This window comes from Erwinia piriflorinigrans CFBP 5888, assembly GCF_001050515.1.
Lineage (GTDB): Bacteria > Pseudomonadota > Gammaproteobacteria > Enterobacterales > Enterobacteriaceae > Erwinia > Erwinia piriflorinigrans.
This window is the reverse complement of sequence record NZ_CAHS01000006.1, coordinates 115,343-171,468: the sequence shown is the minus strand read 5'-3', so window position 1 is coordinate 171,468 and position 56,126 is coordinate 115,343. Positions and strand designations below refer to the sequence as shown.

Annotated in this window: 60 protein-coding genes and 1 pseudogene (1 of these 61 cut by a window edge); 29 read left to right on the top strand and 32 right to left on the bottom strand. The window is 55.0% G+C overall.

Going from position 1 to position 56,126, the window contains the following annotated elements; all coding sequences use genetic code 11:
• A protein-coding gene (locus EPIR_RS02705) for a hypothetical protein (RefSeq protein WP_023653767.1) crosses the window boundary here: on the top strand, positions 1–194 show its 3' portion. 136 nt of this gene lie to the left of the window's left edge; only the last 194 of its 330 coding nucleotides appear in the window; its start codon lies beyond the left edge, outside the window; it ends in the stop codon at positions 192–194.
• Between the two features lie 108 nt (positions 195–302).
• On the opposite strand, the gene EPIR_RS02700 is transcribed toward EPIR_RS02705, so the two are convergent.
• The 17 genes from EPIR_RS02700 to EPIR_RS02620 form a co-directional block, all read right to left on the bottom strand.
• Positions 303–1,493: a YopJ family acetyltransferase gene (locus EPIR_RS02700; RefSeq protein WP_023653766.1), complete on the bottom strand. Its 1,191-nt coding sequence runs from the start codon at positions 1,491–1,493 to the stop codon at positions 303–305.
• Entirely contained in the window at positions 1,490–1,957 is a 468-nt protein-coding gene (locus EPIR_RS02695) for a CesT family type III secretion system chaperone (protein WP_048696821.1), read from the bottom strand. The genes EPIR_RS02700 and EPIR_RS02695 overlap by 4 nt, the downstream gene beginning before the upstream one ends.
• Positions 1,958–2,071: 114 nt before the next feature.
• Positions 2,072–3,376, bottom strand: coding sequence for a harpin HrpZ family protein (locus EPIR_RS02690; protein WP_023653764.1), 1,305 nt, complete (start codon positions 3,374–3,376; stop codon positions 2,072–2,074).
• Between the two features lie 159 nt (positions 3,377–3,535).
• Positions 3,536–3,886 carry an HrpV family type III secretion system protein gene (gene hrpV, locus EPIR_RS02685; protein ID WP_023653763.1) on the bottom strand — a complete coding sequence of 117 codons (351 nt, stop codon included), beginning with the start codon at positions 3,884–3,886 and terminating at the stop codon, positions 3,536–3,538.
• Positions 3,879–4,073 (bottom strand): HrpT family type III secretion system protein, encoded by a 195-nt coding sequence (gene hrpT, locus EPIR_RS02680; protein WP_023653762.1) that lies wholly within the window; start codon positions 4,071–4,073, stop codon positions 3,879–3,881. Before hrpT ends, hrpV begins: the two co-directional genes overlap by 8 nt.
• A gap of 13 nt (positions 4,074–4,086) precedes the next feature.
• Positions 4,087–6,117 carry a type III secretion system outer membrane ring subunit SctC gene (gene sctC / locus EPIR_RS02675; RefSeq protein WP_023653761.1) on the bottom strand — a complete coding sequence of 677 codons (2,031 nt, stop codon included), beginning with the start codon at positions 6,115–6,117 and terminating at the stop codon, positions 4,087–4,089.
• Positions 6,110–6,541, bottom strand: coding sequence for a type III secretion system chaperone HrpG (hrpG, locus tag EPIR_RS02670; protein ID WP_023653760.1), 432 nt, complete (start codon positions 6,539–6,541; stop codon positions 6,110–6,112). The genes sctC and hrpG overlap by 8 nt, the downstream gene beginning before the upstream one ends.
• Complete coding sequence (locus tag EPIR_RS02665) at positions 6,528–6,752, bottom strand: HPr kinase (protein ID WP_012440286.1); 225 nt, start codon at positions 6,750–6,752, stop codon at positions 6,528–6,530. The genes hrpG and EPIR_RS02665 overlap by 14 nt, the downstream gene beginning before the upstream one ends.
• A gap of 89 nt (positions 6,753–6,841) precedes the next feature.
• A complete protein-coding gene (gene sctL, locus EPIR_RS02660) occupies positions 6,842–7,432 on the bottom strand; it encodes a type III secretion system stator protein SctL (RefSeq protein ID WP_023653758.1) in 591 nt (196 codons plus the stop codon).
• Positions 7,426–8,016, bottom strand: a complete 591-nt coding sequence (locus EPIR_RS02655) for a hypothetical protein (RefSeq protein WP_048696736.1) — start codon at positions 8,014–8,016, stop codon at positions 7,426–7,428. Before EPIR_RS02655 ends, sctL begins: the two co-directional genes overlap by 7 nt.
• Positions 8,009–8,785, bottom strand: coding sequence for a type III secretion system inner membrane ring lipoprotein SctJ (sctJ, locus tag EPIR_RS02650; protein WP_023653756.1), 777 nt, complete (start codon positions 8,783–8,785; stop codon positions 8,009–8,011). Before sctJ ends, EPIR_RS02655 begins: the two co-directional genes overlap by 8 nt.
• A gap of 6 nt (positions 8,786–8,791) precedes the next feature.
• Positions 8,792–9,154, bottom strand: coding sequence for an EscI/YscI/HrpB family type III secretion system inner rod protein (locus tag EPIR_RS02645; protein WP_023653755.1), 363 nt, complete (start codon positions 9,152–9,154; stop codon positions 8,792–8,794).
• Between the two features lie 66 nt (positions 9,155–9,220).
• A complete protein-coding gene (locus EPIR_RS02640) occupies positions 9,221–9,505 on the bottom strand; it encodes a type III secretion system major pilin HrpA (protein WP_476729621.1) in 285 nt (94 codons plus the stop codon).
• A gap of 66 nt (positions 9,506–9,571) precedes the next feature.
• A complete protein-coding gene (locus tag EPIR_RS02635) occupies positions 9,572–10,546 on the bottom strand; it encodes a sigma 54-interacting transcriptional regulator (protein ID WP_023653752.1) in 975 nt (324 codons plus the stop codon).
• Between the two features lie 358 nt (positions 10,547–10,904).
• Positions 10,905–11,546, bottom strand: coding sequence for a response regulator (locus EPIR_RS02630; RefSeq protein WP_023653750.1), 642 nt, complete (start codon positions 11,544–11,546; stop codon positions 10,905–10,907).
• A 3-nt stretch (positions 11,547–11,549) separates the two neighbouring features.
• Positions 11,550–13,034, bottom strand: coding sequence for a PAS domain-containing sensor histidine kinase (locus tag EPIR_RS02625; protein WP_023653749.1), 1,485 nt, complete (start codon positions 13,032–13,034; stop codon positions 11,550–11,552).
• 145 nt (positions 13,035–13,179) lie between these two features.
• Entirely contained in the window at positions 13,180–13,728 is a 549-nt protein-coding gene (locus EPIR_RS02620) for an RNA polymerase sigma factor (RefSeq protein ID WP_023653748.1), read from the bottom strand.
• A gap of 279 nt (positions 13,729–14,007) precedes the next feature.
• Between EPIR_RS02620 and sctW the strand changes: the two genes are divergently transcribed.
• From sctW to EPIR_RS02555, 13 genes are all read left to right on the top strand, one after another.
• Positions 14,008–15,174 carry a type III secretion system gatekeeper subunit SctW gene (gene sctW / locus EPIR_RS02615; RefSeq protein WP_023653747.1) on the top strand — a complete coding sequence of 389 codons (1,167 nt, stop codon included), beginning with the start codon at positions 14,008–14,010 and terminating at the stop codon, positions 15,172–15,174.
• Entirely contained in the window at positions 15,175–17,322 is a 2,148-nt protein-coding gene (gene sctV, locus EPIR_RS02610) for a type III secretion system export apparatus subunit SctV (RefSeq protein WP_023653746.1), read from the top strand. It abuts the gene before it with no gap.
• Positions 17,301–18,233, top strand: a complete 933-nt coding sequence (gene sctD, locus EPIR_RS02605) for a type III secretion system inner membrane ring subunit SctD (protein WP_023653745.1) — start codon at positions 17,301–17,303, stop codon at positions 18,231–18,233. The genes sctV and sctD overlap by 22 nt, the downstream gene beginning before the upstream one ends.
• A complete protein-coding gene (sctN, locus tag EPIR_RS02600; RefSeq protein WP_048696733.1) occupies positions 18,227–19,591 on the top strand; it encodes a type III secretion system ATPase SctN in 1,365 nt (454 codons plus the stop codon). Before sctD ends, sctN begins: the two co-directional genes overlap by 7 nt.
• Positions 19,578–20,024, top strand: coding sequence for a hypothetical protein (locus EPIR_RS02595; RefSeq protein WP_023653743.1), 447 nt, complete (start codon positions 19,578–19,580; stop codon positions 20,022–20,024). Before sctN ends, EPIR_RS02595 begins: the two co-directional genes overlap by 14 nt.
• Positions 20,024–20,500 carry a type III secretion system HrpP C-terminal domain-containing protein gene (locus EPIR_RS02590; protein ID WP_023653742.1) on the top strand — a complete coding sequence of 159 codons (477 nt, stop codon included), beginning with the start codon at positions 20,024–20,026 and terminating at the stop codon, positions 20,498–20,500. Before EPIR_RS02595 ends, EPIR_RS02590 begins: the two co-directional genes overlap by 1 nt.
• Positions 20,497–21,513, top strand: a complete 1,017-nt coding sequence (locus tag EPIR_RS02585; RefSeq protein WP_023653741.1) for a FliM/FliN family flagellar motor switch protein — start codon at positions 20,497–20,499, stop codon at positions 21,511–21,513. Before EPIR_RS02590 ends, EPIR_RS02585 begins: the two co-directional genes overlap by 4 nt.
• Positions 21,510–22,163 (top strand): type III secretion system export apparatus subunit SctR, encoded by a 654-nt coding sequence (gene sctR / locus EPIR_RS02580; protein WP_023653740.1) that lies wholly within the window; start codon positions 21,510–21,512, stop codon positions 22,161–22,163. The genes EPIR_RS02585 and sctR overlap by 4 nt, the downstream gene beginning before the upstream one ends.
• 7 nt (positions 22,164–22,170) lie before the next feature.
• Positions 22,171–22,431 (top strand): type III secretion system export apparatus subunit SctS, encoded by a 261-nt coding sequence (gene sctS / locus EPIR_RS02575; protein ID WP_012440268.1) that lies wholly within the window; start codon positions 22,171–22,173, stop codon positions 22,429–22,431.
• Between the two features lies 1 nt (position 22,432).
• Positions 22,433–23,230, top strand: a complete 798-nt coding sequence (sctT, locus tag EPIR_RS02570) for a type III secretion system export apparatus subunit SctT (protein ID WP_023653739.1) — start codon at positions 22,433–22,435, stop codon at positions 23,228–23,230.
• A gap of 1 nt (position 23,231) precedes the next feature.
• Positions 23,232–24,314 (top strand): type III secretion system export apparatus subunit SctU, encoded by a 1,083-nt coding sequence (gene sctU / locus EPIR_RS02565; protein ID WP_023653738.1) that lies wholly within the window; start codon positions 23,232–23,234, stop codon positions 24,312–24,314.
• 61 nt (positions 24,315–24,375) lie between these two features.
• Positions 24,376–24,795, top strand: coding sequence for a GNAT family N-acetyltransferase (locus tag EPIR_RS02560; protein WP_023653737.1), 420 nt, complete (start codon positions 24,376–24,378; stop codon positions 24,793–24,795).
• A 55-nt stretch (positions 24,796–24,850) separates the two neighbouring features.
• Positions 24,851–25,234 carry an acyl-CoA thioesterase gene (locus EPIR_RS02555; protein WP_023653736.1) on the top strand — a complete coding sequence of 128 codons (384 nt, stop codon included), beginning with the start codon at positions 24,851–24,853 and terminating at the stop codon, positions 25,232–25,234.
• Positions 25,235–25,314: 80 nt separating this feature from the next.
• Here EPIR_RS02555 and EPIR_RS02550 read toward each other — a convergent pair whose 3' ends face one another.
• Complete coding sequence (locus tag EPIR_RS02550; protein WP_023653735.1) at positions 25,315–27,597, bottom strand: type III effector HrpK domain-containing protein; 2,283 nt, start codon at positions 27,595–27,597, stop codon at positions 25,315–25,317.
• 186 nt (positions 27,598–27,783) lie between these two features.
• Positions 27,784–28,962 carry a class C beta-lactamase gene (gene ampC, locus EPIR_RS02545; protein WP_023653734.1) on the bottom strand — a complete coding sequence of 393 codons (1,179 nt, stop codon included), beginning with the start codon at positions 28,960–28,962 and terminating at the stop codon, positions 27,784–27,786.
• Positions 28,963–29,085: 123 nt separating this feature from the next.
• On the opposite strand from ampC, the gene ampR reads away from it, so the two are divergent.
• Positions 29,086–29,985 carry a LysR family transcriptional regulator AmpR gene (gene ampR, locus EPIR_RS02540; protein ID WP_023653733.1) on the top strand — a complete coding sequence of 300 codons (900 nt, stop codon included), beginning with the start codon at positions 29,086–29,088 and terminating at the stop codon, positions 29,983–29,985.
• Positions 29,986–30,112: 127 nt separating this feature from the next.
• On the opposite strand, the gene EPIR_RS02535 is transcribed toward ampR, so the two are convergent.
• A complete protein-coding gene (locus EPIR_RS02535; protein ID WP_048696728.1) occupies positions 30,113–30,391 on the bottom strand; it encodes a hypothetical protein in 279 nt (92 codons plus the stop codon).
• A gap of 392 nt (positions 30,392–30,783) precedes the next feature.
• On the opposite strand from EPIR_RS02535, the pseudogene EPIR_RS02530 reads away from it, so the two are divergent.
• The 3 genes and pseudogenes from EPIR_RS02530 (at position 30,784) to yjiA (ending at position 34,160) form a co-directional block, all read left to right on the top strand.
• Positions 30,784–32,938, top strand: a pseudogene (locus EPIR_RS02530) (carbon starvation CstA family protein).
• 44 nt (positions 32,939–32,982) lie between these two features.
• Positions 32,983–33,186: a YbdD/YjiX family protein gene (locus EPIR_RS02525; RefSeq protein ID WP_023653730.1), complete on the top strand. Its 204-nt coding sequence runs from the start codon at positions 32,983–32,985 to the stop codon at positions 33,184–33,186.
• A gap of 11 nt (positions 33,187–33,197) precedes the next feature.
• Positions 33,198–34,160: a GTPase gene (gene yjiA, locus EPIR_RS02520; protein WP_023653729.1), complete on the top strand. Its 963-nt coding sequence runs from the start codon at positions 33,198–33,200 to the stop codon at positions 34,158–34,160.
• A 3-nt stretch (positions 34,161–34,163) separates the two neighbouring features.
• Here the strand turns inward: yjiA and btsR are convergent, their stop codons facing one another.
• Positions 34,164–34,883: a two-component system response regulator BtsR gene (btsR, locus tag EPIR_RS02515; RefSeq protein WP_023653728.1), complete on the bottom strand. Its 720-nt coding sequence runs from the start codon at positions 34,881–34,883 to the stop codon at positions 34,164–34,166.
• On the bottom strand, positions 34,877–36,568 hold the full coding sequence (locus tag EPIR_RS02510; RefSeq protein ID WP_023653727.1) for a sensor histidine kinase: 1,692 nt from the start codon (positions 36,566–36,568) through the stop codon (positions 34,877–34,879). Before EPIR_RS02510 ends, btsR begins: the two co-directional genes overlap by 7 nt.
• 337 nt (positions 36,569–36,905) lie before the next feature.
• Between EPIR_RS02510 and EPIR_RS19320 the strand changes: the two genes are divergently transcribed.
• The 6 genes from EPIR_RS19320 to EPIR_RS02485 all read left to right on the top strand — a co-directional run bounded on the left by EPIR_RS19320 (position 36,906) and on the right by EPIR_RS02485 (position 40,657).
• Complete coding sequence (locus EPIR_RS19320; protein WP_023653726.1) at positions 36,906–37,004, top strand: protein YdgV; 99 nt, start codon at positions 36,906–36,908, stop codon at positions 37,002–37,004.
• 90 nt (positions 37,005–37,094) lie between these two features.
• The gene (gene mdtJ / locus EPIR_RS02505; protein ID WP_277302527.1) at positions 37,095–37,442 is read left to right on the top strand and encodes a multidrug/spermidine efflux SMR transporter subunit MdtJ; all 348 of its coding nucleotides are present in this window, start codon (positions 37,095–37,097) and stop codon (positions 37,440–37,442) included.
• On the top strand, positions 37,429–37,758 hold the full coding sequence (mdtI, locus tag EPIR_RS02500; protein WP_023653724.1) for a multidrug/spermidine efflux SMR transporter subunit MdtI: 330 nt from the start codon (positions 37,429–37,431) through the stop codon (positions 37,756–37,758). The genes mdtJ and mdtI overlap by 14 nt, the downstream gene beginning before the upstream one ends.
• 110 nt (positions 37,759–37,868) lie before the next feature.
• Positions 37,869–38,771 (top strand): aromatic amino acid DMT transporter YddG, encoded by a 903-nt coding sequence (gene yddG / locus EPIR_RS02495; protein WP_023653723.1) that lies wholly within the window; start codon positions 37,869–37,871, stop codon positions 38,769–38,771.
• A gap of 161 nt (positions 38,772–38,932) precedes the next feature.
• Positions 38,933–39,265 (top strand): hypothetical protein, encoded by a 333-nt coding sequence (locus tag EPIR_RS02490; RefSeq protein WP_023653722.1) that lies wholly within the window; start codon positions 38,933–38,935, stop codon positions 39,263–39,265.
• A 93-nt stretch (positions 39,266–39,358) separates the two neighbouring features.
• The gene (locus EPIR_RS02485) at positions 39,359–40,657 is read left to right on the top strand and encodes a purine-cytosine permease family protein (protein ID WP_023653721.1); all 1,299 of its coding nucleotides are present in this window, start codon (positions 39,359–39,361) and stop codon (positions 40,655–40,657) included.
• 25 nt (positions 40,658–40,682) lie between these two features.
• Here the strand turns inward: EPIR_RS02485 and EPIR_RS02480 are convergent, their stop codons facing one another.
• A complete protein-coding gene (locus EPIR_RS02480; protein WP_023653720.1) occupies positions 40,683–41,729 on the bottom strand; it encodes a LacI family DNA-binding transcriptional regulator in 1,047 nt (348 codons plus the stop codon).
• A gap of 341 nt (positions 41,730–42,070) precedes the next feature.
• On the opposite strand from EPIR_RS02480, the gene EPIR_RS02475 reads away from it, so the two are divergent.
• The 4 genes from EPIR_RS02475 to EPIR_RS02460 all read left to right on the top strand — a co-directional run bounded on the left by EPIR_RS02475 (position 42,071) and on the right by EPIR_RS02460 (position 45,706).
• Positions 42,071–42,394 (top strand): PTS sugar transporter subunit IIB, encoded by a 324-nt coding sequence (locus EPIR_RS02475; RefSeq protein WP_023653719.1) that lies wholly within the window; start codon positions 42,071–42,073, stop codon positions 42,392–42,394.
• Positions 42,391–43,713, top strand: a complete 1,323-nt coding sequence (locus tag EPIR_RS02470; RefSeq protein ID WP_023653718.1) for a PTS sugar transporter subunit IIC — start codon at positions 42,391–42,393, stop codon at positions 43,711–43,713. The genes EPIR_RS02475 and EPIR_RS02470 overlap by 4 nt, the downstream gene beginning before the upstream one ends.
• Positions 43,713–44,063, top strand: a complete 351-nt coding sequence (locus EPIR_RS02465) for a PTS lactose/cellobiose transporter subunit IIA (protein ID WP_048696818.1) — start codon at positions 43,713–43,715, stop codon at positions 44,061–44,063. Before EPIR_RS02470 ends, EPIR_RS02465 begins: the two co-directional genes overlap by 1 nt.
• 209 nt (positions 44,064–44,272) lie before the next feature.
• A complete protein-coding gene (locus EPIR_RS02460) occupies positions 44,273–45,706 on the top strand; it encodes a 6-phospho-beta-glucosidase (protein ID WP_023653716.1) in 1,434 nt (477 codons plus the stop codon).
• Between the two features lie 125 nt (positions 45,707–45,831).
• On the opposite strand, the gene EPIR_RS02455 is transcribed toward EPIR_RS02460, so the two are convergent.
• Positions 45,832–47,232 carry an amino acid permease gene (locus EPIR_RS02455; protein ID WP_240987335.1) on the bottom strand — a complete coding sequence of 467 codons (1,401 nt, stop codon included), beginning with the start codon at positions 47,230–47,232 and terminating at the stop codon, positions 45,832–45,834.
• 105 nt (positions 47,233–47,337) lie between these two features.
• Positions 47,338–48,588, bottom strand: a complete 1,251-nt coding sequence (gene kynU, locus EPIR_RS02450) for a kynureninase (RefSeq protein ID WP_023653714.1) — start codon at positions 48,586–48,588, stop codon at positions 47,338–47,340.
• Between the two features lie 1,074 nt (positions 48,589–49,662).
• On the opposite strand from kynU, the gene EPIR_RS02445 reads away from it, so the two are divergent.
• Positions 49,663–50,028, top strand: coding sequence for a hypothetical protein (locus EPIR_RS02445; protein ID WP_023653713.1), 366 nt, complete (start codon positions 49,663–49,665; stop codon positions 50,026–50,028).
• A 232-nt stretch (positions 50,029–50,260) separates the two neighbouring features.
• Here the strand turns inward: EPIR_RS02445 and EPIR_RS18995 are convergent, their stop codons facing one another.
• The 7 genes from EPIR_RS18995 to EPIR_RS02410 all read right to left on the bottom strand — a co-directional run bounded on the left by EPIR_RS18995 (position 50,261) and on the right by EPIR_RS02410 (position 56,110).
• The gene (locus EPIR_RS18995) at positions 50,261–50,437 is read right to left on the bottom strand and encodes a contact-dependent growth inhibition system immunity protein (RefSeq protein WP_023653711.1); all 177 of its coding nucleotides are present in this window, start codon (positions 50,435–50,437) and stop codon (positions 50,261–50,263) included.
• Positions 50,438–50,621: 184 nt separating this feature from the next.
• Positions 50,622–52,385: a gamma-glutamyltransferase gene (gene ggt / locus EPIR_RS02435; RefSeq protein WP_023653710.1), complete on the bottom strand. Its 1,764-nt coding sequence runs from the start codon at positions 52,383–52,385 to the stop codon at positions 50,622–50,624.
• A 68-nt stretch (positions 52,386–52,453) separates the two neighbouring features.
• The gene (locus EPIR_RS02430; RefSeq protein WP_023653709.1) at positions 52,454–53,230 is read right to left on the bottom strand and encodes a phytochelatin synthase family protein; all 777 of its coding nucleotides are present in this window, start codon (positions 53,228–53,230) and stop codon (positions 52,454–52,456) included.
• Positions 53,231–53,307: 77 nt separating this feature from the next.
• Complete coding sequence (locus EPIR_RS02425) at positions 53,308–53,859, bottom strand: disulfide bond formation protein B (RefSeq protein ID WP_023653708.1); 552 nt, start codon at positions 53,857–53,859, stop codon at positions 53,308–53,310.
• 8 nt (positions 53,860–53,867) lie between these two features.
• The gene (locus EPIR_RS18835) at positions 53,868–54,026 is read right to left on the bottom strand and encodes a DUF5993 family protein (protein WP_023653707.1); all 159 of its coding nucleotides are present in this window, start codon (positions 54,024–54,026) and stop codon (positions 53,868–53,870) included.
• Positions 54,027–54,260: 234 nt separating this feature from the next.
• A complete protein-coding gene (locus EPIR_RS02415) occupies positions 54,261–55,154 on the bottom strand; it encodes a MurR/RpiR family transcriptional regulator (protein WP_023653706.1) in 894 nt (297 codons plus the stop codon).
• Positions 55,151–56,110: an iron-siderophore ABC transporter substrate-binding protein gene (locus tag EPIR_RS02410; RefSeq protein ID WP_023653705.1), complete on the bottom strand. Its 960-nt coding sequence runs from the start codon at positions 56,108–56,110 to the stop codon at positions 55,151–55,153. The genes EPIR_RS02415 and EPIR_RS02410 overlap by 4 nt, the downstream gene beginning before the upstream one ends.
• Positions 56,111–56,126: the final 16 nt, after the last annotated feature.

Below are 56,126 nucleotides of genomic sequence, written 5' to 3'. Positions count from 1 at the left end.
TACTCGGCAGCCCGATGCCACAACGCCAGGGGGAGTTTGAGCTGGATAGCTTTGTCGACAGCCTGCATGCCGACTTTCTCCACGGTGACGGCAAAGGCCAGGACAGCGACGTCGGGCAAACCGCCTGGTGGGTAACCCGCTATCTGGCGGATCGTCTGCTGGAGTGGCAACAGTTAGAGCAACGGCGCGAATAAGTCTCATCCTGCCAGCGGGGCAAAAATAGAAGCCTCGCTGGCTTATTCAGAAAGAAAAAAACGCGCCGGTTAGTATGCCGCCGCGTTTTTTACCGATCCGTTGAGCCGCTAACTTTTGCGTTTTTGCCCCGCCAAATACTCGCCAGCACGCTGAATTTCCTGCATGCGGAAACCCTCAATCGAGGTGCTGTAAGCACGATCGAACCTGTCGGCACGATAGGCCAGGTTTCTGTGCAGCAGGGTTTCAGCATGCAGCCCGCCTTTATCTTTAGTGACGATGGCATCCTGATGCGGTTTACCCTCTATCACTGATTTCGACTGTGCATGTTTGAAGAACTCCGCAGGGACAGGCACTTTTTCGCCTTTGTGCAGATGGGCCGTGTACTCATCATGATGCTTAAAGGATTTTAACGCATTATTCAAAGAGTACATGGTGCAATCCCACTCGGAATTTTGAATCCTATTGCCTACCATATGCACTTTAGCCCCTCGTACCCCTTCGGCAATACCCTGTTTGAGATGCTCAATCATATGTCCCAGCGCCGACTCAAAGCCGACAATCGAAGGGCGATGGCCCGGTCGCAGCTGAATATCCAGGGCGATATGGTGGTCAGGCATGCCTTTAAAGGGGGCATAGACCGCACGCATCGTCTTTGCCTGCCCGGACTGCTGTACGCTTTTATGCTGATCCTTGATCGCCTGATAACACTCTTCACCCTTCTTATAAACATGCAGATTCAGGCCGGGATGACGCGCATTTTCCGCATCGGCCAATAACGGCAGAACCTTTTTATCCATGCGCGTCAGTGCGCTGCTGGAGCCAGAACCTTCTTTTGCCAGTTCGGTCGCCATTTTGGCGTATTCATACAGAGTGTTATCCAGCTTTTTTAACCGTGGCAGGTTGATGGCGTCTATCTTTTCCTGCAAACGTTTCGGCACAACCTCCGGCTTTTCCGGCAGAGGATCGCCGCGCGACATTTTAGGGGATTGCTGCATCGCGTCATGGAATCTGGCAAGCGACGGATTCTCGCGGTGGCCATTCTGACGTAATAAAGACAGGGATGGCCCTGCATGCGCCGCCGAAGCGCTGGCCCCGGCGTTATAGCGGCCAGCGACGCGCGCGTGCGCAGGCGTAGCGGGCGTTTGACTGGCGTGATAACGGTTGTTGACGGGCAGCGCGTCTTGCCGCTGTAACCGTCTGCCCGACGGTTCAGGCGTGGCCCGTGTCGATGAGGAAGAAGCACCGTCCGTTTGCTGCGACGGGCTTCTTTGCCCCCCTCTCAGACCCGATATATTCATTTTATTTTCCCCGCGATATTCAACGTTAACCCCGGCTGTGCCAGCATTCGCGGCGCAACGGTTGACGGAACGCGATCGTGCAGTAGCTTGCCCTGCCAGAGTTTAGCCACCTCGATCATTTGTACACAGGTACTCACGAAGCTCGCCTCATCCACCGATGACAGCAGAAAACGTTGAAACAGCAGCAGTTCGTTTTTCTCTTTATCCAGACCAAATGCGGCACCATCGCCCGAACCATAGTGGAAAAGATTGGCAGCCAGAATATCGCTTAATAGCGTACTGCCCTGTGCGCCAGAGAGCGTGCCAACGCTAAGGTAAACAAACAGCATATTCTGCTGTTCCAGCCACTCCAGCGTCATCTCCAGGCCGTTAACCCGCAGACAGCACAGTTGACCCGCATCCAGCGACAGTGCCCCCATTTCCAGCCGCCTCGCCAGCGCACCCATTAAATCCTGTATGATCACCATAGTCCCCCACGGGTAACCTTGATGTATGGCGTGGAAGCAAATAACAACTTTCCACGAGTCACCTAATCATCGATAAGGCGGACAAGCCACGCCTGCCCGCCATGCAGAAAATTAAGCCGCGCTGAGTTTACCCAATGCCATATTGTTAATGGTGTCACCGGTCAGCATGGCATCGATACCCAGCGAAGAGCCACCGGCACCGCGCGCCTGCAAATTGCCGTTGCCGGTATCACCCGCCATCGCACTTTTAATCATGCCTTTGGCTTTATTAAACTGATCCATGCTGGCTGGCGTCATGCCATCATCATCCGGCTTGCTCAGCGCCTTCGCCCAGGATTTATCATCGGTCTTCACCTCTTTGCCCGGGCCTTTCTGGTACTGCGGCTTGCCAAAGACTTCAGGGTACTGGTCCATAAACTGACCCACTTCTTTCGCCATCGCCCGATCGCCTTTATTGATGAAAGAACGGGTTGAGCTGTCGCTGTGCGTACCGATATCATTCAGCGCCTGGATGCCCGCCTTCATACCGACACCGGTGCCCACGGCGTTACCCAATTGCTGGTAGTCAACCGGGCCGCTGAGGTTTTGCAGGCCTTTGCCGCCCAGTGACGAACCGTCCAGACCCGCACCCGCACTCCCACTCTGACCGCCCGCCAAACCGCTGTTGCCAAGGCTCTGGCTCAGACCGTTACCCATCAGGGCTGACAGCGCATCGCTTACGCCTTGTTTATAGGCACTTTGTTCGCCTTCGGTCGGCTGTTTGCCTGCCTGGGAACCGTTCTGCGCCCCCTCGCCAAACAGGTTTTGCATCACTTCGCTGAACAGCTTCATCAGCTGTTGCATCGGATCGCTTGCGCCCGAGCTGGAATCTGAGCCGGAGGTTGAACTGTCGCCATAAGAGGTTGGGCTAAGGCCCAGCGCCTGGTCCAGCGAGGAACCCACTCCGGAAGCCGCGCTGCCGCCGATGCTCGAACCGAGTGAGTTACCCACGGTAGCACCCAGCGGGCCGCCTAACGCACCACCAATGCCAGCGCCCAGGCCACCGCCCAACGTGCTGCCCAGCTCGCCGCCCAGCCCCCCTAAGCCGCCACCTGAACCGCCGCCCAGCAGACCGCCGCCCAGACCGCCGCCCAGACCGCCGCCCAGACCGCCACCCAGGCCACCGCCCAAGCCACCGCCCAGCAAGCCGGTTAATCCGCCGCCGCCCATCATGCTCATCATCATCATCATGCCGGTGAGCATACCGGCCAGTTGGTTCACCGCATCATGTTGATTGCCGCCGCCGAGGCCCAGCGCGGACTGAGTGTCCAGCCCCGCATTCTGGCGGCTGGTACCCAACAACCCGTTGCTACTCCCCGCACCGCCGAGGGTAATCTGCAACGTTGACGCGCCCAGCGAACTCGTATTCAGACTCATACCGTCTTCCTCTGTGAATAAGTAAAATTTACCCTGCAGTCCGGCACGTTAAACGTGCCGGGTCGAGCCTCTATTGAGTGCAGGTAATGTCGTACTGGTTCCGGGAGGGTGAAAAAAATAACCAGAGACATCAAGAAAGGATGCAGCCACTTGTCGGGATCAATCGGTCAGACGAATACCCGCCAGACTGAACAACTGAGCAATATGCTGTTTATCGCTCACGGCGGATTCGGGCAGCTGACGCCAGCAGGATAATACCCGGTCGCGGTTAAGACACAGGTAACAGCCATCCCAGGCATCCAGCTGTTGCCCACGGCGAGTGAGCAACTGCTGATAAAGCCCGGAAGGCTGGAACGCCGTTTGCAGGTTGAGCATCACCTCGCGCCCGCGCTCACCGCACAGGGCCTGTAACTCCACGCCCTGTGCTACCTGCCAGCGGCAGCTCTGGTGCAGTTGCAACAGGCTCATTAATGCCGACAGCGAGGTAACCTGTGGACAGGGGTTATTCATTAACCGATACCCGGGTGTAATCCGCCGGGCCATTGCGTAAGTCGGGCTGCCACCAGATAACCAGCTGATGCGCCTGTGACTGCGGGCGACAGTCCACCGAGGTGCACTCCAGGCCATTATCATGGCGTCCGGCGCAGGCGGTGAGCAGCAGCGTAGTCACCAGCAGCAAACATGATGCAATTTTCATAGTTTCCCTTTTATCAACGAGTTAACAAGGATTCGCGTGACGCGTGTAGCACCCGGTGTGGCGCCAGCGCCAGATAGATCTCTGCCGATTCTCCGGGTGCCAGCGCACTGTGTGGCCATACCGCCACCGCCAGCGTGCGCTTACTGGCACAGTTGGCCTCATCAAAACGCATGGGTTTACTACCGGTATTACGTACCACTCCGACACTGAGCTGCACGCTGTTATTGCTACTGCTGTACCACTGACCACGGGTACTTTCGAACAACAGTGCGGGCGTACTGCGGCAAATTTCATTAAGACGCGTACCGGAAGTTTGCGCCTGGAATCCGGCTGGCGACTGCCCTTCGGACAGATCGCGTAGGGCATTTTCCACCACGTCATGCTGGTTCACATTGCTGTGACGCCTTTCCACCCGGCCCATCGCATCGCTTAACTGCTGGCGGTTATCTGCGGTCACATAGCGCGTGGGATCGGTTTGATCGCCAATCAGACGCGGGGTGAGAATAAACAGGCGCTGGCGCTGGGAAATTTCGTGGCGCGTTGAAGTGAACAGTTTGCCGATCCACGGAATGTCGCCCAGCAGAGGGATACGGCGATCGCGATCGCCACTCTCTTCCACATGAAAGCCGCCCAGTACCAGCGCCCGGTTTTCGCCAATCAACGCCTGGGTACTGACCGTTCCGCGTTTGACGCCGGTAGCCTGGCCATCATCGTTGGTCTGTACGTGTCCATCCTCGATATCGATCATTAACTGAATGCTGGAATGGCCTTCATAACCCACCGCACGCGGCGTCACCTGTAGGCTGGTGCCTGCCGTCACCGGCTGGATATCCGCCACGCGCTCACCGGTGGCGGTAATATAGGCCGTCTGGCTGAAGTCGATCACCGCAGGCTGATTTTCCAGCGTCAGTACCGAAGGATTGGCGACGATCGAGGCGGTGCCCTCACCTTCCAGCGCCTGAACATCGGCGAAAAAGCGTTTGAAGTCGCTGACAAACAGCGTGCCGCTACCGGACATCAGCGAACTGCCACCGGTGACGCCACCTAATGTCGCCTGCCAGTTCGCTTCAAGCCGGTTGAGCGCCGTGCGGTCGATATCCATAATCACCGCGTCAATCTCCACCAAATTCTGCGGCACATCAATTTTGGCAATCAGCTGGCTGTACTCATCGCGCCGCTTATCGTCATCGCGGATCAACAGCGCATTGTTGCGCACATCGGCAGAGATTCGGCCGCTCAGATCGTCAATGCCGCTGTCCCTGTCGCCCGCCCGGCCAGGGGATTTATTGCGGGTGGATAAGCGCGACAGCAATGTCTGTGTGTTTTGCATCATACTGCTGGTATCGGGCGCACCGGGCGCACTGTCGCTGCCGTTGGCGCCGGCCGGAGCCGAGCGTTTACCGCTCATCAGCTCATTCAGCATGGTGGCGACGCCGGGAATGACCATCGTCTGATCGCGGTAATGAATGGTGCGATCGGCGACCGACGCATAGCGCAGCGGGAAGGTCATCACCTTACGCCTGTCCTCTTTCTTTTCGCGTTGCTCGCTGAAGCGTTTGATCAGCTCCAGGTATTGCGGCGGCCCGGTCACCAGCACCACGCCATCGTCCGGCAGCTCCCCCCAGCCAAAACGCGGGTCCAGCAGGCCAATCCCGCTGAGCGCCTGCTTAATATCCGGTGCGGCATCCGGCGAGATCTCCAGCCGTTCCGAACTTTGCTCATCCTGGGGACTGACGTACAGCGTATTGTTGTAAACAAACCACTGGAAATGATGCTCCAGCGCCAGCCTGTCGAGGAACGCGCTGGCGTTATCGGCGCGGATTTTTGCGGTGACCTCGACCTCTTCGACATTGCCCAGCTGGAGATCGACACTGTGCCCGTCAGCAAAATCTTGCAGTACCGTGGATAGCGGGGTGCGATCGGCAGAATAGGCGTAAGACTGCTCTTTCCAGTCGGCGGGAGTCTGCGCACCTGCCGGAAGTGTGGCGCACAGCATCAATAGCGCGCCCAATAGCCGGCAACGCAAATCACATTTATCAACCATGGTTTCCCCTTGGTAAAAAAGCCAGGCTGTGCAAGGGCACCGCGCCCTGGATTGCCGCTTTTCGTCGCGGTTGTTGTAGCATCGTCTGCCAGACATCACGCTGATTTAGCAGTGATTCCAGCTGTAGGCAGACGGCATTAATCTCCGGCTGGCGCACGGTTAACACTAATATCAGGCTGCTGCCCTGCTGCGCCAACGCGGCGGCATCACGGCCAAAATAACGCAGCGTTGGCGCAGAAAGCTGTAACGCCAGCCCCAACAGTTCCTCATCCAGCGGAGTGGTCAGCGCCAACTCTGCCAGCGCGAAATACTGTCCGGCCCGTCGCTGCAACCAAACCACGCCGTCATCCACCGTCAGCTGTTGGTCTTCACCCACGTTGTCCAGCCAGCGCTGCGCCCACTGCTGCAATTCAGTTGATCTCATTGATAATGGCTTTGGCCAGACCGTGCTTAACCGTCAGTTCCTGACTCGCCGCCCAACTGGCGTTGGACAGCCCCATGCTGGCCTCAAAAAAGGCGAAACTGTCTTCCTGGCTGTAACCTTCGCTGGCATTCTGGGTGGCATCGTCCAGTTGGTTTTGTGCCCGATTAAACTGGCTGTCCAGACGGCGTTGAAGCGCACTAAGTGATGACATCATTAAACTCTCGCATTGAGTGGAACCTGTCATTGAGTGGAATGACGCCTGCGGGAGTTCCGTGGTGAAGTGAAGTTTTTTAAGGCGGTTTAGCACTGCGCCGCAGAGGGAAGCAGCTGGCGCACAGCCTGCTGCCAGTCGAGGTGCAATTCGCCATTTGTGGTGACCAGCTTCAGGCCGTCAACCGCCAGCGATTCGTCCGGCTGTAGCCGCCAACCCAGATGAGCATGACGCTGCAACCAGTCGGCTACCTCATCCTGCTGCTGCGGATGACAATACAGGCTTCCCCGATCCTCCAGGGCGTTTGCCCGCATGATTTGACGCAATAGCGCAGCCAGCCGCTGCGGTTCCGGCACCTCGGTCAGCAGCTGCCCTAGCGCCTGGGTCATGACGTTTTCCATCACCTCCAGCACCTGGGCTTCCAGCTGCTGATATTGCTGCTGCCAGCCGTGTAACAGGGCATCCGCCTGCTGCCAGAATTCCTGCCCGGCACGCTGTTGCGCATCCAGGCGGTCGGCCTCAATCTGCCGTTCGGCATCTTCCCACATCGCCTGCGCCTGTTGCCGGGCCTGTTCGAGGATACCCTGCCCCTGCTGCTGGATGGTCAGCTGCGCCTGGCTGATAACCGGGGCGAGATCGGCCTCTCCGTTCAGCAGGGTAATGCGTTTACGCGTCAACATAGTGGCTCCTGTGAGGCATACCAGAAAACCGCCTGCCAAAGCGGTAACAGACGTGCGGGAAATGTCTTCATCTGCGGTAGCTGCTCCACCGCCTGCACCGCGTCCGGCGGGAAAGAGAGCCGCAGCCTCGGCCAGCACCCTGGCCCGGCGCGCAGGCTCAGTAACCACAGGCCATTGATCTCCCCCTTCTCTGTGGGTAGCTCACCAGGCACGGTCAACCACAGTCCGGGGCGCATCCCCTGGGCAATACGCCGACACCAGCGCTGTTGCTCCGGCAGCAGGCTGCCCTGGGTAGAGCCACGCCAACAGACCTCTGCCACCAGCCTGAGCGCTAACTGGCGTTGCGGCACCGTTAGCCGCAACCATGCCAACAGCTCCGGGTCTGGGGCGCAAACCGGCGCAGCCAGCTGCAACTGCTGGCAAATCATTCCATGATGAGTGCGCGCCAGCCGCTGAAGCTGAGCATCCTCAAGCTGATAAAAATCCGCCTGCCGCCACTGGGGATCGGCCGCTAACCAGCAGTCAATACACCACCAGCGCAGCCAGCTTAGCCCGGCATTTTCAGCAGCGGGCATCTCACTCACCGTTCTGTTTCGGCTGCTGCTGCCGTTGACGATAGCGTTGCCAGTGCGGCCAACCCAGCACGCCCGCCACCACCAGCAGGATCAGCACACCAATCAGGCCGCTTAGCCAGCTTAGCTGGGCGGAGCGCTCTGGCGTGACCCTAAACGGGCCAAAGGAGACTTCAGTCGGTTTATCCTGATACGTCTCGGCGGGAACAAATACAATCGCCAGGTCTTTGTCCGCACGCCCAGCCAACCCGGGCAGACTGCTGGCAACCATGCGCCGGATGCGCGGCTCTATCACATCAGGATCGAGATCGGGCCGATATTTAATAAACACCGCCGCGCTGGCGGGCTGCACCGGTTCACCGGGCGCAATGCGCTCCGGCAGCACCACATGCACCCGGGCAACAATCACCCCGTCAATTTGACCCAGGGTTGATTCCACCTCTTGGGATAAGGCATAGATGTAGCGCGCCCGTTCTTCGAGCGGCGTGGAGATCACCCCATTCTTCTGGAACACTTCGCCCAGGTTGGTGCGTGCCGGACGCGGCAAACCCGCCGCATCAAGAATATGTACCGCCCGGTTTAACTCTTCGGCATTGACCAGCACGGTAATACCGTCTTTATTATTACGTTTTTCCGCTTGGATATGATAACGCCCCAGTTCCGCCGCCACTTCGTTGGCGTCGTTTTCTGTCAGACCGTGATTGAGATCGACCTGGTCATTGCAGCCGAACAGCAATAAGACCGGCAGCAGGAGCAGTATCTTAAAAGATAATTTAGCCATAGAGGGTTACTGCAAGTTGGTCAGTTTTTCCAGACTCTGTACGCCTTTGCCAACCAGTTTTGCGTTGAGCAAGCTCTCCAGATAGTAAGAGGATAAGGTGCGGTTAGCGTCCATCACGCTTTGTGAATCGAGGCTACGCGAGACCTTAGCCAGCGCCCTGTCTGCCTGGTTGGCATGGCCGTTGGCGGCTTCAGACAGGCTGGAGACTTTATTTATCCACGATTGATTATCGCTACTGGCCGACTTAGCGGGCGCTTGCAGCGCGGCGCTAAACCAGGAAGCATCCGCCGTGCTGCCAGGGGCAGAACTAAGGTCGTTATTCCCGGCGCTGATAGCAAGAGAGGGGGGATTTCCGGCATTGATTTTCATGGCTCATCCTCATCGGCGGTGACAAAAAACCGGGCGAAGGTTGTGCACCTTACGCCCGGTTTTAAATCAGAACTGAATGGCTTTCGCGGCGTTGTGGCCGGAGTTCAACGATTTAGAAGCAGAGTCCATTTTGCCATCGAGGATGGAGTTCTGGGTATCCAGCTTCATTTTAGACGCCTGCGCATTGGCAGACTCGGTCAGTGACTGACCCATTGCTGATTCCAGCGTTTTAGATGCTGAACTGCTTGCACTTGAAAGTGAACTACCTGCCAGACCTGCTAAAATTCCGCTCATGTTAATCTCTCCAATTATTGAGGTTGTACCCTGGAACATCACACAATGTTCGTTAATTAAGTGGCGGGCCGTTTCGATCGGTTCCCGGACAACATCAGTTTTTATTTATTTTTTGCGGCGCAATTATTGGGCGACCATCCGGCCGGTGGCCACGTTCAGTAACTTGATGCGGTGATAGAGCGTGCGTAAAGGGATGCCCAGCTCCTGCGCCGCCTCATCAATGCTGTGCCCATGACGCAGCAGACAGTCATGGATCAGGCTCTTTTCAATACGTCGCATCATCTCTTTTAACTGTGGCCGCTCGTGCCCGCAATGACAGGAGAGTCCCAGTGGCGGTAGCCCCAGCACAAAACGTTCAGCGGCGGCTTTCAGTTCACGAATATTTCCCGGCCAGCCATAGCTCAACAAACACTCGTAATGGTCTTGGGTAATTTCACGCGGCGGGCATTGCAGCGTGGTTGCCGCCTGCTGAATAAAATAACGAAACAGTGGGATGATCATCTCAATGCGCGCGCGCAAAGGCTGCAACTGGATACTGACGGTATTCAGGCGAAAATAGAGGTCGCGTCGAAAGCTGCCGCGTTCAACCAGGGTTAACAGGGGAGTCTGCGTTGCGACGATCACGCGCATATTGACCGGGGTAAAGCGGGTTCCCCCCAGGCGTTCAACGCCCCGGTTCTCCAGCACGCGTAGCATTTTTGCCTGGAGTGAAAGCGGCATACTGTCTATCTCATCCAAAAACAAAATGCCGTTATGCGCGGCTTCCACATAACCCGCACGCGCCTGTCCGGCGCCGGTGTAAGCCCCATTATTGATGCCAAACAGTTCGCTTTCGGCCAGGGTTTCCGGTATTGCCGCACAGTTGACCGCGACCAGTTTTCCAGGGCAGCCGGAAAGTTGATGAATTTTTCGTGCCAGCGTGTCTTTACCGGTGCCGGTCTCCCCCTCCAGCACCAAATCAATTTTCAAAGGCGCCACGGTTTTGATCATCTCAGCCAGCGTGTCGTGAATATCGATGGGTTGTTCTTCTGTCAAAGAGATGTGTTCTCCCCGCCCCGGCCAGGGCCGAAACGAGTGTTCACTATTCCTGATGGTCATAAAAGTTACCCCTACCCTATTCATTATTTTTTTTAACATCGCTCACCAGCACAGCTTTGTTACAGCCAGCGTATCGTACATAATTAATTACATTTTGTGCTTAAAAATTTACTATTAGCTTACGCTGGCATTTAGAAATACCCATACTAACGTTCATAAACCATCGTCATATGCTGAAGATTAAGTAGGGAAATTTCGGGTGTGAATGTAGGGATTGCCCTACGAATGGTCAAATAAGTGGAAGCGGGTGCGGTACACACCCATTTTAATTTGTTGTTATGTAAGGAATTTACAAATAAATACAAACAAGGGAAACATCATCCGGCAGAAGCTTTCCGCAGGAAATATAAGAGCAATCCTAAGTAATCAAACGATGACTAATGGCATATTTCACGATGTCGGCGTTGGTCGTAAACATCATCTTATCCATTAAGCGTGATTTATGGGTGCTGACAGTTTTATTGCTGATTGTCAGCGCTTCGGCAATGTGGTTGACGCCCTCGCCACGCGCCAGCATCAGCATAATTTGCATTTCTCGTGCCGTCAGGCGAGCATGCAGTGCCTCCCCCACCTGAGTGCACTCGGCAAAAACAATCTGCTCAGCCAAAATATGGTCGATAAAGCGCTGTCCTCGCGCCACGCGGTGTATAGCTGCCAGTAACGTCTCAGGGTCGTTGTCCTTAGTGATATAGCCCAGCGCGCCACACTTCAACACGCGCCGCGCTATCTGCGGTTCACTATACATCGTCAGTATCAGAATCGGCAGCTTCGGGTATTGTAAGTGAATACGGGTGACCAGGTCCTCACCACAGACTCCCGGCATACTCATGTCCAGCAACAACAAATCAATCTGCTCAACGCGTAACCCTTCCATCACCTGCGTGCCATTACCGGCTTCGGCCACGACAACCAGGCGATCGTCCAGCGAAAATATCTGCTTCAACCCTTCGCGCATGATGACGTGATCATCCGCAACCATCAGGCGAATATTCTTATCCATGTATTATTCCAAAACCTTTTTATTATCAGAATCCTGTGTCATGGGAATGGTGAGTTTTATGCATGTGCCAATCGTCGGCTTACTTTCAATGTCGACATTTCCACCCATCATCCGCCCGCGCTCTCTCATGCTCATCAGGCCGAATGCGTTGTCTTTACCTTGCTGGCAGTCGAAGCCTTGCCCGTTATCGCGCACGGTAAGCACCACCGAATTAGCGTGGCGAACGAGTAAAATAATCACTTCCGATGCCTGAGCATGGCGCGAGATATTGGTCAGTGATTCCTGCGCCACGCGAAATGCCGCCGTGGCCTGTTCATCACTTAGCCTGACTTCCTTTTCAGGGGTGATCAGGCGGCAGCAACAGCCAATATGGCGGCTGATAAACTCATCGCGCAGCCATTCCAGTGCTGGCGTCAGCCCCATATCCAGTACGTTAGGCCGCAGCCGGGTTGCCACATTACGCACCACCTGAATGGTTTTGTCCGTCAGGCCCATCAGATGCACAACACGTTCATGTAGCTGCGGGTTATCTTTGCTGAACTGAATGCGCAGCATGGAGATGCCCATTCTTAACGAGGTTAAATGCTGACCAAGCTCATCGTGGATCTCCCGTGCGATGCGCTTACGCTCCTCTTCACGCGAAACTTCACGCTGCCGGGCCAACAGCCTCAGGCGCATATGCGAGTCTTCCAGCTTTTTTTCCGCATAGTGGATCGCGGTAATATCACGCCCAACAGACATCACGGAGATCAGCGCACCATAGCGATCGAACTCCGGCACGCAGCGAATATGGTGAATCACCGTCCCGGCGGATGTCTTGTTATCAGACTCCACCAGCTCTCCTTCGGCCTCCAGCTGACTGTGCACCACCTCGGCCACCAGGCGTTCGATATGCTGCACGCACGCCAAATCTCCCAGCAGGTCACGGAAACGTCGCCCCCTCAGCTGTTCTGCCGATACGTTCAGGTGACGTAATGCAGCGGGGTTGGCATACTGGCAATTCAAATTGGGATCAAAACGCACCACCATATCCGGTGAGTTCTCAACCAGCACCTGGAACTCCTGTTCTCTCGCATAAGACATCTGTTCCAGATGCTTACGTTCTCTCATATCCCTGACCACGCACATACTGTAATTGCCCTCTTCATAGACAAAAGGATTTGAACTGACCTCAACCGGTATCAGCATGCCCTGTTTGGTTTTATGATGCGTTTCAAAGGTAAACGCTTTACCGTTGCCGCGTTCCCGCACCCGCTCCCACATGGCATAAATATCCTCTTTGCTCCACGCCGGATCGATATCCGGCACGGACATACTGATTAATTCATTATTGCTGTAGCCCAACATGCGGCACGACTCGTCATTAACGTAAAAAAAACGGGTATTGCTATCAATCAGATAGACGGCGTCTTTCACCGTGTTCAACGCAAACTCGAGCAATTTGAGCGGCTCACTGCTTGCACTCACCTGTCGCACGGAAAATTGCATCTCGTCTCCTTTCTGTAAACATTGTTACCCGGTTTGGCTGCCTGTCTGCAATCAAGTCGCGTTGCATTGAGGCAGCACCCGGATGGCAAAGCAGGACACTGTGCAGATCACTTTACGGTTTAGCGAATTTTTCGTCTATCCAACATTAAGAAAACACTGACTGTTTCAACGAGACGCGCGCACGCGATAAACGGGAACGCACGGTGCCAATCGGAATATTTAAATGCGCCGCGATGGCTTGATAACTGCCGTCTTTCTCCACCAGCATGCTCATCAGACGGCGCGTATCTTCCGGCAACGCGGCAATGGAGTTGAGCGTAGAGGTTAATATGCGCTGATGTTCGGTGATATGGCTGGGATCGTCGCCCTGGGTTAAGACAATATCGTCTTCCAGTTCATCACAGCGCGGACGGCCGGACTGGAGGCGAAAATGATTGCGTACCAGATTCAGGGCAATGCCAAACACCCAGGTTTCAGGCCTTGATGCACCGGCAAACTTATCGCGATTGCGCAGCACTTCCAGCCAGGTCATTTGTTCCAGATCCTCTGCATCTTCCCGATGGGAAACACGTTTGCGAATAAAATGATGCACGCGTCGCCCGTGCTCACGAAAAATCCCCTCCCAATCGATATTGAGCGGCAGCGCATCGCCGATCGATGTTTTTTCTGTCGTCTGCAGGTGAACTTCTGTCATGACATGCTCCAGTACTCATTTCATTGATGCCCCAACGGCACCAAGGCTTTAGCAAGGCTTATGCCAATCCAAAAAAACGATATAACCACCTGATAAAAAACACATTACCTTTCATGGTACGGGTAACTTTTGGCAAAAAGTTGCCAGAAGTTACCTCGGGATTTGCAATAAATTGCACAGGTCAATGCGGAATTTTTTTTACAACGACATCCCCAGGGAACCGATGCGCTAATCACGCCACACAGTAGCAACTGCTCCCACCATTTAAGGTTCGCCAGGATGAAAATAGCTCCGGTTTTACCCGGCATTCAGCCGCCACACTCCGTCACGATAAGCGCGCCAGATGATGCCTCCCCCCCGACCAGCGTTGCGCCGCCAGCGGCCGCCGGTGCGGCAGCGCGTGTGCCGTCATCACCGTTGGAAGACTCAATGGAGGAAGTCTCCATGACCTTTGCGGAACATGTGGAGCGGAAAAGCAAAGCGCTGAATCAGCGACGGGTGGTGGCACAACCGGGCAACCGGGCGCAGCAACATATTGAACGTATTGAAAAGTTAGACGAATTACTCAAGTTGCTGGAGCACCCGCAGCATGCGCGTTTAGAAACGCAAAACCAAAAAATGCAAACCCTGCTGCAAAACTTCTCCTCACCGAGCATGGATGCGCTGCTCGATGCGGCAGGCGGGGACCCGGCACGCTGTGACGTGTTGCTGCGCCATACGCTGCTACAGGCGCAACGCACGCAAAACGGCGAGCTGGCCAATAACGCGGCGCAAAGTCTGGAACGCCTGCATAAGGAAAAAGGGGCAGAAGTCAGTGCCGGCTTAAACACCGCCAGCGCGATTGCCAGTTTCAGTACCGACCCTTCGCAAAAGCAGGCAATGCGCCAGCTCTATTACCAGACGATTGTTCACCTGCAATCGGGTAATGCGATGCTCGACGCCCTGCTGAACAGCTTTGGTGGTGCGCATTTTAACCAGGGATTACGCACCTTACAGCGGGCGCTGGCGGATGATATTGCGTCACGCAGCTCTTCCATCCCCAGGCGTGCGCTGCAAAAAATTCTCAGCAGCCTACAGGATGCTGGCAATATCAGCCAGACGCTGACCGCCTGTAAAACCCTGCTGACGCGGCTGGCTGGCAAACTTCCCACCATAAGTTTCACCTCGTTGGAACTGACCCGTCGCCTGTTAAATCTGAGCGGCAACGGGGCTTATCTGCGCGATCTGCAAAACCTCTCACGCGACGTGGCGGGCCAGCATCCCCAGCATCAGTTACTGTTCCTCAGTGGATTAGTGCCGCTGGTTTATCACCTGCCGCTGGGACTGTGGCGCGATGATAAAAGTAAAAACCGCCAGATGGCGCTGAATCTGCTGCGCACGGTGATTAGCGAATACGCCGCACAGGAACCGCGCGCCAGCCTGTCACAACCCCGGACGGCGTCATAAATGAGTGCTCTGTTTGTCTGGTTGAATCGCCTCGCTATCAGCGCAATGCAGCGCTCGGAAGTGGTAGGCGCGGCGATCGTCATGTCGATCGTCTTCATGATGATCATTCCGCTGCCCACGGGACTGATCGACGTGCTGATTGCGCTGAATATCTGTATTTCATCACTGCTTATCGTGCTGGCGATGTATTTGCCAAAGCCGCTGGCCTTCTCGACCTTTCCCTCCGTACTGCTGCTTACCACCATGTTCCGCCTGGCGCTGTCGATCTCCACCACCCGCCAGATCCTGCTGCAACAGGATGCCGGGCATATCGTAGAAGCCTTCGGTAACTTCGTCGTTGGCGGCAATCTGGCGGTCGGCCTGGTGATCTTTCTGATCCTGACGGTGGTGAACTTTCTGGTGATCACCAAAGGTTCAGAACGTGTGGCTGAAGTCGCCGCGCGTTTTACCCTTGATGCCATGCCGGGCAAGCAGATGTCGATAGACAGCGACCTGCGTGCCGGTCTGCTCGAAGCGCATCAGGCGCGCCAACGCCGGGAAAACCTGGCGAAAGAGAGCCAACTGTTCGGCGCAATGGATGGCGCAATGAAGTTCGTCAAAGGCGATGCCATTGCCGGGCTGGTGATCGTCTTTATCAATATGATCGGCGGCTTTGCCATTGGCGTGCTGCAAAACGGCATGGAGCCAGGCGCGGCGATGCATATCTATTCGGTACTGACCATCGGTGACGGCCTGATCGCCCAGATCCCCGCCTTGCTTATCTCCCTGACCGCCGGGATGATCATCACCCGCGTTTCCGCCGACGGTCAGCAGGTTGATGCCAATATCGGCCGCGAAATCGCCGAGCAGCTTACCAGCCAGCCGAAAGCCTGGATTATGTCCGCCGCCGGGATGCTGGGCTTCGCGCTGTTGCCCGGTATGCCCACGGCGGTATTTATCGTCATCAGCGCCATCGCTCTCGGCAGCGGCCTGTTCCAGCTATGGCGCACCAAACAGCAGGATAATCAGCAGCAGGCCGATGATCTTCAGGCACAGCAGCTGGCACCGGAAGATAACGGCCATCAGGATCTGCGCCGCTTTAACCCGACGCGGGCCTATCTGTTGCAGTTCAGTCAGGCACACAGTCATAGCGAAGCGGCTGAATCGCTTGTCCAGCATATTCGCCGCCTGCGTAACCGGCTGGTTTATCACTTTGGTTTTACCCTGCCGAGCTTTGATATCGAATTCTCCCCGGCGCTGGACGATGACGAATTCCGCTTCTGCGTGTATGAAATTCCGCTGGTGACCGCCACCTTCGCCGTCACGCAGCTGGCGGTCAGGAAAAGCAGTATTGAAGTCCATGCTGCCGATGCCGACAATGATGGCCAGATCCAGCCCGGCGAGGCCGAACGCGATGAACATCACTGGTGCTGGCTTCCTCCAGAGCATCCGTTACTGCAACAGGAAGATCGGCGCTACTGGAACGCCGAACAGCTGATCATGCTGAGGATGGAACAGGCGATCCACCAAAGCGGTGCGCAGTTTATCGGCTTGCAGGAGAGCAAATCGATCCTCAACTGGCTGGAGAGCGAGCAGCCGGAGCTGGCCCAAGAGCTGCAACGCATTATGCCGCTTTCCCGTTTTGCGGCGGTGCTGCAACGTCTGGCCTCGGAACGGATCCCGCTGCGCTCGGTGCGTACCATTGCCGAAACGCTGATCGAACACGGCCAGCACGAACGCGACAGCGCCGCCCTGACCGACTTTGTGCGCATCGCGCTGAAAGAGCATATCTGCCACCAGTATCAGCAGACCAACGGGCTGGATGTGTGGCTGCTAACACCAGAGACCGAAGAATTGCTGCGCGACTCGCTGCGTCAGGCTCAGAGCGAAACCTTCTTCTCCCTGGCCCAGGAATATGGCATCAACCTGCTGGATCAATTGCGCAGCGCCTTCCCGCCTTATGACCATAATCACGCGCTGATCCTCGTCGCCCAGGATTTACGCAGCCCGCTGCGCGCCCTGTTGAAAGACGAATTCCACGCCGTGCCGGTGCTCTCCTTTGCTGAATTAACCAGTAACGTCGCCATCAACGTGCTGGGACGGCTCGATTTACAACAGTCACCGCCAGATTTTCAGGAAAATGACCCATGCATGAATTACGCGTACTGACCGGGCTGCACCGTGGTGCGGCGCTGCCCCTGAGCGGCCAGCAGTGGTGGATTGGTGCCGCGCAGGATGCGGATTTGGCGCTTTTCGATCCCGGCATCAAAGACCGCCACTGCCAGCTGGTCAAAACCGATCGGGGATGGGAAGTCACCGCGCTGGAGGGGGCGCTTAACGACAACGAAGGGCAGCGCTGTGAGCAGTTGACCGACCTGCAACCCGGAACCGCTTTCGCACTCGGGCATATCTGGCTAAGTATCGTCAGCGCCTCCACGCCCTGGCCGGAAGAAGACGATGAACAGGAGCAGGAAGAGGAGGACTTATTTGTCGCTACCCCGGAGCCAATAGCGATCGCTCCGGCGGAAAGCCGTGCTCCGCAAGCCGTGGTGGAAAAACGCCCGCTGCCGATTTGGGCAAAAGCGCTTTATCTGCTGCTGATCCTGCTGCTGGTAATGATGCTCGGCAGCTGGCTGTTACAGGACAGCCTCGCCTCCCCTTCGGCCCCGCCCGCGCCGGGTAAACCGCAGTTGTCCAGCGTAGAGCGCTCGCGCCAGGTCGTCAGCAGTATGCTGCTCGATCGCAGCCTGGAGAAAAGCGTGACGCTGTCATCCGACGGCCAAAGCCTGACGCTGTCGGGCAGTATCAGCAGCGAGGATAACCAGCGGCTGGAGCGCATGTTGAGCAATCTCTATCAACGTTTTGACGTCCGGCTACCGATCCATAATCGGGCGACCACGGTCAGTACGCGCCTGCCGTTTAACATTGTGCAAATCAGCAGCGGCCCGCACGCCAATATCGTGACCGCCGACGGACAGCGCATTTTTATCGGCGATGAAATCGATCGGCTGCGGCTGGTGGCGATTAATGCCGACAGTATTGAGTTTGCCGGACGTGAAAACATCAAGGTGAAATGGTGATGAGCGCGCTTCAGCAAGATCTGGCGCAGTGGGCGCAGCAGCAGCGCCAGCGCCTGGAAGGCTATACGCCGGTCAGGCGCTACGGGCGCGTGACCGGTATCAGCGGCATCCTGATCGAATGCACCTTGCCTGGCGCGCGCATCGGGGATTTATGCCGCATTCAGCGCAGCGACGGCGGCAGCGTGCTGTCAGAGATCGTCGGCTTCAGCCCGGAAAAAATCCTGCTGTCGGCGCTCGGCGCGCTGGACGGTATCTCACAGGGGGCCATCATCATCCCGCTTTATCTGCCGCACAGTATTTGCGTCAGTGAGCAACTGCTGGGCAGCGTGCTGGACGGCTTCGGGCGGGCGCTGGAGCCGGGTGGACACAGCGCGTTCGCCGAGCCGGGCAGCCAGGTGCGCGCCGTCCCGGTGCTGAACGATGCGCCGCCCCCCACCGAGCGCCCGCGTATTGCCACCCCGCTGCCCACCGGGCTGCGGGCGATTGACGGCCTGTTGACCATCGGCAACGGCCAGCGGGTCGGCATTTTTGCCGGGGCGGGCTGTGGCAAAACCACGCTGCTGGCGGAGCTGGCGCGTAATACCCCGTGCGATGTCATCGTCTTTGGCCTGATCGGTGAACGTGGCCGTGAACTGCGCGAATTTCTCGATCACGAGCTGGATGAGGAATTACGCAGCCGCACGGTGCTGCTGTGCGCCACCTCGGATCGCAGCAGCATGGAGCGCGCCCGCGCCGCGTTTACCGCCACCGCCATTGCCGAGGCGTTCCGCGCTGAAGGCAAAAGCGTGCTGCTGATCGTCGATTCACTCACCCGTTTTGCCCGCGCCCAGCGCGAAATCGGCCTGGCGCTCGGCGAACCACCCGGGCGCGGGGGGCTGCCGCCATCGGTTTACACCCTGCTGCCACGGCTGGTGGAGCGTGCCGGACAAACCCGGCAGGGGGCGATCACCGCCCTGTATTCGGTGCTGATCGAACAGGACTCGATGAACGATCCGGTGGCCGATGAGGTGCGCTCGCTGATCGACGGCCATATCGTGTTGAGCCGCCGTCTGGCCGAGCGCAATCACTATCCCGCCATCGATATTCTCGCCAGCCTGAGCCGCACCATGAGCAATGTGGTTGAACCGATGCATATGAGACAGGCCGGACAGCTGCGCAGCCTGATGGCGGCGTACCAGCAGGTGGAAATGCTGATACGGCTCGGTGAGTACCAGCCGGGGAATGACAGCCTGACCGATGCTGCCGTCAACGCCAATGAGACCATCAACCAGTTCCTGCGCCAGTCGATGCGCGCCCCCGATCCTTTTGAACAAACCCAGTATCACCTTGCGGAGGTCAGCGCCCATGCCCCTGATTGATCATGAATTTGACGAGCAGCCGGATATCCAGCGGCAAAACTTGCAGCAGGCGTTAAGCATCCTGATGCCGATCCGCCGTCAGCGCCTGAATCGCGCCCAGCGCCAACAGCGCCAGCAGCAATGGCAGCTGGACCAGGCGCAGCAGCAGCAACTGACAGAGCAGCAGCAGCTGGTGCAATACCAGCAGGACTATCAGCACCAGCGCGATGCATTCCAGCAGCGCCAGCCATCGCGGGAAAAACTGACCCGGCGACTGGCCAGTGAACAGTCGGCACTCCAGGCGGTGGGGCAGCAGCAGCAGCAATGCCAGCAGGCACAACAGGCCAGTGAGGAGGCCGAATATCAGCTGGAGCAGGCCGCGCAGCGCGCACGGGAACAGCAGAAAGCGGTGGAAAAACTGGAATACCTGTCTGAACACCTGGGGGAGGCGTGATGAATACCTCGGGATATCCTGATCGGCTGCCGCCCTCTCCGCGCCAGACCCAGGCGGATGAGCGCTGCCGCGATCGCCTGCCGCCGTCCAGGCTGCGCCAGCACGATGGCAAAGAAGCGGCCCCGACCACGCCTGGCTCGGTGTTTTTCACCTGCGCCAGTGAATATATTCCTGAAAATGAGCCAGCGCAGGGGGAAGCACCGTCACCCGACTGGCAGATGCTGCATCAGGAGCTGCATGAGCGCATAGCCGGGAGCGCAGCACCAGAATGCGCCTTTACCCTGCTGCTGCCAGAGGCGGGAGAAGTGGATGTCACCCTCGCGCCGCGCCAGCCCGTCGGCTGGGAAATCTCCCTGCGTTTTCCACCGCAGGTCTGGCGTCACTGGCAGCGCCGGGAAATCCAGTGCCGCCGCCTGTTGAGCCAGTCTCTGAACGGCCCGGTAAAACTGGCCATTGAGCAGGGAGAAGCGCCGTGAGCGAAGCAGCCCTGCTCAATTTTCCCCGCATCAGCCGCACGCGCGCACGCTCGCAAAACCACCTTGCCGCCGCTCACCATTACGCTTTTACGCTGGGTGATGAAGCTGGCAGGATTTGTTTACTGCCAGACGGGCAGCAGCAGCCCGTAGAACAGAGCCACTGGCGCTGCGCGCTGGGGGGTTTTTCTCTCGGCGATGGCGCACCGTTGCTTAACCTGCTGTCACTCTCTCCTCTTCCGGCACGGGACGCTAGCCCGCTGGACGACGGCTGGCAGTGGGCGCTGTTCAATCAGTATTTAAGCCCGGAGCTGGCCCTGCTGTTTGGCGATATCCAGCCAGCCGACGGGCCGGATGACGGCGAGGTCAACGCCAGACTGCACGTCAGGCTGGGCGATCGCCATGCTGACTGCCAGCTGCGGCTGGGCCACGCGCAGCTGGCGCACTGGCTCAGCCAGCCAGGCTGGCAAGGCAGGACGGCGGCGCTATCTGCCAGCCTGGCCTACCGCCAGCCGCTGATCCTGGCCCGCATCACCTTATCCACGCACCAGCTACAGGCGCTAAACGCTGGCGATGTACTGATCCCCCCCGTCAGCTATTTCACCGCAGATGGACAGGGCAGCCTGATCGTTGCCGGGCGGCGGTTATACGGTGAGTTGCAGTTACCCCACCATTTTTTGCTTAACCACCTGGAGAACATCCCCTTGAACAACGCTGCCGATGATGAATCAACCTACGATCCACAGTCTGAATACCTGAGTCATGAAGAGAGCGGGCAGCTGGCAGCGCTGCCGCTGTCACTGGAGGTACGCTGTGGCCGCACGGCCATCACGCTGGGCGAGCTGCAACAATTGCAGGCGGGCAGTGTGGTGACGCTGAATAACGTCACGCCGGGCGAAGCCGGTTTGTACCACGGCGACACCCTGATTGCGCGCGGGGAGCTGGTGGATGTGGAAGGGCAGCTGGGATTACAGTTGACCCACCTGCTGCTGACGTCCCAACAGGTGAGCGAATGAACACAGAGCAATTCGATCCGATGACCTTTGCCCTGTTCCTCGGGGCGCTGTCACTGATCCCGATGCTGATGATCGTCTGCACCTGCTTTTTGAAGATCTCAATGGTGCTGTTGATCACGCGCAATGCCATCGGGGTACAGCAGGTGCCGCCCAATATGGCGCTGTACGGCATCGCCCTGGCGGCCACGCTGTTTGTTATGGCCCCGGTTTTTAACCAGATGCAGCAGCAGTTTAGCCAGGCTCCCGCCGATTTATCCAGCATGGATAGCCTGAAGAGCAGCGTCACTAACGGAGTGGCTCCACTACAGAAATTTATGGTCCACAATACCGATCCCGACATCCTGATCCATCTACAGGAAAACAGCGTGCGCATGTGGCCAAAAGAGATGTCGGACAGCGTGAGCAAAGACAATCTGCTGCTGGTGATCCCCGCCTTTGTGCTGTCCGAACTACAGGCCGGTTTTAAGATTGGGTTCTTGATTTATATCCCGTTTATTGTCATCGACCTGATTGTTTCTAATGTGCTGCTGGCGCTCGGCATGCAGATGGTAGCGCCAATGACGCTGTCGCTGCCGCTGAAAATGCTGCTGTTCGTGCTGATTAACGGCTGGACCCGCCTGCTCGACGGCCTGTTTTACAGCTACCTGTGAGGAAAGCATGGACATACTGAATCTGTTCAAACAGGCGATGCTGCTGGTGGTACTGCTTTCCGCCCCGCCGCTGCTGGTGGCGGTGATCGTCGGAGTGCTGGTTTCATTATTGCAGGCGGTGATGCAGTTACAGGATCAAACCCTGCCATTTGCCATCAAGCTGGTGGCGGTGGGGGTGGCGCTGGCGCTCAGCGGTCGTTGGATAGGCGTAGAGCTGATCGAGCTGGCGCAGCAGGCCTTTACCATGATCCCGCAGACCAGGGCATAACATGAGTAGCGATGCCATCCACACGGTTTATCAGTTTATTTTTGCGCTCACGCTGGGGGCAGCACGGATTTACCCCTGCCTGATCCTGATGCCGGTATTTTCTTTCAATATCCTCAAAGGCATGGTGCGCACCGGCGTGGTGCTGGCGCTGGCGCTGATGCCCGCCATCGGCCTACAGGCGCAGCTGGCGGAGCACATGCCCGACTGGCCGCAGCTGATTGGTCTGATGCTGAAAGAAGTCACCATCGGCATATTGCTCGGGCTGCTGCTGGGTATGCCGTTCTGGCTGTTTCAGTCGGTTGGCGCGCTGTTTGACAACCAGCGCGGCGCACTGATTGGCGGCCAGCTTAACCCGGCGCTGGGCAGCGACGTCACGCCACTGGGCCTGCTGCTGCAACAGACGCTGATCCTGCTGCTGATCCTCGGCATCGGTCTGCGCGGCGTGACGCAGATTATCTGGGACAGTTACCACATCTGGCCGGTGCTGCAATGGCTACCGCTGCCGCATGAAGAGGGATTCCAGCAGTATCTTGCGCTGCTGGCGGATACCTTTACGCATATCATTATTTACGCCGGCCCGCTGGTGGCCTTGCTGCTGCTGCTGGATTTCAGTATTGCCATTCTCAGTCTCTACAGCCCGCAGTTACAGGTATTCGTGCTGTCCGTACCGGCTAAGTGTCTGGTTGGCCTGCTGTTCTTTGTGATTTATATCCCCACGCTAAATGCGCTGGGCGAAGACCGCCTGCTGCAACTGCACGATCTCAGCAAACTTATGCCGTTAATCCTCGGAGGACGCTAGCGTGGCGGAAAAAACGGAAAAACCCACGGCTAAAAAGCTACAGGATGCACGCCGTAAGGGTCAGGTTCCGCAAAGTCAGGATGTTCCCAAACTGCTGATTTGCGCCGGGCTGGTGGAGACCGTGCTGGCACTGGACGATGTCGGTATGCAAAAGTTGCAGGCGCTGATGAGGCTGCCGCTGGCGCGCATTGGCCAACCTTTTGAGCTGGCGTTAAGCGAAGTGGTGAGCAGCGCTTTAGTACTGGTCGCCACCTTCTGTGGTTTAACGGTGGCGATAGCGGCGCTGCTGCGCATTATCGGCGGCTGGATCCAGTACGGCCCGCTGTTCGCGCCGGAGGCGCTGAAGCCGGATTTTAACCGCCTGAACCCGATCAATCAGTTCAAGCAGATGTTTTCCGTCAAAAAGCTCAGTGAAATGTTTAACAACATCGTGAAAGCCGCCGCTATCAGCACCATTTTTTATCTGGTACTGACGCCGGATCTCGAATCGCTGGCGCGCTTGGCCTATGGCGATCTCGACAGTTTCTGGCCCGCCGTTGAGGTGCTGCTCACCCGCGTTTCGCGCCAGACGCTACTGACGCTGCTGGTACTGACGCTGCTGGACTTTGGCCTGCAAAAATATTTCTTTATCAAGCAGCAGCGCATGAGCCATCAGGATATTCGCGATGAACACAAACAGTCTGAAGGCGATCCGCATATGAAAGGCCACCGCCATGCGCTGGCACACGAGTTACTCAATCAGCCAGCGGCAGCGGTAAAGAGCAAGCCGGTCGAAGAGGCCGATCTGCTGCTGGTCAATCCCACGCACTATGCGGTGGCGCTCTATTATCGCCCTGAACTGACACCGCTGCCGCGTATTATCTGCAAAGGGGAAGACGGCGAAGCGAAGAAGTTGATTGCCCGTGCGCAGCAGGCCAATATTCCGGTTATCCGCTTTATCTGGCTGGCGCGTACGCTTTACCGCTCGCAGGAGGGGCAGCTGATCCCGCGCCATACCTTACAGGCGGTAGCCCAGGTTTACCGCGTGCTGCGTCAGCTGGAAGGCCAGATCAATGATGAGGTGATTGAACTGGAGGCCGAATAGCAGGAACTTTTCGCTGCCGTTCGCCACCCATTCCCTGAAAAATGCGCAAGGAACATCGCCAATGAATATGAGAGTGACCGCCACACCGCTTCCTGAAGATGCGGATCATATCCGTCAGAAACTGATGGCGTTCAATGCACAACATGTTGATGTTGAAGAAATTAAAGAGTTGGCTGCTTTCCTTGATGACGATGACGGCAATAAAATAGCCGGGCTGCTTGCCACCACCTGGGGAAACTGGATGCATATTCAGTTTTTATGGGTCGAAGAGGGACTGCGCGGCAGCGGCCACGGTGCCAGGCTGCTACGGGCAGCGGAGCTTGAGGCCATCGTGCGCGGCTGTCGCAACGTTTGCGTCGATACCTTCAGCTTTCAGGCGCGGGAGTTTTATGAAAAGCAGGGCTACCGCCTGCAAATGACGCTGGAACAGATACCGCATCATCATCGACAACATTATTTAATTAAACGGCTGGACGATTAGACCCGACGACTTACCCTTGTTAACCTGTTTTAAAATAAGTAATGAAGGAAAAATCATGTTTTGCAAACACTATGACGTTGACCCGAACCATGTTGATTTTCAGGGCGTGGTGGATGGCCTTTACTATCCTTTCTATTTTGAATGGGCGCGTCACGCTTATATGGCGGAAGCGCTGGGAATGGATATCGAGGAAGAATTTAACCAGGGCCGCATTCATATGCTGCTGGAATATACCCTCAAATTTAAGAAGAGCCTGAAAGCCGGTGATAAAGTGGTCGTCACCTGCCAGCCGCAGAAAAATGAAAAGCGGAGCCGGGTGAATTTTGCCCAGCAGATTTTGGTTAACGATGTGATTTATGCCGAAGCGGTATTCACCGCCACCTGTTTAGTCAACGGCCGCCCCACCGTTCCGCAGAAAGTGGCTGAGATACTCGGATAAATCACGCCCTTTGCAGGCGCTGCATCAGCGCCTGCCTCGCGGTGAACGGGCCATCATACGCTTTCCCTGGCCATCGATGCTTAATGCGCCCGGGGAATGCCGAACCGATCCAGGGTTGGATCGACGTTATGGTCAAAGCGCTTTTGCTCTTTATGCTTATTCACCGCGCCGACGATAGAGCTGATGCCAAAGCCAATCGCCAGCGCGCCATCGACAACCCAGCCCACCGGCCCTGCCGCCGCACCGATAGCGCTGGCCGCCGCCATGCCGCTGGCTTCTCCGGCCACCATGCCGACCGCACGCCCTACCGCCATGCCGGCCATTCGCCCGAAGCTGGCAGTAACGCCTTTTCCGGCGCTCTTCAGGACAGTATCCACTCCCAGTTTTGCCAGTTCGCCGCCGCCGTGCACGCCGTCATAGATGGCTTTAGCCGCACCGGCCTTATCGCCGCTCTTCAACATGCCCGCGACGGAGAACAGCCCGGCAACGCCTGCCGCACTGCCCATTCCGGTTTTCATCAGCCCCTTCATTCCAGTGAGCGGCGTGTCGGTTTTATTCAGGGCATCGAGGATCTCTTTACCGCTCATTTTCTTCACGTCTCCGGAGAGCAGCCCGGCGTCCTTCAGGGTTTTCAGCATACCCACCCCCTTCTTGCCGACCTTGAGCGCATCAAGCACCGCCTCCGTGTAGCCGTCCTCTTTCAGCGAGGTGACCTGCTGCGGCAGTACCGCCTCATAGACACTCTTTTTCACATCGGACTGGGCCAAAAGTTGTAACGGATCCGCATGCTTGTCTTTAATGCGATCCTTAACCCACCCTCCCTGGGCTATCTGCTGCTGCCAGGCATCCTCCAGCTGCTGGCCCAGTCCCGGCTGTCCGGCGACAATCTCTTTCGCCGTGGGAACGCCATCCCCACGCAGCGCCTGCTGTAAGCTCAGTTCGTCATCCAGCCGCAGCAGCGCTTCACTGTAATCTGCCGGTGATTTTTTGTCTTTCTGCCCGGCCTGCTGGCGCTGCATATCGTCGCTCAGGGTCTTACCGGATGCTATCTGATCATAACGCCGATCGATCGCCTGGCGCAGGCCAGAATCGCCGTTGACCAGCGCCCGGCTCTGTGCCGGCACCGCTTCTGCCAGAAAGCGGTTCACCGCAGGATCGTTTTGCAGCTGGGCGATTTTTTCGTTCAGCGCCTGTTCGGTTTTTTGCGTTTTGTGCAGGCTGCGCCCGGCCTGCACCGTTGCCAGAGTTTGTTGCAGCTTCACCATGACCGCCGCTTTTTCTGCGCCGCTGTAGTTTTCCGCATGGGTAAAAATATCCTTATCCAGATGTTTGATATCCACCCCGGCGGTGGCATTGACCAGCGCAGCCTGGTTTATCAGGCTGGCAAAGGCGGCTCCGTCAGTCGGTGCCTGTTTCTTGATCCAGTTATCGATATTTTTCATGTTGAAGCGATTATCAGGTCCGTGCTGTGCCAGCTTCTTACCACTCACTCCTCCCTGGTCAAGCTGCGCTAACAGGCCGGGAGAGGAGAAGCTGCGCGCCGCCTGGCGTAGTGAACCCGCCAGACCGGTATTTTTCCCGGCAAGGTTTTTCAGACCGTCCCCGGTCATATCCCTGCCCGCCTTGCCGTTTTCCAGCGCCGCAACCCGCACCAGCGGTTCGTTTGCGCGCAGCGTTGCTGCCTCAATCACCATCTGCCGCGACCCGTCATCGGCGTCCGGATGCTTTTTCAGAAAATCATTGATGTCACGATCTGCCCCATCACGCGCTTTACTCATGCGCTTAATAAAGCCCTGGTAGTCTGCGCGCGTCACTTTGCCATCCGGGTTATCGCCGTGCTTGCCTGCATCAATGGCATTTTTCAGCGCCGGATTGGCATCGATATACGCCTGTGCCCGCTGGGCATCAGGCCCACCGTCCAGCACCATTTGTGCCGCAGCCAGCGGGCGGTTGAGCTCTTTTTCCGCCTGTAGGCGCTGTTCAGGCGCGAGGTTAGCCACCATCGGTTGCCATTGTTTCAACTTGTCAGGTGATGACAGGGGCGAGTTATCAAGAAAGTCTGCCGTATCGCCGGCAGAGGCCGCCCGGCCGGGGGCCGCCGTCGTACCGTCTGCCAGAGGTGGCGCTTTTACGCCAGCGCTGCCTTGCGCGGCATTGCCCTTTTGGGCAATAACCGCTTGCAGAATAGCTTTAATCAACCCGGTTAAGGTGGCGGTGGCCACCGCATCCTGCTGTTGAGCAGGCGCGGCGCCAAACTGAATATCCTGGCCCGAAGGCGCTTTTATCGCAGCCTGTGGCGATGTGGTCTCCGGCGCGATAAGCGGACTCTGACCGTAAGGTGGTGGCGTAGACGAAATGCGCATATTGATCTCCCCCAATAAAGGCGTCGGCTGATGACAGCAGACAATTTTTCTTCACTGGGGTTATGTCGCCCACGCAGGGTTTGGGTTCCCACAATATTGAAAGATCCTGACGAAAGTGGAACACTATTTTCGCTTCAAAAAATCCTTTATGGCAGACAACAGACGATCTTCCGCCACTCACGTTTCCTATTTCCGATCGGCCAATGTCTTCAGGATCTGCCACGCAGCCGTCACGCGATCGGGGTTAGGGTAATTTTTGTTAGCCAGCATCACAATGCCCAGCTGCTTCTCAGGGATAAACGCGATATAGGCACCAAAACCGCTAGTGCTGCCGGTTTTATGTACCCAGGAGGAGGCAACGGCAGACTGCGGCGCTTTCAGCGCGGTCACCGGCCTGGCCTGTAGAGCGATATCATTTCCGCTGGCGGCAATCACTTCAGCAGGCGAAATCGGCCAGTCGTACATTTCCCATCCGAGTCCCTGGAACATGTTGCCAACGCGGTAATAGCGCGTCTGCGTGCTGGCGATCGCTTGCGCCAACACTTTGTTGTCAGAGGATAAATCAGCCGGAGCTATGTTCGCCTGTAAATATTTGGCTAAATCCCCGGTGCTCGACTTCACACCATAAGCCTCAGCATCCAGCATCCCCGGCGTGACGCGCACCGGCTTTCCGTTGTTATAGCCCCACGCGTAGTCGGCCTGCGCCGATGGCGGAATCGTGATAAAAGTCCGGGTTAACTTCAGCGGCTGCAATACCGATTTTGTCAGGTAGTCAGCATAGCTTAGGCCGCTGTTCTTCACCGCCAGCGCGCCGAACAGGCCAATGCTGGCATTGGAATAATTGCGCATGGTGCCCGCAGGCCACTGCGGCTGCCACTGCTGAAAATAGTGCCACAGGCCGGGTGAATCGGTCACCGCATCCGGCAGCTGAAGCGGCAGGCCGCCAGCGGTGTAGGTCGCCAGATTGAGCAGGGTTATCTTCTGCCACTGCGCGCCCTTGAGTTCAGGACTGTGCTGCGCAACCCTGTCGTTAAGATTGATAAGGCCCGATTGCATGGCCACGCCCGACGCCAGCCCGGTAAAGGTTTTGCTCACCGAACCCAGTTCAAACAGGGTGTGTTGCGTGACTGCACGCGGGTGTTCTGTTTCCGCAACGCCGTAGTTAAAAAACTGCGGCTGGCCGTGATACAGCACCGCCACCGCCATGCCGGGGATATGCTGTTTTTCCAGCAGGGGCTTGATGGTGCTATCCACCAGCTCGGTGACCTGCTGCTGCGTCATTGGGGCTGCCGCGAAGCAGATCCACGGGGTGGTAACGGCGAGCGTGGCGCCCAGTAACAGCGTATTAAGCGATTTTTTCTTCATGAGATATTTTCCATTAGGTGACGGTGAGAGTGCTCCATTCGCCGCAAAGTGTGAACGGATTGACCCGCAGTGACAAACGGTTATATTTAGCGTCAGGTAATAGAAAAACTTACAGATACCATCATGACACGCTCATATATTCCTCTAAATTCACTCCGTGCATTTGAAGCAGCCGCCCGTTTATTAAGTTTTACTAAGGCATCCAAAGAATTAAACGTCACCCATGCTGCCATCAGCCAGCAGGTTAAGGCGCTGGAACAACACCTGAACTGTCGGCTGTTTATCCGTATTTCGCGCGGCCTGATGCTCACCGCCGAAGGAGAAAGCCTGCTGCCGATCCTTAACGATTCCTTTGATCGCATTGCCAATACGCTGGATCGTTTCTCGGACGGCCAGGTGCGCGAAAAGATGAAGGTTGGCGTGGTCGGCACCTTCGCCATTGGCTGGCTGCTGGCACGCCTGGAGGGTTTTCGTCGACTGCATCCGCATGTGGATGTGCTGCTGTCAACGCACAATAATCACGTCGACAGCGTGGCTGAAGGGCTGGATTACGCCATACGCTATGGCAGCGGGGCCTGGCACGGCACCGGGTCGCAGTTTCTTTGCGATGCCCCGCTTTCCCCCCTGTGCAGCCCGGCGCTGGGCGCGCAGCTGCGCACCCCTGACTGCCTGCATCGCTTTACCCTGCTGCGATCTTATCGACGCGATGAATGGTCAAGCTGGTTTTCCTCTGTCGGCGCACGCATTCCCTCACCTTCTCAACCCGTCATGTTGTTCGACTCGTCGCTGAGCATGTTGGAAGCGGCGCAGATGGGTGCAGGCATCGCGCTGGCCCCGCCAATGATGTTTACCCATCTGCTGAACAGCGGGCGCATTGTGCAGCCCTTCAGCCAAAGCGTCAGCCTGGGCGGCTACTGGTTAACCCGCCTGCAATCGCGGGCAGAAACCGCCGCCATGCGCGATTTTTCCGCGTGGTTGCTGGCAACGATAGCGGCTGAAACCTCAATGCCATCGGGCGATTAGATCGCCTATTGACACCTCTGGAAGCGCTGGTCACCAGCGGCAAAATCAAAGCCGGGGACAGCGCACTGATTCAGGGAAACAGGGGGGACTTTGTGGGCTTCCCTGAAGCTGGATGATGCTTTCACCATTATCTGGAAACTAATGCGGGCCTGACGAACTTCGCCGCCTCAATTAAACTATCACTGCAATTTTGCGCATGAATAATGGCTGGGTTATTTGTACCATCATTAATGATATGAAAGAAATAATCTGAACTCGCCGCGACATTATCAATACAATAATTTAGAAGATGGCCTTTCTTTACACTTTCCTTTAAAGCCTCGGTTTTCGATACCGTGTTATCTAACGCCCCCATAACCCTTGCGTCTCTTTCAAGCACGATGTGCTTAATATTTTCTAAAGACATCAAAAATTCATTCGCACAAACAAGGGTTTTTGACTGCTCTGATGAAACTCTGTTGCCAAACAGAGCGGGACAGCAATTACTGAAGAAATCCAAAACTTACTCCCATCCATATAATGAGTAAAAATAATATATTTTATTATTTCTGATATGGGTACATAAAAAGAGTCATATCTCGTATCAATGGCCCCTTGCAAATCAGTGAGATCTTTATCACAACTTTCAGGCTGTTAACCCGACGACAAAACCGCTTAGTCCGCTTTACAACCGCTTATGGTGATATTTAACCGCTTAAACAATTATCCCCCCGATCGATATTTATTTTTGCCACCATATCCGGCTATCAGCATCTGTTTCTTCCAACGCTGTCTCTCTTGGTAAAAACCGGGGTTCCTATGAATAAAAATAATTTTTTCAAACATATCCCGTGGATGATCCTCGGGATCCTCGGCGCCTGCTGCCTGGCAGTGGTTGCCCTGCGGCGCGGTGAGCATATCAGCGCGCTGTGGATCGTCGTGGCATCCGTTTCGGTCTATCTGGTGGCGTATCGCTACTACAGCCTGTATATCGCCCAGAAGGTGATGAAACTTGATGCCAGCCGCGCTACGCCTGCCGTGATCAACAACGACGGGCTGAACTATGTCCCTACTCACCGCAACGTCTTATTTGGTCACCACTTCGCGGCGATTGCCGGGGCGGGGCCGCTGGTTGGCCCGGTACTGGCGGCACAGATGGGTTATCTGCCCGGCGTGCTGTGGCTGCTGGCTGGGGTGGTACTTGCCGGGGCGGTACAGGACTTTATGGTGTTGTTTCTCTCCACCCGCCGCAATGGCGCATCGCTCGGCGAGATGATCAAAAATGAAATGGGCCAGGTACCCGGCACTATCGCACTGTTCGGCTGTTTCCTGATCATGATTATTATCCTCGCGGTGCTGGCGCTGATTGTGGTGAAAGCGCTGGCGGAAAGTCCGTGGGGGGTATTTACCGTCTGCTCAACGGTGCCGATAGCACTGTTTATGGGCATCTGGATGCGCTTTATTCGCCCGGGACGCGTGGGCGAAATTTCGTTGATTGGCGTATTACTGCTGATCGCCAGTATCTGGTTTGGTGGCGTGGTCGCGGCCGATCCTTACTGGGGCCCGGCGCTGACCTTTAAAGACACCACGATTACCTTCACCCTGATTGGCTATGCGTTTATTTCTGCGCTACTGCCGGTCTGGCTGATCCTCGCCCCGCGCGACTACCTGGCAACCTTCCTGAAAATCGGCGTTATCGTCGGTCTGGCGATCGGGATTGTCATTTTGAATCCGGAACTGAAGATGCCGGCGCTGACCCCTTATATTGATGGGTCGGGGCCGTTGTGGAAAGGGGCGCTTTTCCCGTTCTTGTTTATCACTATTGCCTGCGGTGCCGTCTCGGGTTTTCACGCGCTGATCGCCTCCGGCACCACGCCGAAGCTGCTGGCCTGCGAAACCGATGCGCGCTTTATTGGTTATGGCGCGATGTTGATGGAGTCCTTTGTGGCGATCATGGCGCTGGTGGCGGCCTCGATTATTGAACCCGGTCTCTACTTCGCCATGAATACGCCTCCGGCCGGTTTGGGCATTACCATGCCAAACCTGCACGAGCTGAGCGGGGCTAACGCGCCGTTGATTATGGCGCAGCTACAGGATGTGACCGCCCAGGCGGCGGCAACCGTCAGTTCATGGGGGTTTGTCATCACTCCTGAGCAGATCATGCAAACCGCCAAAGATATCGGCGAACCTTCGGTGCTGAATCGCGCCGGGGGAGCGCCAACGCTGGCAGTTGGTATTGCCTGGGTCTTTGACAGAATACTGCCGATTGCCGATATGGGTTTCTGGTATCACTTCGGTATTCTGTTTGAAGCGCTGTTTATTCTCACTGCGCTCGATGCCGGTACGCGCTCCGGTCGCTTTATGCTGCAAGATCTGCTGGGCAACTTTGTTCCATTCCTGAAAAAAACTGACTCGCTGCTGGCGGGCATGGTGGGAACGGCTGGCTGCGTGGGGCTTTGGGGGTATCTGCTGTATCAGGGCGTGGTCGACCCGCTAGGCGGCGTGAAAAGCCTTTGGCCGCTGTTTGGTATTTCCAACCAGATGCTAGCTGCCGTGGCGCTGGTACTGTCCACCGTGGTGCTGATAAAAATGAAGCAGACTCGCTATATCTGGGTCACCGTCGTTCCAGCCGTATGGCTGCTGATTTGCACCACATGGGCGCTGGGGGTGAAGCTGCTCAGCCAGAATCCAAAGATGGAGGGCTTCTTCTATATGGCGAGCGAGTACAAAGTAAAAGTCGCCGCTGGCGGCACGGATCTCACCGCCGGGCAGATCGCCAATATGAATCATATTGTGGTCAATAATTACACTAATGCCGGTTTGAGTATCCTGTTCCTTGTGGTGGTTTACAGTATTATCTTCTACGGCATTAAAGCCTGGCTGCGAACGCGTCAAAGCGGCGGCCGCACAGATCCCGAAACGTCTTATATCGTCGTGCCAAAAGAAGGGGGCTAAACTCTCCTCTGGCCACTGAAGCTGTCCAACGGCCCCGCCGCTGCGGGGCTACAGGAAAACACCATGTTTGATAATTTAGGCGCAGCGAAAAAATACCTCGGCCAGGCAGCCAGAATGCTGGTCGGTATTCCTGATTATGATACTTATGTGCTGCATATGCAGACTAACCACCCGGACCAGACGGCGATGACCTATCAAGAGTTCTTCCGCGAGCGCCAGCAGGTGCGTTACGGCGGAGAGGGTAAAGGTGGGATGCGCTGTTGTTAAAAGGACAGAAAATGGAACCGATTGCCGTTACGATACTGACCGGCTTTCTCGGCGCGGGTAAAACCACGCTACTGCGCCATATCCTGCACCAACAGCAGGATTACCAAATCGCCGTGATTGAAAATGAGTTTGCAGCCGTATCGGTGGACGATCGGCTGCTGGGCAATGGTGCCAGCCAGGTGAAAACCCTGTCCAACGGCTGCATTTGCTGCACGCGCTCCGGTGAGCTGGAAACGGCGCTGCTGGAGCTACTCGACGGCCTCGACCGGGGCGAACTGGCGTTTGACCGCCTGATGATTGAATGCACCGGCATGGCCGATCCCGGCCCGATTATTCAGACCTTTTTCTCACATGACACGCTCTGTCAGCGCTATCTGCTGGATGGGGTTATCACCCTGGTGGATGCGGTTCACGCCGGGCAACAGATGGATCAATTCTCCATTGCACAATCCCAGGTGGGCTACGCCGACCGTATTCTTCTTAGCAAAACCGATATAGCCGGAGCCGTACCAGAACTGACGCAGCGGCTACAGCGCATTAATGCCCGTGCGCCCATCTATCCGGTAGTCAATGGTGAAATCGACCTGGCGCTGCTGTTTGATACCGGTGGTTTTATGCTGGAAGATCGGGTCGTTGCGGCCAGGCCTCGCCTGCACTTTATCTCTGAGCAGCGGAATGATATTGCCTCTCTGGTATTGGAGCTGGATTATCCGCTGGCGTTGGATGCGGTATCAAAAGTGATGGAGGAGCTGCTGGCAGGCTTTGCCGACAGGCTACTGCGCTACAAAGGCATATTGTGGATCAAGGATATGCCCTGCCGCCTGCTGTTTCAGGGAGTCCAACGCCTGTACAGCGCCGACTGGGATCGCGAATGGGGTCCCGATGAACAGCCCGGTTGCGCACTGATATTTATCGGCATGCAGCTGCCGGAAGAGGAGATCCGTGCAGCGTTTACGCGCCTGAAAAACGCGTAGCGCTCACAGCCCGACCGCCTCTTTCAGGGTTTTCAGATAGCGGCGGCTAACCGGCACGATATGATCTCCGCGCAGCAGCAGCACCCCCTGGCCGCTATCCTCAAGGCGGATTTCCTGCAGGTGCGCCATATTCACCAGAAACTGCCGATGACAGCGCAGCAGCGGCGTGCGGCTTTCCAGGGTACGCAAAGTCAGCTCGGTAAAACCCTCTTTGCCGTCCAGACGGGTGACATAGATCCCGCTCAGGCGGCTACTGACAAAAGCCACCTCCTCCATATGTAACAGGCTGATGCGGCTGTGGCCGCTACAGGGGATATACTTCAGCGGCTGCTGGCTGCCCGGCAGCACCGAGAGATCCTGCCCGTGACTGTCGTCGCGCAAACGCGCTAATGTTTTTGCCAGCCGTGTTGGCTCCACGGGCTTCAGCAGGTAATCAAAAGCATGTTCTTCAAACGCCTGTACGGCAAATTCATCGAACGCGGTGAGAAACACAATCCACGGACGATGTTCCGGGGCCAGCATGCTGACCATCTCCAGGCCGCTGATACGCGGCATCTGGATATCAAGGAAAAGTACGTCGGGGCGCAGTCGGTGCACTGCGCCTATCGCCTCAATCGCGTTGGCACACTCGCCAACAATCTTGATATCGCTTTCATCCTGTAACAGGATACGTAAATTTTCGCGCGCCAGCGGTTCGTCATCGACAATTAATACGCTTAACATACTGGCTCCTCCAGCGGCAGGTGCAGGGTAATACGGGTAAAGCGGTTCGCTTCACAATCAACGTGAATGCCACAGTCATCGCCAAAATGAACGCGTAACCGCTTATCGACGAGGCTCATTCCCAGACCACCAACGCCATTATTTTTTGCCTGATAAAGACCGGCATTATCCTCAATGGTCAGCAGCAGATACCGACCTTCACTGCTGGCTTGCAGGGTTATTTCACCGCAGCCGATCAGCTGTGAAGTGCCATGTTTGATAGCATTTTCCACAATCGGTTGCAGGATAAAAGCCGGTAGCTGATGATGGCCCAGCTCAGGCGGCACCCGCAGCTGTACCCGCAGACGTGACTGGAAACGTGCCTGTTCAATTTGCAGGTAGGCATTAACATGTTCAATCTCATTAGACAGCGTGACGATTTCCGAAGGACGTTTAAGATTTTTACGGAAAAAGGTCGACAGATACTGCACCAGCTGGCTGGCTTTATCACTGTCATGGCGGATCACTGCCAGAAGGGTATTGAGCGCATTAAACAGAAAATGCGGGTTGACCTGCGCATGCAGCAGCCTGATCTCCGACTGCGCCAGCAGCGCCTTCTGCCGCTCATACTGCCCGGCAAGGATCTGCGCCGACAGCAGCTGTGCAATCCCTTCGCCCAGCGTGCGGTTAATCGAGCTAAATAGCCGATTGCGCGGCTCATACAGTTTGATAGTGCCAATCACTCGCTGGTTTTCACCGCGTAGCGGGATCACCAAAGTCGAACCCAGCTTGCAAGCCGCGTGCAGTGAACAACGATAAGGCACTTCGTTGCCGTCGGCGTAAACCACCTCTCCGCTGTCAATGGCCTTTAACGTCAATGAAGAGGAGATCGGTTTACCCGGCAGATGGTGATCGTCTCCGTTGCCGGTAAACGCCAGCAGTTTTTCACGGTCGGTGATGGCCACCGCGCCAATGTCCAGCTCCTGATAAAGCACCTGTGCCACCTTCATGCTGTTCTGCGTGTTAAACCCCTGACGCAGAATGCCTTCGGTCGAAGCTGCCACTTTCAGTGCAGTTGTGGAAAACGCCGTGGTATATTTCTCAAACATCGCACGCTTATCCAGCAGAATACGCATAAACATCGCCGCGCCGAGGGTATTAGTGATCAGCATGGGTGCAGCAATATTTTGCACCAGGTGCAAGGCATCATTAAACGGTCGGGCGATCAGCAAAATGATCGCCATTTGCAGCAGTTCGGCAATAAAGGTAATAATGCCGGCCATTAACGGGCTGAAGACTTTATTGCTGCGCCCGCGTTTAACCAGAATCGCATGTAAAACCCCAGCCAACAGCCCTTCGGCAATGGTGGAGATCATACAGCTGAGCGCGGTCATGCCACCAAGCGAGTAGCGATGTAGCCCGCCGGTCAGGCCAACCAATCCCCCTACTACCGGCCCACCCAGCAACCCGCCCATCACCGCACCAATCGCCCGTGTATTGGCAATAGAATCATCAATATGCAGGCCAAAAAAGGTGCCCATGATGCAAAAAATTGAGAAGGTGATATAGCACAATAGCTTGTGCGGCAAGCGAACGGTCACCTGCATTAATGGGATAAAAAGGCGTGTTTTGCTCATCAGCCAGGCGATAACCAGAAACACACACATTTGCTGTAGCAGCAGTAAAATTAACTTCAATTCGTACATTCTCTGAAACTCTGATGCGCTGAAGCAGGCAACATACCCTGACTGCCGCCATCTTGCTTTCTGCCAGTGAATGAAATGCGAGCTGGTACGAAAATTTTTTCAAAAAAACCAGCCATTCAGCCGCGGCTCGCACGCCCTTCCTGATGAAACATAATATTAATTTCAAAGATAAAAAAAGGATTATTAACCATCATTAGCCGAAAAATAGAGGGTAAAGATTTGAAAAACTTCTCTTTGCTATCGCTTTACGTGGTAAAAGGTAGAGGTGTTTAACTCCTGAGGACAATTTCCTTTCCGCACCGACGAGAAGCAACAATGCGGATAAGTTGTAAAAATTATGGACAATAAGAGCAAGGCTTGGCAAAAACGTTTCCTCTCTCTTTTCTCTTCTGCTTTTACCCTTTCCGCTGAACAACACTGGCGTAACGCCCTTTAGTCCCGCTTCCTGCTACTAACATAATGCTATTCAGGCTGTCTGTCGGTTTTTTCCGACACGCACGTTATTACGTTATCTTGCGGAAGATAAATCATGATTTACTGGATGTTACTGGCACTGGCGATTGCGCTTGAAATCACCGGTACCCTGTTTATGAAGTGGTCAAGCGTCAGCGGTAATCAACTGGGTTACATTATTATGTTGCTCATGATCGCCCTCTCTTATATTGCCCTTTCCATCTCGATTAAAAAGATTGCAATGGGTGTTGCCTACGCTATGTGGGAAGGTATCGGGCTGTTGTTTATTACGCTGTTCAGCGTGCTGCTGTTTGAAGAGTCATTTTCTTTGATCAAGATGGCCGGTCTGGTCACGCTGGTGACAGGGATCGCTCTGATCAAATCCGGCAGCTACAGCAGGAGGCCGCATGTCAGCGTTTGAATGGATCCACGCCGCCTGGCTGATAGCAGCGGTGATACTGGAAATTGTCGCCAATATCTTTCTTAAACTCTCCAACGGCTTCCAGCGTAAAGTTTACGGCCTGATGTCGTTGCTGGCGGTACTTGCCGCCTTTAGCGCACTGTCGCAAGCGGTGGAAGGCATCGATCTCTCCGTTGCCTACGCGCTGTGGGGAGGTTTCGGCATTATTGCCACCATCGCCGCAGGGTGGATACTCTTCGACCAGCGCCTGAGCCGTAGAGGCTGGGCAGGTGTGCTGCTACTGCTTATCGGTATGGTGATCATTAAGCTCGCCTGAAGCCGCGTCCATGAAGCCAATCTGGCATTGCCAACGTATTAAGATGCACTACGGCGGGCGAATCGGTAAAGTGATAGCAGGGACAAATCACCACTGCCGGGACGCCAGCCATGAGACAACAAAAAGCAACGCTAATTGGCTTAATCGCCATCCTGCTATGGAGTGCCATTGTCGGATTGATACGCAGCGTCAGCGAGGGATTGGGTGCCGTGGGCGGGGCAGCCATGATTTATACGCTTAGCGCTTTGTTGTTAGTCTTCACGGTCGGCTTTCCTAAGATAAGCACCTTTCCACGCGGTTATCTGATCCTCGGCAGCCTGCTGTTCGTCAGCTACGAACTCTGCCTGTCTTTATCGCTCGGCTATGCCCGCAGCGGTAACCAGGCTATCGAGGTCGGCATGGTGAACTACCTCTGGCCCAGCCTGACCGTGCTGCTAAGCGTGCTTATCGCCCGGCAAGCATGCAGCCTGCTGATTATTCCGGGGATGCTTGTCTCACTGATCGGCATCGGTCTGGTGCTAACAGGCGATCGCCCCCTGTCCCTGGCTGAAATCGCCAATAACGTTACGGCTAACCCCCTCAGTTACGGACTGGCGTTGAGCGGTGCATTTATCTGGGCGCTGTATTGCGTACTGACGCAAAAAATGGCCAGGGGAAGTAACGGTATCACGCTGTTCTTTATGTTGACCGCGCTGGTGCTGTGGGGGAAATACTTCTGCGCGCCGCAGCCGGAAATAACTTTCAGTCTGTCGATACTGGTCAATCTCGGGCTGGCGACGATGGCAATGGGCTTCGGCTACGCCGCATGGAATGTTGGTATTCTACACGGCAACGTCACCGTGCTGGCGACGGCATCCTACTTTATTCCGGTTATTTCTGCGCTGCTGGCGGCCTTTTTGCTCGACTCCAGCCTGTCGCCAGGCTTCTGGCAGGGAGCGGGCATGGTCAGTATGGGATCGCTACTCTGCTGGTGGTCGACACGCACTAAAACGCAGTCAGTGGATGGTTCGTAGCGGTACGCCCATAGCGGCGGCGGGTCATTGACTCTTTCCGACGGATAATATTCTGCACGACCGTTATAAAATGAATGCCAAAAAGTGCATATTTGACAAATTATCGTCCGGGTTTCTTCGTATAATGCGCCCCCTGTTGTCGCCCGCTCGGATAAATTGAAATGAAAAAGCGGTTCTCGCTGTTAATCCTTACCGTTATCGCCCTGCTACTGGGATGGTTTACATTACGTACACCAACGCATGATGCGCATTACGATGCTGCAACCTGCGCGGCAGTAGTGGTTCTCGGCCCCCCGGAAAGCCCGCAGGATTTTACGGATAAACTTCGCGCGGTGATCGTCAGCGAAAACAACTCATGGTCACTCAAGCAGATAGCCTACGATGATCGGCTGGGGCAGTTATCGATAGCTCAATATCAAGCGCTCAGCGCCGAGGATAAAGCAACGGCGGTTCAAAGCATTGACAGCTGTATAAACGCGATGCAGTCAAAATAGAGTTGTCAGGCGGGGCTGGATCATTTCATACCGGATCGCCTGATATAAAAAAAAGGGATCCCGTTTATTTAATCTGATACAAGGAAATTTATCGTGCTTCGTATTGAAGATTATCCTCTCAGCCGCGTCCCCAAAAATAAGCGCGTCTCGTTTCTCAGCGTTGCCATCGTCCATATGGGCATGCTAACCGCGCTCGATCAATTTATGCTTGCCGCTATTCTCGGTGACTCGATGAGTTTGACTATGGCGCTCCTGGCTATTTTTGCCGGTAGCGTGATTTTTGGCATCGTTACCTTCGGGCTTGGCTATGCCGGAATGAAAGAGGGCATTGCCGGTAGCCTGTTGGCGCGCTGGTGCGGCTTTGGTCGTATTGGTTCAGTACTGATCGGGCTGGTGGTCGCGATCAGCCTGTTGGGCTGGTTTGGCATTCAAAACGCCATCTTCGCCAAATCACTGAATTTTGCCCTCGGTGATGCGCTGGGCTTTCCACTGGCGGCCAGCCTTACCGGCTTACTGCTGACCATCCTTGTCACATTTGGCTTCAAGGCGCTGCGCATCACGGCACGTATCGCGGTACCGCTATTTATCTGCCTGATGGGCTTTATCTCGTTTAATACCCTGTCAGGACACAGCCTACAGCAGATCATCGATCTGCCCCCCACCGGTAGCCCGCTCGCTTTTAGCGCCGCCATTACGATGGTGGTGGGTGGCACTACGGTAGCCAGCCTGATGACGCCAGACCTGACGCGCTACTCCCGTTCGGCGAAGCATGTGGCTGCAATGATATTGATGACGATTATTGCCGGCGAATTTGTCGTCAACGGCCTGGCCATTATGATTGCCCGCACTCTGCAAACGGCCGATGTCGTCAGCATCATGTCGCACGCTGCGGGCGGAGTCGGGCTGCTGGTGGTGATCCTTTCCACTCTGCGCGTTAACGATTTGAACCTGTACTCCTCTTCACTGGGCGTGATCAATGCCGTAGAAGGGATATTCGGGAAAAAGCTGCCATACCGCTATACCACTCTGGCAATCGGTCTGGTAGGTACTCTGCTGTCAGTACTCGGTATTCTTGACCGCTTCGTCGACTTCCTGACCTTTCTCGGCGTGGTGTTTCCGCCAATCCTCGGCATCATGCTGGTCGATTATCTGCTATTGCGTACGCATCGCGAGGTGCTGGATCGCAGCCGCATGCAGGGCAAACTGCCCGACGACAACCAAACACCGGCTATCGGCTGGGTGGCTATCATCGCCACCATTATCGGCAGTGTGGTGGGTCTGTCACTCCACTGGGGGGTTCCGACGCTTAACTCGCTGCTGGTCTCATGCGTCATTTATTACCTGCTGATGCTGGCGTTGCGTAACCGGGCAATGGCACCTGTCGTTGAATAACAGGCGCTTGGGTCAAATGTCTGATTTAAGGCTTGCTTTGTAACAGCGGTTCAGCTCCCCGCCAGGGGCCCGGTGCCACCGAATCACGCACCATCAGGCTGCCAGCGATCGCTGGCAGCGGTTGGCTGGCATGCCCACCCAGCATCAATACCAGCTTCTCAAGAGTGTGTCTGATCATCTCTCCAACCGGTACATGCACCGTGGTCAGCGGCGGCACGAAGAAGGACGCCATCGGAATATCATCAAAGCTAAGCAGTGAGACATCCTGCGGAATGCGCTTTCCGGCAGCGTAGAGCGCACGCGCCGCGCCCATCGCCATATCGTCGTTACTGGCCACCAGCGCGGTAAACGCGACTCCCCGGCTCATCAGTTCCTGCACGGCGTTAAAACCGCTTTGCAGCGTCCACTCTCCCTGTGCCACAAGTCGCTCATCCAGATGAATATCATGCGCCTGTAATGCTTTGTGATAACCCTTAAAGCGGCTGAGTCCGGTTGGCGAGTCTGGCGCACCGTGAATAAAAGCAATATCGCGATGCCCTTGAGCCACCAGATAATTCACCGCCTCAAAACTGTTTTTCTCATGGGCGGCAATCACGCAATGTGCGGGATGCTTTTCCAGCCAGCGGTTAACCACAATAATCGGTCGGCTGGTTTGCTCAATAATATCATCCAGTTCGGAAGTGTTCAGAAAGCGGGGGTAAATAATAATCGCATCGCAACGTAGATCGAGAAGAAACTCAATAGCCTGCCGCTCCTGACGCGCATCATGCTTCCCATCAGCGAGGATCAGCTGGCGACCATGCTGTTCAGTCACTGTCGCTGCCTGAAATAACAATTCGTTGAAGTAGGGGCCATTATATAAAGTGTTCGTCACCACCAGCCCAATATTTTGTGATTTACTGGTTGCTAAATTACGCGCCAATAAATTGGGCCTGTAGCCGGTCTCCTCGATCGCTTTAAATACCCGCTCATGAGTCGCTTTACTGACATAATTATTGCCCGCTAATACACGGGAGACCGTTGCTTTTGATACACCTGCTTTTTTTGCAACGTCCAGCATGGTAATCATCATATCATCCTGAAGGCTAAGTTCCGGCTGTCATAATAGACTGTTTATCACATTCGCCCAAGTCATGATGGTAAACCACTGGATGAATAAGGCTATGTTGATTCGGGTTTATGCTGCGTGCTAAAACGCATCAGATTTTCGCCGTTCAGACTACCGCATAACTTATTTAATATATTGAATATAAAATATTTTTACATCGCGCGCTTACGTTAAAACCAGGCCATTCCCCTGCGAATTTACACCGTTTGAGATCGTGCTCACAGAATAAATCAAATAATATGAAACCGGTTGCAGAAACAGGGCTCTTTCAGATATTTATATAAAAAACAGACCGGAGACCCGCCATGAAAAAAATATTACTCTGTTGTGCCGCAGGTATGTCCACCAGCATGGTAGTCCAGCGCATGGAAAAAGCGGCAAAGGAAAAAAATATTGCTGTCGAGATAGATGCGGTAGGGCTTGAGGAGTTTAGCGAGCAGATTAGCGGCTGCGACTGCTGCCTGCTGGGGCCACAAATTAAATATAAACTGGCAGACTTTGCTCCGCTGGCCGGGAAGCTGAACAAACCCATAGCGGTCATCAATATGATGGATTACGGCATGATGAATGGTGAAAAGATTCTGGCTGAAGCCATCTCGATGATAGAGAACGCCAGGATCGCTCAATGAGCAGCCTCAGTGGCAGCCTGTTTGCCGTTATTGAAAACCACATCAGCCCGATAGCCGCTCGATTATCCAGCCAACGTCACGTCGTGGCGATCAAAGACGGTTTTATCTCCTCAATGCCATTCCTGATCGTTGGCTCATTTATGCTGCTGTTCGCTCACCCACCGTTCGCAGCCGATAGCCAGTGGGCGTTTGCCCAGTGGTGGCTGGGGATGGTGGATCGCCACTTTGCGCAAATCATGATGCCTTACAATATGACGATGGGCATTATGGCGGTGTATATCACCGCCGCAATCGCCTACAACCTCGCCATCAGCTATAAAATGAACGGCTTTATGGCGGCATGTCTGGCACTGATGTCATTCCTGGTGGTGGCCGCACCGCAGAGCAGCGGCACGCTCCCGGTCGGCTCACTGGGCGGAGAAGGGATCTTTACCGCGATTTTGGTCAGCCTTTACTCCACCGAACTGATGCACTTTCTGCAAAAGCATCATATTGGCATCAAGCTGCCGGAGCAGGTTCCGCCCAAAATACGTCAATCTTTTGACCTGCTGATCCCGATCCTCGCCATTTTCCTGACGCTGTTCCCGCTCAGCCTGCTGATTCAGGACCAGTTCGGGATGCTGCTACCGCAGGCGATTATGGCAGTGTTTAAGCCGATTATCTCAGCCTCTGACTCGCTACCTGCGGTGCTGATTGCCGTGCTGCTGTGCCACCTGCTGTGGTTTGCCGGTATTCACGGTGCCGTGATCGTCGGCGGTATTTTGCAGGCTTTCTGGCTCACTAATCTCGGAGTTAATCAGCAGGCGTTGAACAGCGGAGAGCCGATTAGCCAAATTTTTATCGAACCGTTCTGGCAATTCTTTATCGTCGTTGGCGGCTCCGGTTCGACGATGGGCCTGGTCTTTCTCTATCTGCGTAGCCGCTCGGCACATTTGCGCTCTATTGCCAAATTGGGCCTGGTGCCAGGCATGTTTAATATCAATGAGCCCATTATCTTCGGCTCGCCGATAGTGATGAATCCCGTGCTGTTTATTCCCTTTATCACCGCTCCTCTGGTTAATGCGATTATCGCCTGGATCGCCACCCGCACAGATATGGTGAATCATGTGATATCACTTGCCCCGTGGACGACGCCAGGCCCCATCGGCGCCGCATGGTCCACCGGCTGGGACTATCGCGCCGTGATTCTGGTCGGCGTACTGATAGTCATTTCAACACTGATTTATTATCCATTTTTCAAAATGTACGAACGCCAGTTGTTACAACAGGAACGGCCCGTTGCGGCTGAAGACAAATTGAACGCCGTGGAGAGCCAATGATGGATATGGAAACAACCGTGATGGAGCTGATTATTCAGGCTGGGGACGCCCGTTCCTGTGCGATGCAGGCGCTACGTGCCGCACGCCGTTATGACTGGGCAGAAGTCGATCGCCATCTGGAGGCCGCTACCGCCGCCGCCAGGAGTGCACATAAGGTTCAGACTGCACTAATCGGGGCAGATGAAGGGGTTGGCAAGGTGCCGGTCAATCTGATCCTGGTGCATGCGCAGGATCACCTGATGAACGCCATGCTGTGCCGCGAACTGGCAGAAGAGACCGTTATTCTTCACCGCGAAGTGCAGGCGCTGAAGCAGGTAAACAGCGATCGCCCGTTACCTCAGGCGACCTGATCGCAGGGTTTGATCTTCATCAAGTCAGAATGTCATTTCGTCATTTGCTGCCCTTCCCTGGCAGCTATTGATCAGGAACATTCACTCCGTTCTGACAAATTGGACGTGCCACAGGCCAGGCTGGGCAGACGACTCATTTAATTTCTCTTCGCGCCGTACAAGCGCGGTTATTTTCAAACGTGGTTAATCCTCACCGGAAAGGAAAGGTTATGTCATTACCAAAAGATTTTTTATGGGGCGGCGCTGTGGCAGCGCACCAGGTTGAAGGCGGCTGGGACCAGGGCGGTAAAGGTCTGAGCATTGTCGACGTGCTGTCCGGCGGGGCGCACGGCGTGGACCGCGTGATAACCGACGGTATTGATGCGACGCATCAGTATCCCAACCATCTGGCGGTAGATTTCTATCATCGTTATAAAGAAGATATCGCGCTGTTTGCCGAGATGGGCTTTAAATGTTTCCGCACTTCAATTGCCTGGACACGCATCTTTCCGCAGGGTGACGAGTTGGAGCCAAACGAGGCCGGATTACAGTTCTACGACGATCTTTTTGACGAACTGTTGAAATACAATATTGAGCCGGTGATCACCCTGTCGCACTTCGAGATGCCGCAGCATCTGGTAAAAGAGTATGGCGGCTGGCTGAATCGCAAAGTGGTCGACTTCTTTGTGCGCTACAGCGAAGTGGTGCTGAAACGCTATCAGCATAAAGTGAAATACTGGATGACCTTTAACGAGATCAACAACCAGCGCAACTGGCGTTATCCGCTGTTCGGCTACTGTAACTCCGGGGTAATTTTCACCGATCACGAAAAGCCAGAGCAGGCCATGTACCAGGTGCTGCATCACCAGTTTGTCGCCAGCGCCGAGGTGGTGAAGCGGGGGCACCAAATCAACCCCAATCTGCAAATCGGCTGTATGCTGGCGATTGTGCCGCTCTACCCCTGGTCATGCCACCCGGACGATGTGATGTTCGCCCAGCAAGCGATGCGTGAACGTCATCTGTTCGGCGATGTGCATTTGCGCGGCTACTACCCGTCTTATATTGTCAAAGAGTGGCAGCGCAAAGGTTATCAAATTGAGATGCAGCCAGGTGACGAGCAGACGCTGCGCGAGGGTTGCGCCGACTATCTGGGCTTTAGCTATTACATGAGTAACGCGGTGCAGTTCTCGGCGAAGGACAGCAGCGATGGCCGCCATATTGAAGGCTTCCCCGGCAGCCGCCCGAACCCACATGTGAAAGCGTCCGACTGGGGCTGGCAAATCGATCCGGTCGGCCTGCGCTACACGCTAAATGCCTTCTGGGAACGCTATCAGAAACCGATGTTTATCGTGGAAAACGGATTTGGCGCTTACGACAAGGTGGAAGCCGATGGCCAAATTAATGACGATTACCGCATCGCCTATTTGCAGGCACACATTGAGCAGATGAAAATCGCCGTGCTGGAAGACGGCGTAGACCTCATGGGCTACACCCCGTGGGGTTGTATTGACTGCGTTTCCTTCACCACCGGCCAGTACGACAAGCGCTACGGCTTTATCCACGTCAATAAAAACGACGACGGCAGCGGTGACCTGGCGCGCTCAAAGAAAAAGAGCTTCAACTGGTATAAGCAGGTGATTGCCAGCAACGGCGAGGATTTATAAGTCGCCGTAGAACAGCAGTAACCGGATTTAGCAGAATGATCCGTAAGTTGGGAATGCGCTAAATCATTGATGCCAGCTTCTGCCGCGTTTGTGTGCGGCAGAAGCTGCGAGTGACGGCATTAAACTCAGAGCGCGTCGACGGCGTCCCTTGGCTTACGCAAAAACAGCCAGTAGACCAGGGTCAGCAGCAGCAGGAAGGGTACGCCGAATACCAGAGTCATCCTGAACGCTTCGGTGAAGAAGGTGGTGATCATCACCGCGCCCATCAGCACCAGCCCCAGCAGCGTGCTGTAGGGAAACAGGCGCATGCGGAACGATAATTGCAACTCGCCGTGACGCTGGTAATAACGCCGGAAGAAGTAGTGGGTGAGAAAAATCATAAACCAGGTGAAGATCGCGCCGAACATCGCCAGGGACATCATCATGATAAATGAGCTTGCCGGGTACAGCAGGTTGACCAGGGTCGCCAGAGCGATACCGGAGCTGGATAGCAGCAGCGCGTTTAACGGAATCCCGCTTTTGCTCACACTCCCCAAAGCCCTGGGCGCATAGCCCCCCCGTGACAGGCTAAACATCATGCGTGTGGTAATGTAAAGCTGGCTGTTCATCGCTGACAGGGCGGCGATCAGAATGACAAAGTTCATCACTCCGGTGGCCCAGGGAATGCCGGTGAGCTGCATAACCGTGACAAAAGGACTCTGGACGTTACCCGCATCGGCCCAGGGCACGATGGCCAGCATCAGCGCCAGGGTCAGCAGATAGAACACCACCAGACGTACTATAGTGGCACGAAAAGCCTGCTTCACCGCGCGCTGCGGATCCTTAGCCTCTCCCGCTGCCACCGCAATCATCTCCACGCTCACGTAGCTGAATATCGACACTATCACCGCCACCCACATGCCCTGAAAACCATTGGGGAGAAAGCCGCCGTGGGCCGTGTAGTGATGTACCCCGTAATCGCCATTACCGGAGCCAAATATCACGTACACCGCGAGGAGAATAAAGCCGACGATGGCGGCGATCTTGATGGTGGAAAACCAGTATTCAAAGCGGCCAAAGGTTTTCACACTGATGGCGTTGAGTAGGATCAGCACGCTGGAGAAAGAGACGATCCACACCCACTCCGCGACGTTAGCGAACCAGTACTTCATATAGATGGCGATGGCGGTTACCTCGGTTCCCACCCCCAATACCATCGCTGCCCAGTAGGCGTAGCGCACCAGGAAACCAGCCAGAGGGCTAATATAGAACTCGGCGAAGGCACCGAAAGAGCCTGATGTGGAGTGAGCCACCGTCATTTCCGCCAGGCAGCCCATCAGCAGCAGCGTGATCAACGCGCCGATGGCGTAGCTCACCAGCACCCCCGGCCCGGCATAGCCGATAGCGTAGGCACTGCCCATAAACAACCCGGTGCCAATTGCCCCACCGATGGCGATCATGCTCATCTGCCCGGCGGTCAGCTGCCGCTTCAGACCCTGCTCGCGCCGGGAAATCGCCTCAAATCCTTTGTTATTTGTCGTGGTCACTTTGAGTGCCTCTTTATGGCTATGTGTACGCATCAATCGTTGTCGCGACCCGTGTTTGCGCCAGTGACCCCGGTCGCCGCAGGCAGACTGGCTGGACGCTCCGTGTCAGGTGACGCTATGGCGCACCTGGAACTGTGCCTGGGACCAGGTCTTGTGTTCGAGGATTTGTGCAAGGATCTCTACCGCCTGCCAAACGTCACTGAAGCAGTTGTATAGCGGGGTGAAGCCGAAGCGCATGATCCCTGGCTCACGATAATCGCCGATCACCCCTCGGGCGATCAGTGCCTGGATCACGGCGTAACCCTCGGGATGCGCGAAACTGACATGACTACCGCGTCTGGCGTGATCCCGTGGGGTGATCAGCTCCAGGTCATACCCGGCACAGCGCTGTTCAACCCGCTGGATAAACAGATCGCTCAGCGCCAAAGACTTGCGCCGCAGGCTCTGCATATCCGTCTGTGCGAAGATGTCCATGCCGCATTCGACCATCGCCAGCGAGACGATCGGCTGGGTGCCGCACAGGTAGCGGACGATGCCGCTGCCGGGCTGGTAGTGAGTAGCCATGTCGAACGGACGGGCATGGCCGAACCAGCCGGACAATGGCTGCGGCACCAGATCGCAAAGCGCTGGTGCAACCCAGAGGAAGGCTGGTGCGCCGGGGCCACCATTGAGGTATTTGTAGGTACAGCCGATGGCGTAGTCGGCACCGGAACGCTTGAGCTCCACCGGCACCGCGCCAGCAGAGTGGGCCAGATCCCAAATACTCAGAGCACCTGCTGCGTGGATCGCCCCGGTCATTTCCGACATGTCGTGCATGTAACCGCTCTTGTAGTTGACGTGAGTGAGCATCACCACCGCCGTGTCCTGGCCGATAGCCGCCGGTAGCTGTTGCGGGCTGTCCACCAGACGCAGGGAGTAACCCTGCCCAAGCATCCTGATCAGCCCCTCGGCGATATACAGATCGGAGGGAAAGTTGCTGCTTTCGGAGACGATCACCCGCCGCTGCGGTTCGCGCCCGGCCTGTACCTGCAATGCCGCACTGAGCACCTTAAACAGGTTGATCGAAGTGGTATCAGTGATCGCCACCTCGCCAGCATCGGCTCCGATCAGCGCTGCCAGGCGATCCCCCAGCCGCTGGGGCAGCTTCTGCCAGCCAGCGCTGTTCCAACTGCGGATCAGCCCATCGCCCCACTCCTGCTCGATAACCCGCCGGGCGCGTTCCCCTGCGTTTCGGGGGCGCGCGCCCAGGGAGTTACCGTCGAGGTAGATCACCCCATCAGGCAGGGTGAACTGTTGACGCAGGTGCGCCAGAGGGTCCTGTTCATCGAGGATCAGGCAGTGGTTTTTGTCGATCATTTGAACTCCTGTGGTGGTCAATGGTATGCCCGCTGGTCAGGCAAAAGGTTTGGATAATCCATATTCCCCAGAAAAATGAATGGGGATATGAACCCTGTTTGGTGCAAAAAACAGCCTGTGACGGTGCCATTAGCGAATAAAACGTTCATTCCGCCACAATAAACGTGGATTGATGCCAGCCTTTAGCCTGGGTTCTGGCAACCCGCGCATGCTATGAAGGAAAAGGGACTCTTTACACCTGACCATCTCTCTTCCCGGCCATATTTTTTACTTTGTGGCATTGATCAAATCGATAACTCGATCAGGTTGATTGATGATGTATTTCCCGAAGTCAATGTGATCAATATTTCTCACGCAACATGCTGCAATTTTTTCAATTGCATAGAAAAAATCAGTTTCTGAAAATAATTAAATGACCCTGGTTCAAGCGTGTTTTTACAATCGTGTTCAATTAATATTTATTGCCTGATAAAACGTATTTATTCGCACTCATATTAATGTCTATGATGTCATACTTAAACGACCAACTGGGATCAAGCATCTAAAAATACAAGCTATCAGACTCAATAAACGCTGTAAACATTCAGCTTTCGTTCCGTATTAATTTTGAGATCTCGCATCCACTTACTGGGAATCAGAAAGGAGTCACGATTTGTATAGATATGATCTCTTATCTTATATGAAGAACACTTACCGTTTCGTTTAATGGGTCTGGATACCCCCTATACTCGATAGCTGAAAATCATTTATCCGTATTTCGTCATTTAATGTCAATAAATATTCTGCTTACGGTAAGCCGTGAAGTCATTGGGCGGTTCCCCTGCTCTGAATAACCCTTAAAAACAGATTCAATCGCTGCTGAAGATAACTCACGCTCCTATTTCATTACAGAAACTAAAGCGGGGATACTTACAGTTATAGTTGACAGTGTTAGTGATAGGTATAAAAAAATTTTGAAGGTGTGTTTGATATTGAAAAATTTTTATTTGGTTTAGCAGAACGTTAGAGCCAGTCATTTAATTATTTATTTTCGCTCAAAAAATAAGATGGGTTTATTTTACCAAGGACAAAGCATTGAGATCTGACCGTTATATCCATGCAGTGCTGGAGAACAAAAAGGTCAGACAAACCGTTGTTTTGAAAGGTAATGAGTCACTCGACGGCCTGCCTTTTTTCTGCCTTTTTTATGGTACACACGAAGAGTTGAGAGGCACTGGAGTCACAGTCCCCTTTATTGAAAAAATTCTGGATCGCTTCAGGCACGATCTTCCCTGTCGCAGTCAAGAGTATTACATTGAAACTATCGTTGATACAGATAATGAAGCGTCTCTTGCTGTGGCGAGCAAAATTTTCGGTAAAGCCGATCATGACGGTATCGACCAATTGTCAGGCCAGGCAACACGTATATGGCAGAAGAAATATTCTCGCGTAACGGGTTGACTCCACTTCAGAAGCTAATAAAAAATCAGCTACGTCATTGGCTAAAGGGCGATAATATTTCGCCCCTTACCCTTTAATATAACTTCAATGCATTGAATATAAGTGTTTTACATTGAAATCATTTTCAGACCAGCACCTTATCCCAGCACGCGTAATGTGATACAGAGTAGACGAAGACGTCAATTGTTGGGATGGATATGACTTTCAATCTTATGCAGAAAACGACGTGCAGTTACCCCCACGGTTCTGGATAAAACCCGCCCTGGAAAATAGCTGCAAACTCTTTTATCAGTTTGTCGTCATCTAACGCCAGTAAGTTTTCCGCTTCATTGTAAACCTTTAGAGCCGTTTTTTGGTTTTCGTCCTCTAAATAACTATCCAGAACTCTCTCAATCGTTTCTCCGAACATGTCATGGTCCTGTCCAAAAATACCCGGACAACTACCCCAAGGTTTTTATACTTATTATTCATTGATAGCACTAAAAAAACGAGGCGCAGTCAATGACCACGCCTCGCTCCAAAATAGGCTAATCGAGATTGGGCAAATTAAATACTGTCCAGCCACCATCAGCCCGACTTAATCCACTTAAATATCAGAACCCGATCGCCGCCCCGGCAGGTCGACGTATATCGTTCGCCCCGTACAGATAACCGGGTCTTAACTGACCAGATACGGCAGAATCGTTACCTGAATCGGCCGCTTTTTCACTCTCATTCAGCGTCGGGGCAACCATAATCAGTTCAGTTGCGCCCCACGGCGTCTGCTCAGTCATTTTATAGCCGCGCTGGCGCAGCAGTTTCAGGGTATCAAACGAAAGTCCACGCTGTTCATAATAGACTTCATCCGGTAGCCACTGATGATGGATCCTTGGCGCATCGACCGCTTCCTGCGGCAGCATGCCGTAATCAATGATATTCAGCGCAGCCTGTAGCGAAGCGGTAATGATGCGGGAGCCGCCGGGGGAACCGAGCACTAAAAATACGCGATTATGACGCGTAACAATGGTCGGCGACATTGAGGACAGTGGGCGTTTCCCAGGCGCGATGGCGTTACTGGCTCCCTGTACCAGGCCGAACATGTTTTTTTCGCCGATTTTGGTGGTGAAGTCGTCCATTTCATCATTGAGGAAAAAGCCGGTATCAGGTGCCATGACCACGGCACCGAATCGCCCATTGACCGTGTAGGTGGTCGAAACCGCATTACCTTGCCCATCAACCACGGAATAGTGCGTCGTCTCCGGGCGTTCGCCTGTGGCCTGCTTATTTTCAGGCAGCTTCGATGGGGTAGCATCCGTTTGATGAATACGATGCCGCGCCCGATCGGCGTATGCCGTGCTCAACAATTTATCCAGCGGGTTGTTGATAAATGCCGGATCGCCCAGCGAGTTATTACGGTCAAAGTAGGCAATACGCATCGCTTCCGTCATGACGTGTACAGAGTCGGCAGAATTGAAGCCCAGTGCGCGCATATCATAGCCGGCCATGATATTGACCATTTCGCACAGCGCAACGCCGCCTGAACTGGGGGGCGGAGATGAGATAAATTCGTAGCCCCGGTACTGACAGCGTAGCGGCGCGCTTTCGGTGACGCGGTAATCAGCAAAGTCCTTTGCGGTGATGATGCCGCCCCCTTTGGCCGCCGCAGCCTCAACGCGCTGGGGAACAGGCGAATGGTAGAAATAATCCGTTCCCGATCGGGAGATATGGCTTAAGGTCACGGCCAGTTCAGGTTGTTTCAGGCGATCGCCAGGCTGGAGCGGCGTGCCATCGGCGCGCAAAAACCTCCGCGCAGCCTGCGCATCCTGCCGGAAGCGGCTGACGGTGGTATCAAGGATATCGGTATCCGCGCGCGTTAATACAAACCCCTCCTTCGCCAGTTTTATTGCCGGGGCCATCACCTGTTGGCGGCTTAGCTTGCCGTAATGTGCCTGTGCATAATCCAGCCCCATTACCGTTCCGGGAACGGCAACCGAGGAGTAACCATGCAGGCTGGCGTCAGAACGGACATTACCCTTAGCATCAAGATACATATCAGCACGCGCAGCGGCCGGTGCCGTTTCACGGAAATTGATAAAGGTCTCTTTGCCACCGGCGAGGTGGATAAGCATAAATCCTCCGCCGCCAATATTGCCGCAGCAGGGATTAACCACGGCCTGAGCATAACCCACGGCAACGGCTGCATCGATGGCGTTGCCACCTTGTTTGAGAATATCTACCCCCACCTGTGAGGCAATCGCCTGCGAGCTGACGACCATCCCGTGGCGGGCCTCAACGGCAGGTGCGGAAGCAGCCTGCGCGTTCATCCCTGAAATAGCGCTGTACGCCATCAGAAAATGTAAAAAAAACTTGCGTGACATTGAATATTATCTCTTTGTTTTACACCATGCGAAAAGAAAAAAACCCAACACTATGATAAATAATAACTTTATAGTTTATCAGACTCTTTAACCGTCAGATATCCGCGATACTGCTGGCCGTCAAGCGTATGCATTCCCTTAAACAGCGTTTGGCTGTCGACCCATACCCAGGGATGTTGCGTATTCGATACGTCCATCATCAGGAATGAATCTGATTTAGCCTCATAAGCCCCTAAAGGTGAAAAGTGCCCGTCGCCTTTCTGTCCGATGGCGCTACGCAAAAAGTTCACGATGACAAACGAATCTGGCTGCTCAAGCGCGGCAATGATCTCTTTCTTCATCTTATCCAGCTGCCCGGGATCATTGACAGACACCGCATTAACCCTTAATCCGGCATTGGTCAACAGCCGGCGTTCATCGTCAAGATGCAGACCGTAATCAGACTGCTCGCCGGCAGCCTCTGGCTTGCCGAAAATTTCAATGCGCGGTTTGCTGCTGTAGGCAACAACGCTGTTCTGGGTATAACGATCCCAGAACGGAAGCCAGCCGTCCTTTTTCGGGAACCAGGCCCGGTCCCCGGTGGCTATTGAGCTGGTATCAGGTTGTATTGGCTTATTTTCATGCAGACGTAGCGCATTAAGTACGATAGTTGCCGAGGCAACCCCGCAATAGACCTTATTACTTTGACCTTCAAATTGCGGAGCCAGCGCAAAGAAGTCCTGCTTGACGGCGGCCTGTGATAACCGCTGAATCCCCTCGGAACTGTCCCAGTCAACAGTCTGAGTGAACCCACTGAAGGGAATAAGAAAACATGCCACCACAGCGACAGCGAAAACTTTTTTCATTATTAATCTGCTCAATTCATTTATTAAGCAGGCCGCAGCCTGCGGGATATTTTTTAGCAGGTAGTACCTGGAAAAAACTATTTCAGCAATTGATAATACGTCGGGTTGTCATCACATTGACCGCCGCCACATTGCAGTACTGTGGACGAAAGATTGGCAACCACAATCAGGGAATAAATAATCATAAGTAACCTTTGCGTGAGAGATTGTGTAACAACGCGAGGTGCCAGAGAATCTGGCGTAATCATCAAAGTCACGGCCACGCCAATAATAATCGCCACGGCCAGAATTAAACTCCATGTATATAAATGTATGCCGAAGAACGGCAGTCCATAGCCTGCATCACCCGGCGTGATATGCAGGAAAACATGGCGGGTGGCGACGGCAGCTAACGCTAAGGCACCGATAATGACCATGCCATAATGCAGCTTCCTGTTACCAAAATAGAGATTAAAAAGCAGTCCCGTCCCTGTCAGCAGTAGAGCTGCGCGCTGAAGCAGGCAAAGTGGGCATGGCAGATCGTAAAATCTCAGCTGAAAGTAAAATGCGCAGAGTAGAGAAATAATAACCGGCACCAGCATAATCATATTCAGCGGACGGGATAAGTCTTTTTTAACAGGTGATTGCATAGTGACCTCTAGAACGAAAGGAGAAGCGCATCGGTGGCGTGAAATCTTAACCAGGCGAGAATAATAACAAGGTCTGCGAACCAAAGCAGATAAGCCAGCTTTTGTTTACCGGCAAGCGTACTGAAGACAATACCTGCTCCGATTAAAAAGGGTAAATACATATACATGTATGACTCCGTTAGCGAGGAAAAGAAAAAATATAATATGATCTCTCCTCCGTTCTCATTCCGGGTAATACATTTACGCACCCAAAGCTTATAATCTGAAATGCAGAACCAAAGGAGTGGCGATAAGTGGTTGAAAACGCCGCGTGGTTCCTTAATAGGGTAAAATATATTGGCGACGATGAAAGAAATGTCGGAATTACCGCATCATGCAGGTCATACCGGCTTCCCGATCAATTACCCCTTCCTTCCCCCTGATTTGCCAATCCCCCGATGCAAATCCTGAATGCGCTTCATCGATTTCATAGTCTTCTGCGGCGTGGCCGAGGCCACTGACATCACCAACATTTCCAGGCACACCAGTACCGAACCGTGCAAAGGCACCTTACCGTTCTCACCGCCACGCGGCACATTGATAACCGTATGCGCCTCGCGGCTGAAACGGGAATCGGGCGCATTGGTGAGTAATATCGCCGGAATACCAAGACGGCGTGCCTCACCCAACGTGGTCAATCCTTCACGGTGTGCCGATTTCTGCCCCATCATGATCAGTACATCGCCGCGCCGCATAGTTAACAGCTGTTCAGCCAGCAGGATACCCGTTCGGTTCAGCGCATAGGCAGGAGTGCCAATTCGGGTAAACAGCCGGGCAGTATAATCCGCCAGAATGCCGGAAGCGCCGATACCGAAAATTGCCACATGACGTGCTTCTGCCAGCAGCGCCACCGCCTGCGCCATCGCCGCGCGGTTGTGGGGGGCACTTAACGCCTCGCAGGCGCGCTGATGCCCTTCAACCACAAAATCAATACTGGCGTTAATATCGCTGGCCAGCGCACCAACCGTGGTATCCATCTTTTCCGCCGAGTTAATTCCCGGCCCGAGAAAACGTTCAATCGTGAGCTTCAGATCGCGCAGTCCGGCGAAGCCCAGCGCCTGCACCGCACGGATCACCGTGGCATCCGAACTCTGCGTTGCCGCCGCAATCTCCAGCGCGGTGCATTCCAGCACCACATGGCGATGCTCGTTGATATAGCTGGCCACCGCAAACAGTCTGGGCGACAGCTGATGGGCGCGAGCGCGAAAGCGGTCGCCCAACAGGTCAATGCGCCTGCGCGCCTCGGGCTGGCTCATTCTCCTTCCACCTGCGCCGGTAACGGCCGACCGGATATCTGCGACTGAACCTGTGCTACCAGCAGCGCGAGGGCAGCGAAAGAGTTTGAAATCACCTCATCGCGCGACAGTAAAATATAATTCCCACGGCGGCAGGCGGTTAAAAACTCGCAAAATCCCGGCAGTACCCGATTCATGTCTGCCAGCTCGTCCGCCGGTTTCCCGCCGGTATCGGCACGCCAGGTATCAAAAACAAAATCGGCATCCAGCTCCGGCAAACGCTCCGCGCTGACGTCAATACGCCCACCGTCGGGGATCGCATCAATCAGCGGCGGAAAGCGGAACCCCGCATCTCGCAGGACACGCCCCAGCGAATGATAGCTGTGATGGACGGTGATCTTGCCATTATTGGCCTGTAGCACCGCGACGCGGGTATGTTGCGTATCGACGACATGCTTCAGCTGGTCAATCTGCTGCTGGTAACGGCGCTCAAGGATCGCCAGCTGGGCCTGCCGTCCGGTCAGTTGCGCCAGTTTGCGATAGATGGCCGGTGCACCGCCCGTCAGATGATCGATACTGACCGTCGGCGCGATCTTCTCCAGCTGCTCCACCGCCACGTTGCGGTTGGGTTCAGTAATAATCAGATCCGGCTTGGCTGCGGCGATCGCTTCAATATCCATATCGGCAGTGCCGATAAACTGAATGTCCGAGTTGTCGAAATCGACCCCGGTCAGCAATGCGCTGGAACGCAGAAAATGGCTGCCGTCCGGCCGCGTGCGCCCGTGGCTGGCTACCGGCGGCGCGCCCAGCTCAATCAGCGGAATGGTGATATCAAGATCGTGTAACGAAACAATACGCTGTGGGTGCAGCGGAACCTTGACGGTTCGCCCCAAATCGTCGGTAAACGCCTGGGTTGGCGTGGCGGCGGCGGTAGCTGCGCTTATCAGCAGCAACAGAGAAGTGAACAGAAAACGCATAAATATTCCTTGCAAC

Coding starts and splice junctions, on each gene's coding strand:
- sctC (WP_023653761.1), bottom strand. CDS start 6,117: ATGGTTGATAAATGTGATTTGCGTTGCCGGCTATTGGGCGCGCTATTG.
- EPIR_RS02590 (WP_023653742.1), top strand. CDS start 20,024: ATGAATACCTCGGGATATCCTGATCGGCTGCCGCCCTCTCCGCGCCAG.
- EPIR_RS02480 (WP_023653720.1), bottom strand. CDS start 41,729: ATGATGATTACCATGCTGGACGTTGCAAAAAAAGCAGGTGTATCAAAA.
- yjiA (WP_023653729.1), top strand. CDS start 33,198: ATGGAACCGATTGCCGTTACGATACTGACCGGCTTTCTCGGCGCGGGT.
- sctN (WP_048696733.1), top strand. CDS start 18,227: ATGGTGATGAGCGCGCTTCAGCAAGATCTGGCGCAGTGGGCGCAGCAG.
- EPIR_RS02510 (WP_023653727.1), bottom strand. CDS start 36,568: ATGTACGAATTGAAGTTAATTTTACTGCTGCTACAGCAAATGTGTGTG.
- sctV (WP_023653746.1), top strand. CDS start 15,175: ATGAGTGCTCTGTTTGTCTGGTTGAATCGCCTCGCTATCAGCGCAATG.
- EPIR_RS02550 (WP_023653735.1), bottom strand. CDS start 27,597: ATGCGCATTTCGTCTACGCCACCACCTTACGGTCAGAGTCCGCTTATC.
- EPIR_RS02525 (WP_023653730.1), top strand. CDS start 32,983: ATGTTTGATAATTTAGGCGCAGCGAAAAAATACCTCGGCCAGGCAGCC.
- EPIR_RS02475 (WP_023653719.1), top strand. CDS start 42,071: ATGAAAAAAATATTACTCTGTTGTGCCGCAGGTATGTCCACCAGCATG.
- ampC (WP_023653734.1), bottom strand. CDS start 28,962: ATGAAGAAAAAATCGCTTAATACGCTGTTACTGGGCGCCACGCTCGCC.
- EPIR_RS02470 (WP_023653718.1), top strand. CDS start 42,391: ATGAGCAGCCTCAGTGGCAGCCTGTTTGCCGTTATTGAAAACCACATC.
- kynU (WP_023653714.1), bottom strand. CDS start 48,588: ATGATCGACAAAAACCACTGCCTGATCCTCGATGAACAGGACCCTCTG.
- EPIR_RS02620 (WP_023653748.1), bottom strand. CDS start 13,728: ATGACAGAAGTTCACCTGCAGACGACAGAAAAAACATCGATCGGCGAT.
- EPIR_RS18995 (WP_023653711.1), bottom strand. CDS start 50,437: ATGTTCGGAGAAACGATTGAGAGAGTTCTGGATAGTTATTTAGAGGAC.
- sctS (WP_012440268.1), top strand. CDS start 22,171: ATGGACATACTGAATCTGTTCAAACAGGCGATGCTGCTGGTGGTACTG.
- EPIR_RS02415 (WP_023653706.1), bottom strand. CDS start 55,154: ATGAGCCAGCCCGAGGCGCGCAGGCGCATTGACCTGTTGGGCGACCGC.
- EPIR_RS02460 (WP_023653716.1), top strand. CDS start 44,273: ATGTCATTACCAAAAGATTTTTTATGGGGCGGCGCTGTGGCAGCGCAC.
- ampR (WP_023653733.1), top strand. CDS start 29,086: ATGACACGCTCATATATTCCTCTAAATTCACTCCGTGCATTTGAAGCA.
- EPIR_RS02555 (WP_023653736.1), top strand. CDS start 24,851: ATGTTTTGCAAACACTATGACGTTGACCCGAACCATGTTGATTTTCAG.
- ggt (WP_023653710.1), bottom strand. CDS start 52,385: ATGTCACGCAAGTTTTTTTTACATTTTCTGATGGCGTACAGCGCTATT.
- mdtI (WP_023653724.1), top strand. CDS start 37,429: ATGTCAGCGTTTGAATGGATCCACGCCGCCTGGCTGATAGCAGCGGTG.
- EPIR_RS02625 (WP_023653749.1), bottom strand. CDS start 13,034: ATGCAATTTTCCGTGCGACAGGTGAGTGCAAGCAGTGAGCCGCTCAAA.
- EPIR_RS02465 (WP_048696818.1), top strand. CDS start 43,713: ATGGATATGGAAACAACCGTGATGGAGCTGATTATTCAGGCTGGGGAC.
- sctJ (WP_023653756.1), bottom strand. CDS start 8,785: ATGGCTAAATTATCTTTTAAGATACTGCTCCTGCTGCCGGTCTTATTG.
- EPIR_RS02690 (WP_023653764.1), bottom strand. CDS start 3,376: ATGAGTCTGAATACGAGTTCGCTGGGCGCGTCAACGTTGCAGATTACC.
- EPIR_RS02630 (WP_023653750.1), bottom strand. CDS start 11,546: ATGGATAAGAATATTCGCCTGATGGTTGCGGATGATCACGTCATCATG.
- EPIR_RS02560 (WP_023653737.1), top strand. CDS start 24,376: ATGAATATGAGAGTGACCGCCACACCGCTTCCTGAAGATGCGGATCAT.
- sctT (WP_023653739.1), top strand. CDS start 22,433: ATGAGTAGCGATGCCATCCACACGGTTTATCAGTTTATTTTTGCGCTC.
- EPIR_RS19320 (WP_023653726.1), top strand. CDS start 36,906: ATGGACAATAAGAGCAAGGCTTGGCAAAAACGTTTCCTCTCTCTTTTC.
- EPIR_RS02535 (WP_048696728.1), bottom strand. CDS start 30,391: ATGTCTTTAGAAAATATTAAGCACATCGTGCTTGAAAGAGACGCAAGG.
- yddG (WP_023653723.1), top strand. CDS start 37,869: ATGAGACAACAAAAAGCAACGCTAATTGGCTTAATCGCCATCCTGCTA.
- sctW (WP_023653747.1), top strand. CDS start 14,008: ATGAAAATAGCTCCGGTTTTACCCGGCATTCAGCCGCCACACTCCGTC.
- EPIR_RS02645 (WP_023653755.1), bottom strand. CDS start 9,154: ATGAAAATCAATGCCGGAAATCCCCCCTCTCTTGCTATCAGCGCCGGG.
- EPIR_RS02490 (WP_023653722.1), top strand. CDS start 38,933: ATGAAAAAGCGGTTCTCGCTGTTAATCCTTACCGTTATCGCCCTGCTA.
- EPIR_RS18835 (WP_023653707.1), bottom strand. CDS start 54,026: ATGTATATGTATTTACCCTTTTTAATCGGAGCAGGTATTGTCTTCAGT.
- hrpG (WP_023653760.1), bottom strand. CDS start 6,541: ATGAGATCAACTGAATTGCAGCAGTGGGCGCAGCGCTGGCTGGACAAC.
- hrpT (WP_023653762.1), bottom strand. CDS start 4,073: ATGAAAATTGCATCATGTTTGCTGCTGGTGACTACGCTGCTGCTCACC.
- sctL (WP_023653758.1), bottom strand. CDS start 7,432: ATGTTGACGCGTAAACGCATTACCCTGCTGAACGGAGAGGCCGATCTC.
- hrpV (WP_023653763.1), bottom strand. CDS start 3,886: ATGAATAACCCCTGTCCACAGGTTACCTCGCTGTCGGCATTAATGAGC.
- EPIR_RS02700 (WP_023653766.1), bottom strand. CDS start 1,493: ATGAATATATCGGGTCTGAGAGGGGGGCAAAGAAGCCCGTCGCAGCAA.
- btsR (WP_023653728.1), bottom strand. CDS start 34,883: ATGTTAAGCGTATTAATTGTCGATGACGAACCGCTGGCGCGCGAAAAT.
- EPIR_RS02665 (WP_012440286.1), bottom strand. CDS start 6,752: ATGTCATCACTTAGTGCGCTTCAACGCCGTCTGGACAGCCAGTTTAAT.
- sctR (WP_023653740.1), top strand. CDS start 21,510: ATGAACACAGAGCAATTCGATCCGATGACCTTTGCCCTGTTCCTCGGG.
- sctD (WP_023653745.1), top strand. CDS start 17,301: ATGCATGAATTACGCGTACTGACCGGGCTGCACCGTGGTGCGGCGCTG.
- EPIR_RS02635 (WP_023653752.1), bottom strand. CDS start 10,546: ATGACCATCAGGAATAGTGAACACTCGTTTCGGCCCTGGCCGGGGCGG.
- EPIR_RS02425 (WP_023653708.1), bottom strand. CDS start 53,859: ATGCAATCACCTGTTAAAAAAGACTTATCCCGTCCGCTGAATATGATT.
- EPIR_RS02595 (WP_023653743.1), top strand. CDS start 19,578: ATGCCCCTGATTGATCATGAATTTGACGAGCAGCCGGATATCCAGCGG.
- EPIR_RS02430 (WP_023653709.1), bottom strand. CDS start 53,230: ATGAAAAAAGTTTTCGCTGTCGCTGTGGTGGCATGTTTTCTTATTCCC.
- EPIR_RS02410 (WP_023653705.1), bottom strand. CDS start 56,110: ATGCGTTTTCTGTTCACTTCTCTGTTGCTGCTGATAAGCGCAGCTACC.